At 64.2% G+C, this 56,844-nt stretch carries 52 protein-coding genes and 1 pseudogene (1 of these 53 running past the window's edge); 17 read left to right on the forward strand and 36 right to left on the reverse strand.

Going from position 1 to position 56,844, the window contains the following annotated elements; translation table 11 throughout:
• Positions 1 to 209: 209 nt before the first annotated feature.
• The gene (locus tag AYJ54_RS34955; protein ID WP_063706360.1) at positions 210 to 1,163 is read left to right on the forward strand and encodes a LysR family transcriptional regulator; all 954 of its coding nucleotides are present in this window, start codon (positions 210 to 212) and stop codon (positions 1,161 to 1,163) included.
• 177 nt (positions 1,164 to 1,340) lie between these two features.
• The gene (locus tag AYJ54_RS34960) at positions 1,341 to 1,556 is read left to right on the forward strand and encodes a hypothetical protein (RefSeq protein WP_063706361.1); all 216 of its coding nucleotides are present in this window, start codon (positions 1,341 to 1,343) and stop codon (positions 1,554 to 1,556) included.
• Between the two features lie 206 nt (positions 1,557 to 1,762).
• On the opposite strand, the gene AYJ54_RS34965 is transcribed toward AYJ54_RS34960, so the two are convergent.
• From AYJ54_RS34965 to AYJ54_RS34975, 3 genes are all read right to left on the reverse strand, one after another.
• Positions 1,763 to 2,098 carry a hypothetical protein gene (locus tag AYJ54_RS34965; protein ID WP_063706363.1) on the reverse strand — a complete coding sequence of 112 codons (336 nt, stop codon included), beginning with the start codon at positions 2,096 to 2,098 and terminating at the stop codon, positions 1,763 to 1,765.
• 89 nt (positions 2,099 to 2,187) lie between these two features.
• Complete coding sequence (locus AYJ54_RS34970; protein WP_082906000.1) at positions 2,188 to 2,679, reverse strand: Hsp20/alpha crystallin family protein; 492 nt, start codon at positions 2,677 to 2,679, stop codon at positions 2,188 to 2,190.
• Between the two features lie 73 nt (positions 2,680 to 2,752).
• Positions 2,753 to 3,214 carry an Hsp20 family protein gene (locus AYJ54_RS34975; RefSeq protein WP_063706365.1) on the reverse strand — a complete coding sequence of 154 codons (462 nt, stop codon included), beginning with the start codon at positions 3,212 to 3,214 and terminating at the stop codon, positions 2,753 to 2,755.
• 368 nt (positions 3,215 to 3,582) lie between these two features.
• Here AYJ54_RS34975 and AYJ54_RS34980 point away from each other — a divergent pair, with 368 nt between their 5' ends.
• Positions 3,583 to 5,070, forward strand: coding sequence for a glycosyl hydrolase family 79 N-terminal domain-containing protein (locus AYJ54_RS34980; RefSeq protein WP_063706366.1), 1,488 nt, complete (start codon positions 3,583 to 3,585; stop codon positions 5,068 to 5,070).
• Between the two features lie 4 nt (positions 5,071 to 5,074).
• Here the strand turns inward: AYJ54_RS34980 and AYJ54_RS34985 are convergent, their stop codons facing one another.
• Entirely contained in the window at positions 5,075 to 6,376 is a 1,302-nt protein-coding gene (locus tag AYJ54_RS34985) for an MFS transporter (RefSeq protein WP_063706498.1), read from the reverse strand.
• A 542-nt stretch (positions 6,377 to 6,918) separates the two neighbouring features.
• Between AYJ54_RS34985 and AYJ54_RS34990 the strand changes: the two genes are divergently transcribed.
• From AYJ54_RS34990 to AYJ54_RS35000, 3 genes are read left to right on the forward strand one after another with little or no spacing between them, the layout of a single operon-like run.
• Positions 6,919 to 8,133: an ABC transporter substrate-binding protein gene (locus tag AYJ54_RS34990; protein WP_063706368.1), complete on the forward strand. Its 1,215-nt coding sequence runs from the start codon at positions 6,919 to 6,921 to the stop codon at positions 8,131 to 8,133.
• 7 nt (positions 8,134 to 8,140) lie between these two features.
• On the forward strand, positions 8,141 to 9,874 hold the full coding sequence (locus tag AYJ54_RS34995; protein ID WP_063706370.1) for an FAD-dependent oxidoreductase: 1,734 nt from the start codon (positions 8,141 to 8,143) through the stop codon (positions 9,872 to 9,874).
• A 22-nt stretch (positions 9,875 to 9,896) separates the two neighbouring features.
• The gene (locus tag AYJ54_RS35000) at positions 9,897 to 10,691 is read left to right on the forward strand and encodes an IclR family transcriptional regulator (protein ID WP_063706371.1); all 795 of its coding nucleotides are present in this window, start codon (positions 9,897 to 9,899) and stop codon (positions 10,689 to 10,691) included.
• A 143-nt stretch (positions 10,692 to 10,834) separates the two neighbouring features.
• Here the strand turns inward: AYJ54_RS35000 and AYJ54_RS35005 are convergent, their stop codons facing one another.
• The 10 genes from AYJ54_RS35005 to AYJ54_RS35050 form a co-directional block, all read right to left on the reverse strand.
• Positions 10,835 to 11,617 (reverse strand): SDR family NAD(P)-dependent oxidoreductase, encoded by a 783-nt coding sequence (locus AYJ54_RS35005; RefSeq protein ID WP_063706373.1) that lies wholly within the window; start codon positions 11,615 to 11,617, stop codon positions 10,835 to 10,837.
• Positions 11,618 to 11,674: 57 nt separating this feature from the next.
• Positions 11,675 to 12,271, reverse strand: coding sequence for a thiamine pyrophosphate-dependent enzyme (locus AYJ54_RS35010; protein ID WP_430641453.1), 597 nt, complete (start codon positions 12,269 to 12,271; stop codon positions 11,675 to 11,677).
• Positions 12,271 to 12,813 carry a thiamine pyrophosphate-binding protein gene (locus tag AYJ54_RS35015; protein ID WP_063706375.1) on the reverse strand — a complete coding sequence of 181 codons (543 nt, stop codon included), beginning with the start codon at positions 12,811 to 12,813 and terminating at the stop codon, positions 12,271 to 12,273. The genes AYJ54_RS35010 and AYJ54_RS35015 overlap by 1 nt, the downstream gene beginning before the upstream one ends.
• Before the next feature lie 280 nt (positions 12,814 to 13,093).
• Positions 13,094 to 13,798 (reverse strand): GntR family transcriptional regulator, encoded by a 705-nt coding sequence (locus AYJ54_RS35020; protein ID WP_245329208.1) that lies wholly within the window; start codon positions 13,796 to 13,798, stop codon positions 13,094 to 13,096.
• A gap of 108 nt (positions 13,799 to 13,906) precedes the next feature.
• Positions 13,907 to 14,650, reverse strand: coding sequence for an aspartate/glutamate racemase family protein (locus tag AYJ54_RS35025; RefSeq protein ID WP_063706378.1), 744 nt, complete (start codon positions 14,648 to 14,650; stop codon positions 13,907 to 13,909).
• Between the two features lie 9 nt (positions 14,651 to 14,659).
• Positions 14,660 to 15,925 (reverse strand): NAD(P)/FAD-dependent oxidoreductase, encoded by a 1,266-nt coding sequence (locus AYJ54_RS35030; protein WP_063706379.1) that lies wholly within the window; start codon positions 15,923 to 15,925, stop codon positions 14,660 to 14,662.
• Positions 15,926 to 15,928: 3 nt separating this feature from the next.
• Entirely contained in the window at positions 15,929 to 17,590 is a 1,662-nt protein-coding gene (locus AYJ54_RS35035; RefSeq protein ID WP_063706380.1) for a thiamine pyrophosphate-binding protein, read from the reverse strand.
• Positions 17,587 to 18,813, reverse strand: a complete 1,227-nt coding sequence (locus AYJ54_RS35040) for a pyridoxal phosphate-dependent aminotransferase (protein WP_063706381.1) — start codon at positions 18,811 to 18,813, stop codon at positions 17,587 to 17,589. Before AYJ54_RS35040 ends, AYJ54_RS35035 begins: the two co-directional genes overlap by 4 nt.
• Before the next feature lie 231 nt (positions 18,814 to 19,044).
• The gene (locus AYJ54_RS35045) at positions 19,045 to 19,398 is read right to left on the reverse strand and encodes a RidA family protein (RefSeq protein WP_063706382.1); all 354 of its coding nucleotides are present in this window, start codon (positions 19,396 to 19,398) and stop codon (positions 19,045 to 19,047) included.
• Positions 19,399 to 19,524: 126 nt separating this feature from the next.
• Complete coding sequence (locus tag AYJ54_RS35050; protein ID WP_063706383.1) at positions 19,525 to 20,442, reverse strand: NAD(P)-dependent oxidoreductase; 918 nt, start codon at positions 20,440 to 20,442, stop codon at positions 19,525 to 19,527.
• 235 nt (positions 20,443 to 20,677) lie between these two features.
• Here AYJ54_RS35050 and AYJ54_RS35055 point away from each other — a divergent pair, with 235 nt between their 5' ends.
• The 3 genes from AYJ54_RS35055 to AYJ54_RS35065 are packed head-to-tail and all read left to right on the forward strand — an operon-like array spanning position 20,678 to position 22,949.
• Positions 20,678 to 21,514, forward strand: a complete 837-nt coding sequence (locus AYJ54_RS35055) for a transporter substrate-binding domain-containing protein (RefSeq protein ID WP_063706384.1) — start codon at positions 20,678 to 20,680, stop codon at positions 21,512 to 21,514.
• A gap of 5 nt (positions 21,515 to 21,519) precedes the next feature.
• Positions 21,520 to 22,182, forward strand: a complete 663-nt coding sequence (locus AYJ54_RS35060) for an amino acid ABC transporter permease (protein ID WP_063706385.1) — start codon at positions 21,520 to 21,522, stop codon at positions 22,180 to 22,182.
• Positions 22,179 to 22,949, forward strand: a complete 771-nt coding sequence (locus tag AYJ54_RS35065; protein ID WP_063706386.1) for an amino acid ABC transporter ATP-binding protein — start codon at positions 22,179 to 22,181, stop codon at positions 22,947 to 22,949. Before AYJ54_RS35060 ends, AYJ54_RS35065 begins: the two co-directional genes overlap by 4 nt.
• Before the next feature lie 410 nt (positions 22,950 to 23,359).
• On the opposite strand, the gene AYJ54_RS35070 is transcribed toward AYJ54_RS35065, so the two are convergent.
• Positions 23,360 to 24,028, reverse strand: coding sequence for a class I SAM-dependent methyltransferase (locus tag AYJ54_RS35070; RefSeq protein ID WP_161491929.1), 669 nt, complete (start codon positions 24,026 to 24,028; stop codon positions 23,360 to 23,362).
• Between the two features lie 580 nt (positions 24,029 to 24,608).
• Between AYJ54_RS35070 and AYJ54_RS35075 the strand changes: the two genes are divergently transcribed.
• Positions 24,609 to 25,580, forward strand: coding sequence for a hypothetical protein (locus AYJ54_RS35075; RefSeq protein ID WP_063706388.1), 972 nt, complete (start codon positions 24,609 to 24,611; stop codon positions 25,578 to 25,580).
• A gap of 178 nt (positions 25,581 to 25,758) precedes the next feature.
• Here the strand turns inward: AYJ54_RS35075 and AYJ54_RS35080 are convergent, their stop codons facing one another.
• The gene (locus AYJ54_RS35080; RefSeq protein ID WP_063706389.1) at positions 25,759 to 26,658 is read right to left on the reverse strand and encodes an alpha/beta fold hydrolase; all 900 of its coding nucleotides are present in this window, start codon (positions 26,656 to 26,658) and stop codon (positions 25,759 to 25,761) included.
• A 284-nt stretch (positions 26,659 to 26,942) separates the two neighbouring features.
• Between AYJ54_RS35080 and AYJ54_RS35085 the strand changes: the two genes are divergently transcribed.
• Positions 26,943 to 28,331 (forward strand): hypothetical protein, encoded by a 1,389-nt coding sequence (locus AYJ54_RS35085; RefSeq protein ID WP_063706390.1) that lies wholly within the window; start codon positions 26,943 to 26,945, stop codon positions 28,329 to 28,331.
• 203 nt (positions 28,332 to 28,534) lie between these two features.
• Here the strand turns inward: AYJ54_RS35085 and AYJ54_RS48210 are convergent.
• The 5 genes and pseudogenes from AYJ54_RS48210 to AYJ54_RS35110 all read right to left on the reverse strand — a co-directional run.
• Positions 28,535 to 28,898, reverse strand: a pseudogene (locus AYJ54_RS48210) (autotransporter outer membrane beta-barrel domain-containing protein); the annotation flags it as partial.
• 394 nt (positions 28,899 to 29,292) lie between these two features.
• Complete coding sequence (locus AYJ54_RS35090; RefSeq protein WP_063706391.1) at positions 29,293 to 29,694, reverse strand: EF-hand domain-containing protein; 402 nt, start codon at positions 29,692 to 29,694, stop codon at positions 29,293 to 29,295.
• 347 nt (positions 29,695 to 30,041) lie between these two features.
• Complete coding sequence (locus AYJ54_RS35095; RefSeq protein ID WP_063706392.1) at positions 30,042 to 30,311, reverse strand: hypothetical protein; 270 nt, start codon at positions 30,309 to 30,311, stop codon at positions 30,042 to 30,044.
• A 393-nt stretch (positions 30,312 to 30,704) separates the two neighbouring features.
• Positions 30,705 to 32,228 carry a carboxylesterase family protein gene (locus AYJ54_RS35105; protein WP_063706394.1) on the reverse strand — a complete coding sequence of 508 codons (1,524 nt, stop codon included), beginning with the start codon at positions 32,226 to 32,228 and terminating at the stop codon, positions 30,705 to 30,707.
• Between the two features lie 22 nt (positions 32,229 to 32,250).
• The gene (locus tag AYJ54_RS35110) at positions 32,251 to 33,591 is read right to left on the reverse strand and encodes an MFS transporter (protein ID WP_082906002.1); all 1,341 of its coding nucleotides are present in this window, start codon (positions 33,589 to 33,591) and stop codon (positions 32,251 to 32,253) included.
• A gap of 211 nt (positions 33,592 to 33,802) precedes the next feature.
• Here AYJ54_RS35110 and AYJ54_RS35115 point away from each other — a divergent pair, with 211 nt between their 5' ends.
• Complete coding sequence (locus AYJ54_RS35115; protein WP_063706396.1) at positions 33,803 to 34,453, forward strand: TetR/AcrR family transcriptional regulator; 651 nt, start codon at positions 33,803 to 33,805, stop codon at positions 34,451 to 34,453.
• 378 nt (positions 34,454 to 34,831) lie between these two features.
• On the opposite strand, the gene AYJ54_RS35120 is transcribed toward AYJ54_RS35115, so the two are convergent.
• The 6 genes from AYJ54_RS35120 to AYJ54_RS35145 all read right to left on the reverse strand — a co-directional run bounded on the left by AYJ54_RS35120 (position 34,832) and on the right by AYJ54_RS35145 (position 40,749).
• Entirely contained in the window at positions 34,832 to 35,617 is a 786-nt protein-coding gene (locus AYJ54_RS35120; RefSeq protein WP_063706397.1) for an ABC transporter permease, read from the reverse strand.
• Complete coding sequence (locus AYJ54_RS35125; RefSeq protein ID WP_063706398.1) at positions 35,614 to 36,426, reverse strand: ABC transporter permease; 813 nt, start codon at positions 36,424 to 36,426, stop codon at positions 35,614 to 35,616. The genes AYJ54_RS35120 and AYJ54_RS35125 overlap by 4 nt, the downstream gene beginning before the upstream one ends.
• Before the next feature lie 73 nt (positions 36,427 to 36,499).
• Complete coding sequence (locus AYJ54_RS35130) at positions 36,500 to 37,561, reverse strand: ABC transporter substrate-binding protein (RefSeq protein WP_063706502.1); 1,062 nt, start codon at positions 37,559 to 37,561, stop codon at positions 36,500 to 36,502.
• 29 nt (positions 37,562 to 37,590) lie between these two features.
• A complete protein-coding gene (locus AYJ54_RS35135) occupies positions 37,591 to 38,898 on the reverse strand; it encodes an NAD(P)/FAD-dependent oxidoreductase (protein ID WP_063706399.1) in 1,308 nt (435 codons plus the stop codon).
• Positions 38,899 to 38,913: 15 nt separating this feature from the next.
• Positions 38,914 to 39,630, reverse strand: a complete 717-nt coding sequence (locus tag AYJ54_RS35140; RefSeq protein ID WP_063706400.1) for an HAD family hydrolase — start codon at positions 39,628 to 39,630, stop codon at positions 38,914 to 38,916.
• Between the two features lie 39 nt (positions 39,631 to 39,669).
• Positions 39,670 to 40,749 (reverse strand): ABC transporter ATP-binding protein, encoded by a 1,080-nt coding sequence (locus tag AYJ54_RS35145; RefSeq protein ID WP_082906003.1) that lies wholly within the window; start codon positions 40,747 to 40,749, stop codon positions 39,670 to 39,672.
• A gap of 215 nt (positions 40,750 to 40,964) precedes the next feature.
• Here AYJ54_RS35145 and AYJ54_RS35150 point away from each other — a divergent pair, with 215 nt between their 5' ends.
• Complete coding sequence (locus AYJ54_RS35150) at positions 40,965 to 41,903, forward strand: LysR family transcriptional regulator (protein ID WP_063706402.1); 939 nt, start codon at positions 40,965 to 40,967, stop codon at positions 41,901 to 41,903.
• Here the strand turns inward: AYJ54_RS35150 and AYJ54_RS35155 are convergent.
• From AYJ54_RS35155 to AYJ54_RS35185, 7 genes are all read right to left on the reverse strand, one after another.
• Positions 41,897 to 42,811, reverse strand: coding sequence for a lipase family protein (locus AYJ54_RS35155; protein ID WP_063706403.1), 915 nt, complete (start codon positions 42,809 to 42,811; stop codon positions 41,897 to 41,899). The genes AYJ54_RS35150 and AYJ54_RS35155 overlap by 7 nt on opposite strands.
• A gap of 146 nt (positions 42,812 to 42,957) precedes the next feature.
• Positions 42,958 to 44,148, reverse strand: a complete 1,191-nt coding sequence (gene uxuA, locus AYJ54_RS35160) for a mannonate dehydratase (RefSeq protein ID WP_082906004.1) — start codon at positions 44,146 to 44,148, stop codon at positions 42,958 to 42,960.
• A gap of 16 nt (positions 44,149 to 44,164) precedes the next feature.
• Positions 44,165 to 45,214, reverse strand: a complete 1,050-nt coding sequence (locus tag AYJ54_RS35165) for an L-idonate 5-dehydrogenase (RefSeq protein ID WP_063706404.1) — start codon at positions 45,212 to 45,214, stop codon at positions 44,165 to 44,167.
• Entirely contained in the window at positions 45,211 to 46,617 is a 1,407-nt protein-coding gene (locus tag AYJ54_RS35170; RefSeq protein WP_063706405.1) for a TRAP transporter large permease, read from the reverse strand. The genes AYJ54_RS35165 and AYJ54_RS35170 overlap by 4 nt, the downstream gene beginning before the upstream one ends.
• A gap of 4 nt (positions 46,618 to 46,621) precedes the next feature.
• Positions 46,622 to 47,200, reverse strand: a complete 579-nt coding sequence (locus AYJ54_RS35175; protein WP_063706406.1) for a TRAP transporter small permease — start codon at positions 47,198 to 47,200, stop codon at positions 46,622 to 46,624.
• A gap of 116 nt (positions 47,201 to 47,316) precedes the next feature.
• Positions 47,317 to 48,282, reverse strand: a complete 966-nt coding sequence (locus AYJ54_RS35180; protein WP_430641454.1) for a sialic acid TRAP transporter substrate-binding protein SiaP — start codon at positions 48,280 to 48,282, stop codon at positions 47,317 to 47,319.
• Between the two features lie 82 nt (positions 48,283 to 48,364).
• A complete protein-coding gene (locus tag AYJ54_RS35185; protein WP_063706408.1) occupies positions 48,365 to 49,180 on the reverse strand; it encodes a FadR/GntR family transcriptional regulator in 816 nt (271 codons plus the stop codon).
• A gap of 143 nt (positions 49,181 to 49,323) precedes the next feature.
• Between AYJ54_RS35185 and AYJ54_RS35190 the strand changes: the two genes are divergently transcribed.
• Together AYJ54_RS35190 and AYJ54_RS35195 are read left to right on the forward strand one after the other, a co-directional pair.
• A complete protein-coding gene (locus AYJ54_RS35190; RefSeq protein ID WP_063706506.1) occupies positions 49,324 to 50,793 on the forward strand; it encodes a mannitol dehydrogenase family protein in 1,470 nt (489 codons plus the stop codon).
• A gap of 97 nt (positions 50,794 to 50,890) precedes the next feature.
• Complete coding sequence (locus AYJ54_RS35195; protein ID WP_063706409.1) at positions 50,891 to 51,304, forward strand: nuclear transport factor 2 family protein; 414 nt, start codon at positions 50,891 to 50,893, stop codon at positions 51,302 to 51,304.
• Positions 51,305 to 51,343: 39 nt separating this feature from the next.
• Here the strand turns inward: AYJ54_RS35195 and AYJ54_RS35200 are convergent, their stop codons facing one another.
• Both AYJ54_RS35200 and AYJ54_RS35205 read right to left on the reverse strand, forming a co-directional pair.
• Positions 51,344 to 53,743 (reverse strand): patatin-like phospholipase family protein, encoded by a 2,400-nt coding sequence (locus tag AYJ54_RS35200; protein WP_063706410.1) that lies wholly within the window; start codon positions 53,741 to 53,743, stop codon positions 51,344 to 51,346.
• Between the two features lie 90 nt (positions 53,744 to 53,833).
• A complete protein-coding gene (locus AYJ54_RS35205) occupies positions 53,834 to 54,541 on the reverse strand; it encodes an HAD family hydrolase (RefSeq protein ID WP_063706508.1) in 708 nt (235 codons plus the stop codon).
• Positions 54,542 to 54,756: 215 nt separating this feature from the next.
• On the opposite strand from AYJ54_RS35205, the gene AYJ54_RS35210 reads away from it, so the two are divergent.
• Positions 54,757 to 55,608 (forward strand): SDR family oxidoreductase, encoded by an 852-nt coding sequence (locus AYJ54_RS35210; RefSeq protein WP_063706411.1) that lies wholly within the window; start codon positions 54,757 to 54,759, stop codon positions 55,606 to 55,608.
• Positions 55,609 to 55,747: 139 nt separating this feature from the next.
• Positions 55,748 to 56,844, forward strand: partial view of a serine hydrolase domain-containing protein gene (locus AYJ54_RS35215; RefSeq protein ID WP_063706412.1) — the 5' portion only. It continues 172 nt past the right edge of the window; the window shows 1,097 of its 1,269 coding nt (coding positions 1–1,097); it begins with the start codon at positions 55,748 to 55,750; the stop codon falls past the right edge of the window.

Below are 56,844 nucleotides of genomic sequence, written 5' to 3' on the forward strand. Positions count from 1 at the left end.
AGAGCGGCTTGCGCCGCCGCTCGGAGATCGGCCCCGGGATGGGCTCGGACAGCTGAGTTGCGGCGACCTGCAATTTGCTTTCCTCCAAAGGCATTTTCGCGCCATGCGGGATGGCGCTTTGTTCTGGTTTTGCGATGCCGTTTACATTGGACCAGCGGCGCTTCAGGCGCTAATGCCGTATCGGAATGATTTGAGGACAAAACGTTATTATGGACCTGATCTGGCTGGAGGACTTCCTTGCCATCGCCGAGGAGGGCGGGTTCTCCCGCGCCGCCGAGCGCCGGCACGTGACCCAGCCGGCGTTGAGCCGCCGCATCAGGTCGCTTGAGGAGTGGCTGGGCACGCCGCTGTTCGAGCGCTCGACGCACACGATCGCCCTGACCGCCGCCGGCGAGAGCTTCCGCCCCGTAGCCGAAGACGTGCTGCGCCGCGTCCTGGTCGGGCGCGAGGAAGCGCTGGAGGTGGCGCGGCTGAAAGCCGAGACCATCACCTTCGCGGCGACGCATGCGCTGTCGCAGACCTTCTTTCCGGAATGGATCCGCAGTTCGGACAGCGCGCGGGCCGGCTCGGCTGTTCAGCTCGTCGCTTCCAATTTCGCCGGCTGCGAAAAGCTGCTTCTGGATGCGCAGGCTCATTTCCTGCTGGCGCATCATCATCCATCGCTGGTGAGCCGGCTCGACATGGACCGTTTCCTGCGCGTCGAGCTCGCAACCGACGTGCTGATCCCGGTCAGCGCGCCGACGACGAAGTCCGGCCGTAGCGGACGCCGCAAGCCGCGCTACGCCCTGCCCGGCGCAGCCGGCGCGCCGCTGCCCTATCTCGCTTACCACCCGGGCTCAGGTGTGGGGCGCATCGTCACATCGTTCCTGGCCGTGAAGGATCCGGCGGCCTGGCTCGTTCCGAGTTTCGCAGCACCCGTCATGCTGCTGATCGACATGGCGCGCGAAGGACGCGGCGTGACATGGGCGCCGATGGGCCTCGTCAAGCCCGATCTCGACAGCGGCCGCCTGCTGCGTGCGGGCGGCGCCGATTGGGACATCGCGATCAGCATCTCGCTGTTCCGCGCGCGTGCTCGTATGACCCGAGCGGCCGAGAGCTTCTGGAATGCGGTGCGCAAGGGTCGGCCGGCAGGAAAAGCCGTGGTCACGCCGCGGGCCAGGTGACGGCGTCTCATCCCTCTCTCAGTCCGTTGCCCCTTGTTTCGACTATGGTGCGCTCGATGCCGCAGCGAGCTCGAATATCTTGACACCGACTTTCCGTTGGATATTTTTTTTGCCGAGAAATCTCTTTCTCACCCTCTAAATCAAAGGACTTGAACGCGACCGTCTGGAGAGACGACGATGCTCGATGAGAATTTGGCCGGTATTCGTGCGCACCGTAACAATATCCACCGCTATCGGCGACTGCTGCAGACCAGGCTGGCAGAGATAGAACGCCAGTTCATCGAGAGACGTCTCGCAGAAGAGCAGTCGGCGCTTGATAGCCTGACCGCCGCGACCTTCCCTGTTGCCTTCCCCTCTAACACGTCGATCAATGCGACGGAGGCTGCGCGATGAACGCCGATCGAGACCTGCTCATTCGCGGCAGCGAGAAGGTGATCGGACACTATGAGCTCCTACTCGCAAGCGCCAAGACGGACCGTGCGCCTTGTGCCGGAGTCCGTCGTGGCGCGGCGCTGAAGCCTTGCAAGGCCAGAAATGGGACGCCCAGGCCGCCGAGGCTTGGCCGAGCAGAACGACCGTCAAAACGGTCTGTGTAAGCATCAACGGCTGGTCCGGTCGGCGGCGGCCCAGGGCCGCCGCAACCGCATCGGTACACCACTGCCGCGCGGCGGGTCGTCGTTGTCATTGTCGCCGTCGAGCCGCTGCAGGGCCGAAAGGATATCGGCGAGCCGGATCGTGTGGTTCATGCCGGGAATTTCGCGCAAGGAGGGATAGGTTTCGACGGCGTACATGTCGGATGCCCAGGACGACAGGATGATCCGCTTCTCCGGCACGGAGATATCCGTTGCATTCAGGACGTCAGCGGGGGATTCGTAGTGGGCAGCGGGATAAAGCAGCGGGCCGAGAGTGCTGGCATTCGTGTTGACGTCGGTCATGGGTAGTGCCTCCCTCAACGCTCCTTTCCAAGGGATGGGTTTGGTGACGATTGGACGGCGGCGCGAACCGCCGCCGTCCCGGCTTCATCCTAGTGCGTGTTGATCGCGATGCGCTTGACGCCTTCTCGCGCCTTCTCGGACTTCGGCAGCGAAACGGTCAGAACGCCGTTGCTGAACGACGCCTCGGCCTTGTCTTCCTCGACGCCCTCCACCGGGATCTGCCGCTCGAATGCGCCGTAGTAGCGCTCAGTGAAATACCTGCCTTCGCCCTTGTGCTCCGCCTTCTTCTCGCCGCGGACGGTCAGGACGCCGTGAGCGATTTCGACTTCGACGTCCTTTTCCGTCAGGCCGGGAAGTTCGGCCGAGACGGTCAGCAACTTGTCGGTCTCGCTGAGCTCGACCTTCGGCCAGCCGAAGCGCCCCTCCATCACCGGAGACAGGCCGGGCCCGCCGAAGCCGTGAAAAACGTCATCGAACAGACGGTTCATCTCGCGATGCAGCGTGAGGAAGGGATCGAAGGCCCCGCGCGTCGGCGCAAGCTCCTGGTTCCTCGACCAGGGAATGAGATCACGAATAGCCATGGTTCTCTCCTTCATGCCTCGGAAACGCGAACGCGCGTCCTCGCGCCGCGTTCCACCAGTGACCCGAGACCGCCTAGGCTGCCTGCTCCTGCTCGATCTGTGATGCCGGCGATGCACCGGACGCGATCTGGATCCGGCGCGGCTTCATCGCCTCCGGAACCTCGCGGACGAGATCAATGATCAGGAGCCCGTCCTGGAATGACGCCTGCTTCACCTGAACATAGTCGGCGAGGTTGAACACGCGCCGGAACGGGCGCGCGGCGATGCCCTGGTACAGGTATTCGCGCGCAGCGACCTCCGGCTTCTGGCCCTCGATGGTAAGCGCGTTCTGCTCCGCCGTCACGGTGATATCGTTGACGCCGAAGCCCGCCACGGCGAGGCTGATCCGATAATGGTCTTCACCGGAACGCTCGATGTTGTAGGGCGGATAGTGGTCCTCGGTCGTCTGACGCAACGTACTGTCGACGAGATCGGCCAGATGATCGAAGCCAATGGTGGAGCGCCACAGGGGTGCGAAATCAAAATTGGTCCTCATAACCAAGTCCTCCAAAGAGCAAGATGGATACGAAGGAGCGCTGGGACGGGGGTTTCAGACGGGGTCCGAAGACACCAGCCCGGCGCCCACGTCGGACCCGGTCTGGCATCCGGCGCGCCGCTCTCGCGGCGAAAAACGACCTAGGAACATGGAAATCGACTTCAAGGGGCCGGACGGAATTTTTTCAAGCCGGACGCCAAGCCAAAGGCGAAGCCTAGCCCGGCTTGGTTAAGGAAAAGGTAAATGATCTTGTCCGGCCGGCCACCGCCGGATCTTGCGGAGTTAGAATGGAAGCAGAAGTTCGCCATCCAACCGCGTTGCAAATACGGCGATCTCGATCGCGCGGGCCCGCTCGGGCAGCAAGCTCGATGACAATCGCGCTGCTGATTAGCGCAAGCTCGAGCACGGCGCACGCTGCCGGCGTATCGATCGCACCCGCGGCGCTGAAAGTGATCGGCACGGTCGACGCGCGCTTCCAGTCCTACAACATCGAGATGGTGGAGGTGACGGGCGGACGGTTCTGGAAGCCGTATCCGCGAACGATGCGCGCATTCGATGCGCGCGATCGCTACAGCTACAGACCTCCGATCGATCTTGCCAACGCGCGTCTGCGCAGGCTCGCAGCCGCCTTGTCGCCGGCTTATGTGCGCGTCAGCGGCACCTGGGCCAATGCGACATTCTTTGCCGACACTGAAACTCCTCCCGCGAAACCGCCGGCCGGATTCAACTCCGTGCTCAGCCGGGCGCGGTGGCGCGGCGTCGTCGATTTCGCACGCGCGGTCGATGCCGAGATCGTCACCTCTTTCGCCATCAGTCCCGGCAGCCGCGACAGGGAGGGCGCGTGGAAGCCGGATCAGGCGCAACGCCTGATCGATTTCACGCGTTCGCTCGGCGGCCACCTCAGAGCCGCAGAGTTCATGAACGAGCCGACGCTGGCTACCGATAACGGCGCACCGCCGGGATATGACGCAAAGGCCTATGGCCGCGACTTCGAAATCTTTCGCGCATGGATGCAGCGCGCCGCGCCGGAGACGCTGATCGTCGGTCCATCCTCCGTCGGCGACGCCGCCGCCCCGTCCGCATCAGGCATCACCACGCGCGATCTGCTGGCCGCACCCGGCCAAGGCGTCGATCGCTTCTCCTACCATCACTACAACACGATCTCGCCGCGTTGCGGCGGCCGCGACGATTCGAGACAGGCGCTCACCGAGGAATGGCTCGCCCGCACCGACGCGACGCTGGCGATCTACCAGGCTTTGCGCGACACCTTCGAGCCGGGCAAGCCGATCTGGCTGACGGAGACGGCGGACGCAGCCTGCGGCGGCAGCCGCTGGGACAAGACGTTTCTTGACACATTCCGCTATCTCGACCAGCTCGGGCGCCTGGCAAGGGCCGGTGTCCAGGTCGTGATGCACAACACGCTGGCCGCCAGCGATTATGGCCTGCTCGACGAAAAGACTTTCCGTCCCCGGCCGAACTACTGGGGCGCGCTGCTCTGGCACCGGCTAATGGGAACGACCGTGCTCGACGCGGGCGCGGCTACCGCGCCCGGTCTCCACGTCTACGCACATTGCCATCCGGCGCTACGCGGCGCGGTCACGCTGCTCGCGATCAACATCTCGCGCGATGGTTTGCGCTCGCTTACCCTGCCACTTCCGTCCGAGCGCTACACACTCCGCGCGGCGCGGCTGCAAGGCGCGACGGTGCAATTGAACAGTAAGACGCTGACGCTCGCGGCCGGCGACCGATTGCCTGACATCGTCGGGATTCCGACGGTACCCGGCACAATCCGCCTCGCACCGGCGACAATCACCTACCTCGTCATCCCCGGTGCCGCGAACCCGGCGTGCCGCTGACGGCTTACGACCTGAGCGCGTCGCGCGCCGTCTCCGGCGCCATCAGGGTCGCGATGATCGTGATGACCGAAAGCGCGATGATGTAGAGCGACACCGCCCAGTACGAGCCCGCCCACGCGAGCAGCGCCGTTGCGATCAGCGGCGAGAAACCGCCGCTGAGCGCGGCCGCGACATTGGCCCCTAAGGAGGCGCCGCTGTAGCGCACCTGGGTGCGGAACAACTCCGGCATGAACGCCGCCTTCGGCCCGAACAGTAGCGCGTGCGTCAGCGTCATCGTGACGACGAGGACCAGCGTGATCAGCGCCGGCTCCTTCGTGTCAAGGAACCAGAACAGCGGAAACGCCAGCGCTACCGAGAACACCCCGCCAGCCAGATAGAGCGCCTTGCGACCAAAAATGTCGGAGAGCCAGCCGGCAAGCGGCAGCGTCGCGAATTCGACGATCGCGGCGTAGACCACCGCATCCAGGATCACTTGGCGCGGCAGGCCGAGCTTCGTGGTGGCGTACACCACGGTGAAGACGGTGAGCAGATAGGCCAGCCCCACCTCCGAGACGGTGATGCCGATCGCGAGCAGGAAGCTGCGCCAGTCGCGGCGCAGCACTTCCCAGACCGGCTGCGCCAGAACTTCCTTGCGCTCGACCACTTCCTTGAAGTGCGGGGTCTCGGCAAGCTTCAGCCGCACGATGAAGCCGACACCGACGAGCAGGATGCTGATCAGGAACGGCACGCGCCAGCCCCAGCTCAGGAAGTCCGCGTCCGGCAGCTTGGTCATGAGGGCGAAGATGCCGGTCGCGGCGGCAACGCCGACGGGAAAACCGACCTGCACGAGGCTGCCATAGAAGCCGCGGCGATTGCCGGCATGCTCGATCACCATGACGACCGCGCCGCTCCACTCGCCGCCGAGGCCGATGCCCTGGATGAAGCGCAGGATGACGAGCAGGATCGGCGCCCAGACGCCGATCTGGCTGTAGGTCGGCAGGCAGCCGATCAGGAAGGTACCGAGCCCCATCGCGATCATGGTCACCACCAGCATGGCCTTGCGGCCGAGCCGGTCGCCGTAATGTCCGATGATGGCGCCGCCGATCGGGCGCGCCACGAAGCCGACCGCATAGGTCGAGAACGCCGCGAGCGTTCCGACGAAGGGATCGAAGCTCGGAAAGAACAGCTTGTTGAGCACGAGCGCCGCCGCCGTGCCGTAGATCAGGAAGTCGTACCACTCGATCGCGGTGCCGAGCGCGCTGGCCCAGACCACATGCGCGGTCGTCGATTTCTCCGTCGCGGCGGAGACCCCCGTTGCTGCCGTCATGCCATGCCCCAGACTGTCGGTGGGCATCATGGACAATCACACATGGCCTTGCAACCTGTCCGAGTATAGTTGCCACTGCCTTCGCAGTCGTCCCGGCAAGAGTGAAGGATGCTGCTGTCCTAAGCCTCGTCATTGCGAGCGCAGCGAAGCAATCTAGAATCTTTCCGCGGCGGCCGTCCGGATCGCTTCGCTGCGCTCGCAATGACGAGTCTATGGAGACATTTATGTCCCTGTCTCCTCAACGTCGTCCCGGCGAAGGCCGGGACCCATTATCCCGGTCAGCGTTGTCCTAGCGCGCTGTGGCCAGCATCGTGCGAACGACAACTCCCTGGGGTTACGGGTCCCGGCCTTCGCCGGGACGACACTGTGAATGTGGCGCGAGCGCCAGTCGTCTCATTCGTAGCGCCGCTACGGCGCGCGCTGCCGGTTCCCTGCTCGCCCTCCCACCCAAATTCGTCATTGACAAACTCATTTGCCAATATCTAACTTGCGGCCAATTCCATAAACCGCAGCGAGAGCGGACATAAAGAGAGGGAACGACGATGAGAGGGCTTTTGGCCTGCGCCATGCTCGCGGCCATGACTTCGGCGGCGATGACGACGGCGGCGAGCGCGCAAGTCTCCGACGACGTGGTGCGGATCGGCGTGCTGACGGATTTGTCGAGCTGGGGCCGCGACAACAGCGGGCCGGGCTCGGTCGAAGCCGCCAAGATGGCGGTGGAGGAATTCGGACCGACCGTGCTCGGCAAGCCGATCGAGATCATCAGCGCCGACCATCAGATGAAGACCGACGTCGGCGTGCAGGTCGTGCGCGGCTGGTTCGACAACGGCAAGGTCGATGCTGTCGTTGACATCCCGAACTCCGGCATCGCGATCGCCGTCCACAACATGGTGCGCGAGCGCAACAAGATTGCGCTGCTCTCCGGTCCCGGCGCGAGCTCTCTGACCGACGAGCTGTGCAGCCCGAACACCGTGCACTTCACCTATGACACCTACGCGCTGTCGAAGGTGACCGCGTCCGCCGTGATCAAGGAAGGCGGAAAGTCCTGGTACTTCATCACCGCCGACTACGCCTTCGGCCAGCAGCTCGAGAAGGACGCAACCCGCTTCATCAACGAGATGGGCGGCAAGGTGCTCGGCAGCGTGCGGCATCCGACCAACACCGCCGACTTCTCCTCCTTCGCGCTGCAGGCGCAGAGCTCCAAGGCCGATGTGGTTGCCTTCGCCAATGCCGGCCAGGACACCGACAACGCCATCAAGCAATCCGGCGAGTTCGGCCTGGTGCAGGGCGGCCAGAAGCTCGTTGGCCTGTTGATGTTCGACACCGACGTGCACGCCATCGGGCTGAAGGCCGCGCAGGGCACCTACATGACCACGGCCTCGTACTGGAACATGGACGAGGCGACCCGCGCCTGGTCGAAAAAGTTCTGCGCGCGCACCAATGTGATGCCGACCATGATCCAGACCGGCGTCTACGGCTCGGTGCTGCATTACCTGAAAGGCATCAAGGCCGCCGGCACCGATGATCCTGCCAAGGTGATGGCCAAGATGCGCGAGCTGCCGATCGAGGATACCTTCGTCCATGGCGGACGCTTGCGCGAAGACGGCCGCGTCATCCGCGACATGTATCTGGCCAAGGTGAAGTCGCCCGAGCAGTCCAAGGAGCCCTGGGACTATCTCGAGATCGTCAAGACCGTGAAGGGCGAGGACGCCTTCCGCCCGGTCTCCGAATCCAAGTGTCCGCTCCTGAAGAAGTGAGGCCCGCATGACTGGCAACGAGCGCAACGCAAGTGAGACTTACGAGTGCGATGTGCTCGTGGCCGGATCGGGTGCGTCCGGCATGTCGGCGGCGATCACCGCCCGCTCCCGCGGCCTCGACGTGCTGATCGTCGAGAAGGAGCCGCGGTTCGGCGGCACCACCGCCCGCTCCGGTGGCTGGCTCTGGATCCCCGGCACCTCGCTCGCGCGAGCCTACGGCATCGAGGAGACGCCGGAGCAGGCCCGCACCTATTTGCGGCACGAGGCCGGCAACAATTACGACGCGGCGCGGGTCGACGCGTTTCTGAGCGCTGGCCCCGAGGCGGTCGATTTCTTCACGACCAAGACCGCGCTTCGCTTCGACATGCCGCTGGTGTTTCCGGACTATCATGCCGAGGCGCCCGGCGGTGCCCAGGGCGGCCGCTCCATGGTGACGCGCCCGTTCGACGGCCGCGAGCTCGGCGACCAGATCAAGACACTCGGCATGCCGCTGCCCGAGCTCACCGTGTTCGGCATGATGCTCGGATCGGGCAAGGAGATCATCCATTTCATGCGGGTGACGAAATCGCTGACCTCGGCGATCTACGTCGCAAAACGTCTGTCGCGGCACCTGATGGACGTGCTGCGCTATGGCCGCGGCATGACGCTGACCAACGGCAATGCGCTCGCGGGCCGGCTGGCGAAATCCGCACTCGACCTCAAGATTCCGATGTGGCTGTCCTCGCCCGTGCGCGAGTTGACGATCGAAAACGGCGCGGTGACCGGCGCGATCGTCAACCGCGAGGGACGCGATGTACGCGTCCGCGCGCGGCAAGGCGTCGTGCTCGCCTGCGGTGGTTTCCCGCATGACGTCGCGCGGCGCAAGAAGATGTTTCCGCACGCGCCGACCGGCAACGAGCACTATTCGCCGGGACCGACCGGCAATACCGGCGACGGCCTGCGCCTGGCGGAAAGCGCCGGCGGCCGCATCGAGGATCGCCTGCCGAATGCGGCGGCGTGGGTGCCGGTGTCACTGACCACACGCAAGGACGGGTCGAAGGGCGTGATGCCGCATTTCATCGACCGCGCAAAGCCCGGCGTGATCGCGGTGATGCGCGACGGCAAGCGCTTTGCCAACGAAGGCAACTCCTACCACGACTTCGTCCAGGCCATGGTCAAGGCGGCCAAGCCCGGCGAGGAGATCGCCGCGTTCCTCGTCTGCGATCACAAGACGCTGCGCAAGTACGGCCTCGGCTGCGTACCGCCCTTCCCGATGCCGCTCGGCCATCATTTGCAAACCGGCTATCTCATGCGCGGCGATACGCTGGAGGCGCTCGCGGCAAAGGCTGGCATCGATGCCACGGCCTTCGTCGAGACCGTGGCGCGGTTCAACGCGACGGCCCTGCAAGGCCATGACGCCGCCTTCGGCAAGGGCTCGAAGGCCTATAATCGCTACCAGGGCGACGCCATGCACGGCCCGAACCCCTGCATCGCGCCGCTCGAAAACGGCCCGTTCTACGCCATCAAGATGGTGGTGGGCGATCTCGGGACCTATGCCGGCATCGTCACCGACGAGAACGCGCGCGCGCTCGACGCCGAGGGCCGCGTCATCCCCGGGCTCTATGCCGCCGGTAACGACATGGCGAGCATCATGGGCGGCAATTATCCCGGCGCCGGCATCACGCTTGGGCCGGCGCTGACCTTCGGCTACATTGCCGGCCGTCATCTCGCCGACAGCGCCGCCAAGCGCAACGCGGCGTAACCGAACGCGCACTAGGAGGCGCATGAAGAAAGAAAGCCGCGGCATTCAGTCGATCGAGGTCGGCGGTGAATTGCTCCGCGCGCTCGCCAGGAGCGGCGAGCCGATGATGCTGCGCGATCTCGCGCGCGAGGCCGGCATGACGCCGGCCAAGGCGCATCCCTATCTCGCCAGCTTCTCCCGGATCGGGCTGATCGAGCAGGACGAAACCACCGGCCGCTACGAGATCGGCGCGCTGGCGCTGGAGCTCGGCCTGATCAGCCTGCGCCGCCTCTCCGGCGTGCGCATCGCAAGGCCGAAGATCGCGGCCCTCGCGAGCCAGATCGGACATGCGGTCTCGCTGGCGGTCTGGGGCACGCATGGTCCAACCGTGGTGCAGCTCGAGGAGCCGGGCCAGCCCGTTCACATCGTGATGCGGGCTGGTTCGGTCATGGCGCTGCTGGAGACCGCCACGGGCCGCGCCTTTGCGGCCTTCCTGCCGGAGAAGACGATCAATGCCGCGCTCGAAAGCGGCCTCGATCGTCATGGCGTCGGTTACAATCCGAAGCGCACGGTGAAAGGCGCGAAGGTCACCGAGATGCTCGCCGAGGTTCGCAAGCACGGCCTGGCGCGTGCGCTCGGCGATCCCCTGCCTGGCGTCAACGCGTTCTCCGCGCCCGTGTTCGATCATTCCGGACATGTCGCGCTCGTCATCACCGCGATGGGGCCGGAAGGCACTTTTGATGCGCGCTGGGACAGCCCCATCGCCAACGCCTTGCGCGAGTGCGCCGGCGGCATCTCGAAGCGGCTCGGACACGGGATGACGATCGCCGCGGAGTGATTGCGCGCTGGCGCATATAACAACCGCTGTCATGCCCCGCGAAGGCGGGGCATCCAGTACGCGGCACCGCGGTTCAACCGCAGGCGTCACGGAGTACTGGATCGCCCGCCTTCGCGGGCGATGACACCGGAAAATGCGGCGCCCTACTTCTCCTTCACCGGCACCGTGTAGTTCAGGATCAGCCGGCCGCCGTCCGGATAGATCGTCTGTCCGGTGATGTAGGACGCATCGTCGCTGGCGAGGAACGCGACGACGGAGGCGACCTCGCTCGGTTCGCCGCCGCGGCCGATTGGCGTGCGCGACAGCACGTTCTTGCGGGCATCCTCGGACGTGTAGATCGCGGACGCCACCATGTCGGTCAAAATCGTGCCCGGCCCGACCGCCACGACGCGGATGTTGTGCGGGGCAAGCGCGACGGCGGCGACCGAGGTGAGCTGCTTCATGCCGCCCTTGGAGATGGCATAGGTCGCAAGCGTCGGGATCGCGAGCAGCGCGTTCACCGAGGACATGTTGATGATGACCCCGCCGCCGCTACCTTGCGCGATCATCTGCTTCGCCGCCGCCTGCACGCCGAAGAACGCGCCCTTCAGGTTGATGGCGATGACGTCGTCAAAATCCTGCTCGGAAATCTCCAGGATGTCCTGGTTGCGCGCGACGCCGGCATTGTTGACCATGATGTCGAGCCGGCCGAACTCGTTGGCTGCCGTCGCAACGATCTGATCGACGTCGGCGCGCTTGGCGACGTTGCCGACGACGGTGCGCAAGGCATCCGGCCGCCCGAGCTCGGCGGCCGTCTTGGCGAGGCCATCGGCATCGACATCCGAGATGACGACCTTGACACCGTCGTCGAGGAATCGTTGTGCGCAGGCTTTGCCGATGCCGCGCGCCGCGCCGGTAATGGCGGCGACCTTGCCGGAAATTTTCATGGCTCTCACTCCAGAATAGCTGCTCGCGGCAGGCCCACGCCGGGTGAGAACTCCGGCTTAGGCCGCCGCAAACCCGAGATGAGCACGGAACCGGTTCTTGATAAAGACGGCATCGCGCGACGGCAGCGAGCGCGGCGGATTTTCCGCCAGGACCTTGATGACGAAGAGACGCGGTCCCTCGGACTGCTCGCCGATTTGCGTTGCGAGACGCTCCACCTCCTCGATCGTGCGCAGGGTTCCGGTCGCGGCAAAGCCGCAAGCCGCGGCAATCGCGGTAAGATCGACGCCGCGCCCGGTGTGGCTCGCCTGCATGCCGGTCTCGCCAAAATGCTGGTTGTCGATCACGACGATGTCGAGATTGCGGGGGCGCGCGACGCCGATGGTGGCAATGCCGCCGAGCCCCATGAGCTGTTCACCGTCCCCGGTGAGGGCCAGCACGCGCTTTCCCGGCTGCGCCTGCGCCAGCCCGAGCCCGATCAGCGCGGCGCCGCCCATTGCGCCCCAGAGGTAGAAATTGTCGTCGCGGTCGCCGGCCGCATGCAGGTCGTAGGTTGGAGAGCCGAGACCGGAGACGACCAGCGTGTCCTTGCGGTTCTTGAGGAGAGCTGCGACGGCCGCACGGCGCTCGAGCTGAGATGAAACGGACATCGACATCACCACTTTTTCTTGCCAATGAGGCGCTGCCCGATCAGAACGGCGATCTGCTGATCGGCCTCGTAGGCGAGCGCCGCGGCGGATTCGACGGTTTCGACCAGATCCTCCGGCGTCTCCGCGCGCATCACTTTCACGCCGATCGCTTCCAGCGACGGCTGCGTGGCCCGGCTCATCGGCACCTGCCAGGGATTGAACTCGGCCCATTCGCCCCGCATCGTCACCAGCATCAGCATCGGAAAGCGGCCGATCGCCGACAGCGAGAGCATGTTGATGCAATTGCCGACGCCGCTCGACTGCATCAGCAGCACGCTGCGCTGGCCGCCAAGCCAGGCGCCCGCGGCAATCGCGACGCCCTCCTCCTCGGTCGTCAACACGTTGGTGGTGACGTCGCGGTCGGCCGAGAACAGGCGGATGAGCTGGCTGTGGCCGGCATCGGGCACGTAGGACATCTGCCGGACGTCGGCAGCCTTGAGGAGGCGATAGAGCTCCGCAGGCCAGTCATCGCCGGCGCGAGATTCGAGATTCGGTTGGGGGCTGTGCACCGCGGGTCTCCGTGAATTTCGAGCGACACGCTAGCGATGTTCGGGCGCGAAGGCTCTGACCGTCTGGCACGACCAGATATCGAGGGATTGTATAGCTGCTTCCCCTCTCCCGTTGTGGGAGAGGGTGGCTCGCCGCGCAGCGGCGAGACGGGTGAGGGGTCTCTCTCCGCGCGTACGTTGCTTGCGCTTGAGCGCGCTGAAGCAACCCCTCATCCGGCGCTTCGCGCCACCTTCTCCCACAAGGGGAGAAGGGAAGGCACCGGAGATTGGGGCGCGTGACTTAGTTCGCCGCAGACCTCGCCGCAGCCGGCATGTAGATCTGCGCGTAGCCTTCCTTGATCGCGGCGGTGATGCGGTCGAGGCGGCGGTCGATGTGCTTTTCCAGCACCGCGACGCAAGCAGCCTCGTCGCGGGCCTTCAAACCCTCGACGACGGCGCGGTGCTCGGCCTGGGTGTTGGAGCGGTTGACGCGGTCCATGTCGATCCAGCGCACGAAGCGGATGCGGGCATTGACGTTACGCAGGACGCGCAGCATCTCGGCATTGTTCGACATGCCCATCAGCCGCTCGTGAAAAGTCTCATCGAGTTCGACCAGCTCGACCGAGGAACGCTCGCCGGGATCGGGACCGGTGGCTTCGAGGAATTTCAAGAGAGCGTCGATGTCCTCGTCCTTGGCGCGCTTGATGGCGAGACGGATCGAGGCGACCTCGATCGACTTGCGCAGCTCGTAGAGATCGAAGATCTCGTGGGCGTCGAGCTCGCGGCAGAAAAAACCCTTGCCCGGCGTGAAGCGCAGGAAGCCTTCGGTGTTGAGCCGGTTGAGCGCTTCGCGCAGCGGCGTGCGGCTGACGCCGAGGCGCTTTGCCAGCTCGCCCTCGTTGAGACGTTCGCCCGGCTTGAACTCATAGCTCACGGCCATCGCCTTGAGCTGTTCATAGACGCGATCGACGATGCTATCGGAAGCCAGTTCCACGTTGCTCTTCATCAGCTGCATTCATGTCCGCACACAGCCCAATATACCGGGGCTGCGTATGCGATGGCAATGCAAACGACACCTTGGCAGAGCTTGTTCAGAGCTTTGCGACGGCCGGGCTCAGGTAAAGGCGCGCGGGCGCAGCCCGGCATGAAACCAGGTGATCATGGAATAGATGTCATAAACCGGAAGCCCGACCTCGGCCTGCAACGCTGCCGCATATGGCGGCATGTTGGTGCATTCGAGCACGATGGCGCCGACGTCCGGGTTCTTGGCCACGAGCTCCTTGCCGGCCTCGACCACGTCACGTTCGGCCTGGGCGACATCCATGTCGTCCTTCTCGGCCTTGATCAGGACGCGGAAGAATTCCTTGCCGTTTTCGGTGCCAACCAGCGGCGTATCGAGCGGCACGCCGGCGCCTTCGAGATGGGCTGGCGACAGCGTCGAACCGGACACCGTGACGAGGCCGACGCGCTTGCCGGGCGGCAGCGTCGCCTGCACCCACGGCACCTGCATCAGGGACGACGTCGCAACCGGCACGCCGACGGCTGCCGCGATCTCCTTCTGGAAAAGAGACAAGAAGCCGCAATTGGTGGTGATAGCCTCGGCCCCTAACCGCACCAGATCCTTGGCCGCATCAATGAAATCCGGCAGCAGGCCGGCCGCGCCCTTCAGCACCACCTTCTCCGGCGATGCGCCACTCACCACGCGATAGAGCACGGGGAACGGCCAGGTCGTGCCGTTGCCCATGTCGCCGGGGATGCGGGGAAAGCGCGCCTCCAGCATCAGGATGCCGAGCGGCGCACCGTAGATGGCCTTGCCGCCGCGGGCGATACGGAAAGACGAGTTGGCTGGATAGGTCATGGTGCGATCTCAGAGGAAACGGGTGGGCGCGAACGGCGCGAGCGGAATCTCAGGCGTCTTGCCGCTGAGGAGCTGGGCGACGAGACGGCCGGTGCGGGCCGAGCCGACCAGGCCAACATGGCCGTGGCCAAAGGCGTAGACGATGTCGCCCGAGGCGCGGGCATGGCCGATGCAGGGAAGGCCGTCTGGCATGCTCGGCCGATGTCCGAACCATGTCTTGATGCGCGAAGCCGGAATGTCCTTCGGCAGTTTCGGAAACATGCTGAAGAGATTGTTGCGCAGGATCTCGGCGCGCTTCCAGTTCGGCTCGGCCTCGAGGCCGGCGAACTCGACGGTGCCGGCGGCGCGTAGGCCCTTGTCGGTCCAGTTCACGACCATCTTGGCATCGGATGCCATCATCGAGTTGCGCGGGCCCGACTCCGGGTTCTCGATCATGACGTGATAGCCGCGCTCGGTCTCGAGCGGCAACGGATCGCCGACGGACACGGTGAGCCGTTTCGAATGCGCGCCGGCGGCGACTACAGCGGCATCACAGGCGATCTCCCCGGTCTCGGTCATGACGGCCACGAGCTTGCTGCCGTTGAGCTTCAGGCCGGTCGCCCTGGCGCGCACGAGCTGCGCGCCGCTCGCCAGCGCGTGACAGGCAAGTGCGGCGACATAGGCGCCGGGATCGCGGCAGCGTCCGGCCTCCTCCACCACCACGCCAAAGGTGTAGCGCGGGTGCAGGTCGGGCTCGCGCTGGCGCATTTCGTCGGCGGAAAGCTCGAGCCATTCGACGCCGACGCGCTTGCGGAGGCGCCAGCCGAGATCGCCATCAAAGTTGCCGCGCGACGGGAAGACATGCATCACGCCGTTACGCTCGATCAACTCGGGAACGCCCGCTTCTTCCGCGAGCTTCTTGTGCAGGAGCGGCGCATCCTTCAGGAGATCGCGCAGCGCGAAGGCCGTCTTTTCGACGCGCGCCTCGGTCCAGCCCGAAAGCAGGTACTTGATCAGCCAGGGCAAGGCCTTCGGCAGGTAAGACCAGCGGATCGCGAGGGGCCCGAGCGGGTCCATCAGATAGCCCGGCACCTTCTTCCAGACGCCCGGCTCGGCCGGCGGGATCACCGAATGCGACGACAGCCAGCCGGCATTGCCATAGCTCGCCGCCTGTTCGCCACCGGGCTCGCCCGGATCGATCAGCGTAACGCGATGGCCCTCGCGCAGCGCCTCGATGGCGCTGATCACGCCGACCGCGCCGGCTCCGATGATCGCAACGTGGCGGCCACTCGGCATCAGCTAAGCCTTCACTGAGGGCACGAAATCCTTGCCGACCGAGATCGCGCGCGGATCGATGATGCAATGCAGGATCGACGGCTTGCCCGAGGCGAGCGCGCGCTCGAACGCAGGCGCAAACTCCTCGGTGCGCTCGACGCGCTCACCATGGCCGCCGAACGCCTTCGCATACATCGCGAAGTCCGGATTCCTGAGCTGGGTGCCCACGACGCGACCGGGATAGTCGCGCTCCTGGTGCATGCGGATGGTGCCGTATTGCGAATTGTCGACGACGATGACGATGAGCGGCGCATCGTACTGCACAGCGGTCGCGAATTCCTGGCCGTTCATCAGGAAGCAGCCGTCACCGGCGAAGGCGACGACGACGCGATCCGGATATTGTCGCTTCGCAAGCACCGCCGCCGGCACGCCGTAGCCCATCGAGCCCGAGGTGGGTGCGAGCTGGGCGGCGAAGCTGTGGAAGCGGTGATGGCGATGGATCCAGCCGGCATAGTTGCCGGCGCCGTTGCAGACGATGGCGTCCTTCGGCAGGCGATCGCGCAGCCAGGTCATGACCTGGCCATACTGGAACGTGCCCGGCAGCTCGCGCGCTTTGTCGGTCCAGGCGAGATAATCGGCATGCGCCTTGGCGGCCTCGCCCTTCCAGGCGATCGCCCCGGCCGGCTTCAGCGTCTCGACGGCGGCGGCGAACGCGCCCGGAGTCGCCTGGATCGCAAGTGCCGGCTGATAGACGCGGCCGAGTTCTTCCGAACCCGGATGAACGTGGATCAGCTTCTGCTGCGGGGTGGGAATATCGAGCAGCGTGTAGGACGACGACGGCATTTCCGACATGCGGCCGCCGATCAGTAGGATGACGTCGGCTTTGGTGATGCGGTCCTTCAGGCTCGGGCTTGGCCCAATGCCGAGATCGCCGGCATAGTGCGAATGATCGGCGTCGATCAACGAGGCCCGGCGGAACGAGGTCGCGACCGGCAGGTCGAACCGCTCGGCAAAGCGCGCGATGCTCTTGGTCGCCTCATCCGTCCAGCGCGAGCCGCCGAGAATGACGAGCGGCGCCTTGGCGCTTGCGAGCATCGCACCAACGCGCTCGATGTCGGCGGGCGCGGGCCAGCTCACCGCCGGCTCGACGCGCATGGCATCGGCAACGGCCGCAGTTTCGGTCAGCATGTTCTCCGGCAGCGCGATCACCACAGGACCCGGGCGGCCCTGCATGGCGACGCGGAAGGCCCGCGCGACCAGCTCCGGAATGCGGTCGGGGCGATCGATCTCGACCGCCCATTTCGCCAAGGTGCCGAACACCGCCTTGTAGTCGAGCTCCTGGAACGCCTCGCGCTCGCGCATGCCGGTATCGACCTGGCCGACGAACAGGATCATCGGGGTGGAGTCCTGCATGGCGATGTGGACACCGTGGCTGGCATTGGTCGCGCCGGGGCCGCGGGTGACGAAGCAGACGCCGGGCCGTCCGGTGAGCTTGCCGTAGGCTTCCGCCATCATGGCGGCTCCGCCTTCGGCGCGGCAGATCACGACGTCGATCGGGCTGTCATGCAGCGCATCGAGTGCCGCGAGATAGCTCTCGCCCGGCACGCAGGTGACGCGCTCGACGCCTTGCGCGACGAGTTGATCGATCAGGATCTGGCCCCCGGTGCGGGTGTTGCGAATGGTCATGACAGCTCCCTACAGGCTTTGGCGATGCGCTTCACGGCCTCGCGCAAGTTTTGTTCGGAGGTGGCGTAGGACAGGCGGAAATAAGGTGCAAGGCCGAAACAGCTGCCCGGCACCACGGCCACGTCATGCCTCTCCAGAAGGTAGCGGCAGAACGCGCTGTCGCTGTCGATCGTGGCGCCGTCCGGCGCGCGGCGGCCGATCAGGCCGGCGCAGCTCGCATAGGTGTAGAACGCGCCTTCCGGCCGGCGGCAGGTGACCCCGTCGATCGCGTTGAGCGCATCGACGACGATGTCCCTGCGGCGCTGGAACGCAGTGCGGCGTTCGACGAGAACGTCCTGCGGGCCGGTCAGCGCGGCGATCGCGGCGGCCTGGCTCACCGACGACGGGTTGGTCGTGCTCTGGCTCTGCACCACGGCCATCGCCGCGATCAGCTCGCGCGGGCCGCCGCCATAGCCGACGCGCCAGCCGGTCATCGCGTAGGCCTTGGAGACGCCATTGACCGTCAGCGTGCGCGATTTCAGGCCTGGCTCGAGCGCCGCCGCCGTGACGAACGGCATGCCGTCATAGGTGAGGTGTTCGTAGATATCGTCGGCCATGAGCCAGACATGCGGATGGCGCTTGAGCACGTCCAGGATCGGGCGAAGCTGCGCCGCCGAATAGGCCGCGCCGGTCGGGTTGGCCGGCGAGTTGAGGAGCAGCCAGCGCGTGCGCGGCGTGATAGCGCGTTCGAGATCGGCCGCGTCGAGACGAAAGCCGTTCTCCTCGCGGCAGAGCACGTCGACGGGCGTGCCGTCGGCGATGCGCACCATGTCGGCGTAGCTCGTCCAGTACGGCGCGGCGAGAATGACCTCGTCGCCGGGGCTTAAGCTCGCCATGAAGGCGTTGTGGATCACCTGCTTGGCGCCGGCTCCGGCTGTGATCTCGTCAGCGGCATAGACGAGATCGTTCTCGCGGCGGAATTTTTCCGCGATCGCCGCCTTCAATTCCGGCGTGCCGTCGAGGATGGTGTATTTGGTCTGGCCGGCGCGGATGGCGCGCTCGGCCGCGTCCTTGGCGTGATCCGGCGTATCGAAATCGGGCTCGCCGGCGCCCAGCACGATCACCGGCCGGCCCTCGCGCTTCAGCCGCTGCGCGACCGCGCCGATCTTCAAAATCTCGGAGACGCCGATCGCGCTGATGCGCTGCGCGGGGCGGAAGCCGGTTGCGGGAGCCTGGACGGTCACGGGACAGCCTCTAAAACCGGATGAGTTTTGGCTGAATCGACGCAAGGCTGAGAGTTCGAATCACCTTTCCCGTAGGGAGAGGTCGGATCGCATCGAAAGATGCGATCCGGGTGAGGGGTTACATTCTCACTGCGCACTGCGGCCCCTCACCCGGATTGCTACGCAATCCGACCTCTCCCCGCTGGGGAGAGGTAACCCGGAACAGCCGACCAAACGTAATTTCATCATGCTCTAGCTGCGCGCGGCGACGGCGATCACTTCGATACGATAGGCTGGATCGGCGAGCTCGACCTTGCCGCAGGCACGCGTCGGCGCGTTGCCCGGCACGACCCAGGCATCATAGACCGCGTTCATGGCGTCGAAATCGTCCATGGTCTTGAGCCAGACCTGCACGCTGAGCAGGCGCGACTTGTCGGTGCCGGCGCGCGCCAGCATGTCGTCGACCTTCGCCAGCGCCTCGCGGGTCTGCTGGGTGATATCAGCGGTCTTGGTGTCCGCCACTTGTCCTGCGAGGAAGACGAGATCGCCGAACACGGAGGCGCGGCTGCGGCGGGCATTCTGGTCGATGCGGGTGATGTCCGACATGGGATGTCCTTCAAGTCTTAGCGGAACCTTGTTTGAATCGGTGAGCGCCGCGGGCTCAGTTCACCTCTCCTGTAGGGAGAGGTGAACCTGTGTCGAACCTGGCGCGTCAATCTCATCATTACTTGATTACTTGCCGGTGGCGATGATGCGGCGGCAGTGATCGAGCGCGGCGCCGATGAGGTTGTCGCTCGCCTCCGGCGTGCGGAACGCCGAATGCGCCGACAGCGTCACGTTCGGCAGTTTTGTGAGCGGATGGCCGGCGGGCAGCGGCTCGACGGTGAAGACGTCGAGGCCGGCATGGGCGATGTGGCCCGAGCGCAGCGCATCGAGCATTGCGTCTTCGTCGACGACGGCGCCGCGCGCGGTGTTGATGAGGATGGCGCCCGGACGCATCATCGCGATGCGCTCGCGCGACAGGAAACCCTTCGTCTCGTCGTTGAGCAGGAGATGCAGCGAGACGACGTGGCTGTCGGCGAGCAGCCTCTCGAGCGGCACGAACTCCACGCCCGGATGCGTCTTCGGCGTCCTGTTCCAGGCGATCACCTTCATGCCGCAGCCGAGCGCCATGCGCGCGGCTTCCGCGGCGATGCCGCCGAAGCCGATCAGGCCGAGGGTTTTGCCGGTGAGCTGGACCGCATCGCGGCGCAGCCAGTTGCCCTCGCGTATGCCGCGATCCATCTCGCCAAAGCTTTTTGCGGAGGCCCACATCAAGGCGATCGCGCATTCGGCGACCGCCGTGTCGCCATAGCCCTTGATGGTGTGGACGGAGATGCCGCGCTCGGCGAGCTCCTCCGGATTCATGTAGCTGCGCGCGCCGGTGCCAAGGAAGACGACGTGCTTCAGCTTCGCGCATTTGGCGGCGATCGCGGTCGGCACCGCGGTGTGGTCGACGATCATGATCTCGACGCCATCGAGCAGGCCGGGCAGATCGTCGGGCTTGATGGAGGGGTTGCGGTTGATGCCGACCGGCAGCTTGTCGGTGCGCAGCAGCTTGTCGGTCACCGCCGCCAGGGTGTCGTTCGCATCGACGAATAGGGCGCGCACAGGCCTCTCCTTAGCTCATTTTCATATTGCGTTCAGTCTTGTATTCAGAGTTGAATGCGGTTGACAATCCCCGATCGTGGGGAATTTCATTCAATCCTGCCAAGATATTGGGCTCATTTCTGCCTTGCCGCACAAATGGACAGCAAAGCGAAATACCGTATTGCATTTTATCCTGAATACAGAAATAGTCCAGAGGCCGGACATCATCCGAGCCAAATACGAGGAGGCAAAGTCCATGAATCGCAGGGATGCACTCACCACTGTCGCGCTGGCGGGCGCCGCGATTGCCGCGAGCAGCTCGGCCAAGGCCGACGCCGCACCGACCTCCACGCTCGACCGCATCAAGAAGAACGGCGTGCTCCGCATCGCGGTCATCGTCGGCCAGGAGCCCTACTTCCATAAGGACCTCGCCACCGGTCAGTGGTCGGGTGCCTGCATCGAGATGGCCAACGACATCGCCAGCAAGCTCGGCGCCAAGGTCGAGACGCTGGAATCGACCTGGGGCAACCAGATTCTCGACCTCCAGGCCGACAAGGTCGACCTCGCCTTCGCCGTGAACCCGACGCCGGAACGCGCGCTGGTCATCGACTTCTCGACGCCGATCCTGGTGCACTCCTTCACCGTCATCACCAAGAAGGGCTTTGCCAAGCCGCAGACCTGGGCCGAGCTCAACAAGCCCGAGGTCAAGATCGCCGTCGACATCGGCTCGACGCATGAGACGATCGCGCGCCGCTACTGCCCGAAGGCGACGATTCTCGGCTTCAAGAACCGCGACGAGGCGATCCTCGCGGTCGCAACCGGCCGCGCCGACTGCAACGTGTCGCTGGCGGTGCTCTCGGTCTCGACGCTGAAGAAGAATCCGAACCTCGGCGATCTCGTGATCCCGCGGCCGCTGCTGACGCTGCCGACCAACATGGGCATCCGCGCCGAGAGCGATCGCCGCTACAAGGATTTCCTCAGCGCCTGGGCCGACTACAACCGCTCGATGGGCCAGACGCGCGAATGGATGCTGAAGGGCTTTGAAGCTGTCGGCCTCACCGCCGACGACCTCCCGGGTGAAGTGCAGTTCTGACGGCGATGTATGTCTGGGAGTTCGCGGCGCTCAAGCCGTATTGGGGCCTGATCTGGCAAGGGCTCCTGGTCACCGTGTTCTACACGGTGACCACGGTGGTCGCGGGTCTCGTGATCGGATTGACTGTCGGCATTTTGCGCACGACGGCGCCGCGCTGGGTCACGATGCCGCTGCGCCTCTACATCGAGGTGTTCCGCTGCACGCCGCTTCTGGTGCAGCTCGTCTGGGTCTACTACGCCCTGCCCGTGCTGATCGGCGTCGACATGACGCCGGCGATGGCCTGCTTCATCGCCCTGTCGCTCTATGCCGGCTCGTTCTATGCGGAGATCTTCCGCGGCGGCATCGAGGCCGTCGATGTCGGCCAGTGGGAGGCCGGGCGCGCGATCGGCATGCGGCGCGGAAAGATCTTCCGCCGCATCGTGCTGCCGCAGGCAACCCAGGTGATGATCCCCTCCTTCATCAACCAGACCATCATGCAGCTGAAAAACACCTCGCTGGTGTCGGTGGTCGCGGTCGGCGACCTCCTCTACCAGGGTTCGGTGATCACGGCGTCGAGCTATCGGCCGCTCGAGGTCTACACCACCATCGCCGTGCTCTATTTCGTCGTGCTGTTCCCGCTGACCCTGATCGCCGACCAGGTCGAGCTGCGGATGGGAGCGCATCGATGAATGCGAACGGCGCGACGCTGGTCGCAAGCAACATCCACAAGGCGTTCGGCGATCACGAGGTGCTCAAGGGCGTCTCGCTGTCGGTCGCACGCGGCGAGGTCGTTACACTGATCGGCGCCTCCGGCTCAGGCAAGTCGACCTTCCTGCGCTGCCTGAATCTCCTGGAAATGCCGCAGCAGGGCGAGCTTGCGATCGGCACGCACAAATTCACCTTCGGCAAGGGCATGCGCGCCGCAAACGACGCAAAGCTCGCCCTCCTCCGCCGCAGCGTCGGCATGGTGTTCCAGCACTTCAACCTGTTCCCGCACATGTCGGTGCTCTCCAACATCACCGAGGGTCCGGTGCAGGTGAAGGGCATGGCGCAAAGCGAGGCCAACGAGCTCGGCCGCGACCTGCTCGCCAAGGTCGGCCTCGCCGACAAGGCCGACACTTATCCGAGCCGGCTCTCTGGCGGCCAGAAGCAGCGCGTCGCAATCGCACGCGCGCTCGCCATGAAGCCCGACGTGATGCTGTTCGACGAGCCGACCTCGGCGCTCGACCCCGAGCTCGTCGGCGAGGTGCTCTCCGTCATCCGCGGCCTTGCCGCCGAAGGCATGACCATGGTGCTGGTGACGCACGAGATGGCCTTTGCCGCCGACGTCTCCACCCGCGTCGGCTTCATGAACGCCGGCGTCATGGCCGAGATCGGCACGCCCGAGGAGACCATCCGCCAGCCGCGCAGCGAACGGCTGAAGGCGTTCTTGAGCCGGTTTCACGAAGCGAGCTGAGGCGTCTACTCATAAGCCGCGCTGCAGTCAGCGTGCGTATGAGGTCCGCTGTGCCCCTACTAACGGCGCGACAGCCTATCTCACTAGAGGTCCGGGTTGGCAAAAAAAGCTGACCTTAGTCGAAGACTATCTGGTGTCGGCTATGGGCCCCATAAACGGACTCATGCATCGCAGCAGCGAATCTCTTCGATTACCTCGTGGGCGCGGGCGAGCAAGCCAGCCAGGACAATAGGGCCAAAGGACCTTGGTGGCTTTCAAGTCGAATGCAAGTTCGTGCTTTGCCGGTGGCCGGTCCTTTTTTGCGGCTTTTCCATTCGCGCGATAGCACCGGATCAGGTAGAGGAAGACAGCGACACCCGAATCTACATGAACTGCCGAGAAGGTTGAGTCCGCACCCTAATGATTGTGATCTAAGACGCTTCCGAACAGGTAAAGTAGATCTCGTTGTTTAGCACCGTCCCCAGCCGCCGGAATGGCAAGCAGCGAGTGCGCTTCACTTCAAATCCCGCAGCTTGCAACTTTCGCCTGAAGCGCTCGTGACTGAACCCTGTGTGATGGCCGTACCATTCTATGTCGGTCATCTCTCGATGAATGCTCAATCCGAACAGAGCGCGCAGCGCGTTTGCGAAGGTGGCTTGTTGCCGCCCGTGGCGACGGAGCCGATACAGCGCCTTTAGGAAGCCGCTCAATCCGGTTTCCAGTGGGACGCCGAAGATCAATTTTGCTCTCGGCGCGGCAAGCTCTTTGAGATTATCGAAAAGTTCTTCGAGGGCTTTGTCGGTTAAATGCTCACAGACCTCGACACAGTATATCAGCGTAAATGATCCCTGATGGGCTTCCTTCAAGCGATTGATGTCTACAGTGAGAATGCTGCCCGCCGCAACTTCTGGCGCCGCCTCAGCCAGGAGCTTAGGATTGGGGTCATAGCCAACAAGACTAGCGGGACTGAGCCGCTTCAAAAAATAGGAAAACAGATGCGCATCACCGCATCCATAATCGAGCACTTTGTCGGTCGACAGGGGCGATGCAATTAGTTTCACTATCTGGTCGTACCGCCTTCGATGGGCGATGCCCTTCAAGGTCTCGTTCGTATTCCTCGTGTAACTCGCATAGTCCATGGTATGCCCTTCGGAAGTGCACCAAATACCCTGCTTAGGAAGCTCCTGAGAGCCGACTATGTTTTATTGCTGCCTCCCGGCAATTTGCTTCAGTTCGTTTGAGGTCCGTATCGGCGTCAAAAGCAGCGCTGCAAGCATTACGTCCGGTTCTTCCCCGAAATTAGCGAGTGGTCCAAGAGCGCGCTATGCGAATTCGGCGAGCGAATTTGGACCGGTTTGGGTCACGAGCGGCGGTTGAGGCAAGTGCGGCCCGTTGTCCAGTTCAAGGCCGACAACCGACATCACAATAGTTTAAGCACCGTTCGACTTAGGGCCAAGGGCTGCCGTCGCGACCATGTTGGCGGCACGACTACTGAACCTCCGATAGCTGCCGACTTGCCGCAAAGCAAAAGCTGGCCGAGGCGGATACCGAACCTAACGGGACTGTGGAGCGACGAATCGAAATAGGGCGTGACGGCTGATCGGCACCGCGGAGGCAACAGCCAATCCGGCGTTCTGACATCGTCGGGTTCTATCGTGTATCTTCGAGAGGAGAGCGCCCATGGCCGCTCCGGCACATGTCATCACGCTGGGCATTGAAGCGGCGATAAACAAGAATATTCGCGCGTGGTTCAAGCAGTTCAATTTTCTCCCGCCCATACCGCTGAGTGCGGGACGCGTCGATACAGTAACGTCGCAGGTTTCCTTCGAACATCTGCTGGAATTGCTGATCGCTTCGCCGTGGAAAAATTTCATTCTGATCATTCACGGACACGAAGATGGCTCGGGACTGCACATTCCTCTCGCGCCAAGTCAGTCGAAACCGCATACGGAACACTGGGATCTGCAAAAGCTGATGGACGTCGATGCCGGCGTCTCGACGATGAGCGGGGCCGACACCGCCCGCATGGGAATCAGCAAGCATCATTTCGCAAGGATTATCGACCTGATGCATAAGGTGCGGGACAAGAAGATCGATTGCATCGAGTTCCGGTCATGCAATCTGGGGAAGAATATCATGTCGCTCAACCGCTTCCGGCAATTTCTGGGAGCGCGTTTGGCCGGCGCGCCGGATCTGCATACGCTCTTCGGGTTGCCCGGCACGCTGGTAGGGCCGGAGTTTCTGCAGACGCATGGGCGTCATCATCCCGGCGGAAATTGGGAAACCTACAAGTTTCCGCACGCCTTCGGCGACCCGCACCTGGTGTGCTGTTTTCAACTGAACCACCTGCAGAAGCCGGAGTCCGGAGGACACATCATCGCCGATACTGCAGCGACATTCGACGCATGGGTGAAGCAGTACGTGATGGCGACGGGAAGCCGGTCGGGGCATGAGATGGCGATGCACGCATTATGGATCGCAGATATGAAGGTGAAACCCCAACACAAAGGGGATCCGGACCACAGACCGGTGTTGCTGACGGTCGAAACGAAGGATCCGTTGGGGACCTGGGGGAATGATACGCTCCCGGTACGGAGATTGATTCCGCCGCTCTCGGATGACTACAGGAAGCACATCATTTTTTCGCGATAGGCGGCCTATTCAACATCCACAGGGCGCTCGGCGATCACGAGGTGCTCAAGGGTCTCTCGCTGTCGGTGGCACGTGGCGAGGTCGTCACCCGATCGACGAATGCGAAAGAGAGAGGTAGAGCGCGCCGGCACTCACCAGACCAGGACGCCTCACGGAGCACACGAGCAGCCGAACCTTGCTAGTGGTTCGCGATGAAGGCGAGTACGGCCTCGTCATAGGCGTGAGGCGCTTCTCCTGGCACGGTATGAGATGAGTCCGGAATTTTGACCCGAGTTCGTTGAGGCAGGCATCGTTCCAGTTCGTCCACGATGCGTTGGAAAAACTCGGGGCTGTGCTCACCATTTGTCACAAGCGTCGGTGCCGAAATGCGCTTTGCCATGTCGCAGGTGAACACCGGACGTGGGCGGCTAGATATCACGTCCGCGACGGCCGACAGCGCATTGTCCGACATCATCTTGCGCTCGCTCTCGGACCGTCGGTCGTAGGTGCCGGGGCCGCCGACTCCTTCGGCAAAGAGCCGCAGCCCGGTCTCGACCTCACCTTTTTTGAATGCCTCCCGTGTGGACGCAAATCGAACGTTCCACTCCTTCAAGACCTCCGCGCCTCCGGGCGTTCCGGCGAGCAGGCCTGTCGCCGGGGGTTCATTGATGATCAGCGTTTGCACCATCTCGGGGTGATTGGAGGCGAAGAACAGCGCGGCATGTGCACCGGCAGAGTGAGCAACTATGCGAGCTCGCTTGATGCCGAGCTCCGTCAGGATGGCGGCCAAATCCTCGCCGTGAACGTCTGCCGCGGCATCAGGCAGACCGTCCCTGCTCGTTGCGTTCGGAAAGTGGTTCTGCCGGCTGTAGGCGATGACACGGTAGCTTTTCGCGAACACCGGAAGATGCACATTCCAAAAGCGATAGTCCTGAAGTCCGCCGTGTACCAGGACAACGGGATCGCCTTGCCCAGCCTCGATATAGGCGAATTGCGTACCATTGGCGCTGACCTGTTTGACGTCAGCTCCGATAGCTGGTGTCAAATGCAAAAAGCAAAGAGTTAGGCCGGCCGTCAGTGCTTTGATTCCGAAGTGCATGGCGAAACCCCGGCATCTCAAGGTCGAGCAGAATACCTCGGCGATGGAAACTCCACCATGCGACGTTGCGTTGCACCTTCGACGCGGCAAGCAGCATGAGAAAAGATGGCAGCGCTAACGCACTCGTGAACGTCACCGCAGGACAGCCGCTCTCCTTGCGAGTGAACACAAGGGGCGGCAGGCGCGACCAACGCAACAGGGGGAAGACTTGCCACAGCGCGTGCCTCAACGCCGGCGGTATGTCAGGAGGTTCGAGGCAGCATTTCCTGTTCCGGGAGACGCATATGCTGCAGTTGAAAGACAAGGTCGGACGGTTCGCGGCGACGGGTCGCAGCTGCCAGAACTGGAAAAAGGACCAGGAGCTGGTCATTTCGCTGCTCAACAAGATCGCCATCTCCGACGGAGGTGCCGAGAACACGCTCAAACCGCAGCTGGTCGTGACCGGTCACGCCAGCGACAGCCTTTACAGCTCGATTCTGTATTTCCAGCAAAAGAACTTCCCCGGCACGCCCGACGGCTATGTTCGACCTGCCGGCCCGACATTCAATCGGCTCGTTGACCTCTCGACAAAGGCAGCCGCCAAGCCCCCTACGCCAAAGGGCCAATGGGATGCGATCGCGACCCCTTCCGTCAATGCCGCACTTAGCAAAGGCCTCGCCGACGATTCAAAGCTGGATTACGCGGAGGTGGTCGATATCATCAGGGCCACCGTCACGGACGGCATGGTCACCGCATTCGAGTTGGACGACCTGCTCACCATTGCCAATACCTCCAGAACGCTCACCCCTACGTCGAAAAAGCTCATCACGCTTTTCGTCGGCGACGAAAAGAAGAAGTGGCTCGGGGTCGGACCCTACGACCTCAATTCGGACCACAAGAAAATCGCCGCGGAAATGGTCTGCGATTTCCTCAAGAACACGAGGACGACGTTCTTTCCGAAGCTCGACCCACACCGCGTCGGGATAGGCATTCTCAGGCGCATTGCGAAGCCGAGCCTCATCGATCAGGACAAGGGAAGTCTGTGCGGCCCCTCCGCGCTGATGTTCAGCTACGCATCCGATAAGCCGGGGGATTACGCGCGGTTCGCGATCGACCTCTATCAGAAGGGGCAGGCGAACCTCGGCCGCCTGCTGATCAAGCCGGGTAAGGATGTGAGGAACTTCACCCCGCCCTGGTCGCTGGACCACGTCGATTGGCTGACATGCGCCTCCATACGCGATTCGGAAAATTGGTTCCTCGATTTCGACGACACAGGCAAGATCAGCGATGTCGCGGGTATCACCTTGCCGAGCGAAATGGAGCAATGGTTTCGCAAGGCAGGGTACCGGGACGTTCGCGAGAACACCAACATTTCGCGATTGAACAAAGACATCGACGATGTAAACGAAGCCAACGCCCTGCTCGCCGACGGATATCGCGTATGTCTTTTCATAAGCGCCAATATGACGGACTACGACGACCAGTCCGATAAAGGCTCCGCGTTTACGATGCACTGGGTCGTGCTGCGAGAGAAGATACAAGTGGTGAACGGCTACGTGAAGGCGAAAGTTTTTTCATGGGGCAACGGAGGTTACGAGATACCGCATCCGGATAAAAAAACCGGTGCCATAAAGCCCCTCCCCGTTCGGGACTTCCTTATGAATTTTTATGGATACGTTGCTGCCAAGGCGTGATTGCCAGCCGCGCAGCGAGCAGCTGAAGGCGATTTTGCGCCGGGTTCACGAGGCGAAACAGGACAGATGCTCGTAAACCCCTGCGGCAATTCAGGGCGCATATGAGGTCCGCAGTGCATCTGGTAGCGGCCCAATAGCAGGCCTCAGCAAAGGTCCGAGTTGGGCCCAGAAACGGACATCCACGCGCTTTCGCTCAGCAAGTATCACCACACGTGCCGCAGGACGCCCTTGCCGGCGTAGGACGCGGTGACGCTGGAGAACTCTCCCTCGAAAGTCGCCACCGCGGACCAGCCATTCAGCCATTTCATCTCGACGGGTGCGGTGGTGAGCGCGGACACTCGCCTGCGCCGCACCATTGACGACAAAGCTCGCGCCCGGCAGGGCCTGGAAGGTCGCAGCAACCGACCGGTCGGGATGATAGTCGTGCGCCCAGGCGAAGCGGCTGCGCAGCGTGAGCACGGCGGTCGCAAGCGTGAAGGATTTGTCGGAGCGGATGCCGAGTTCGGTGCGGCTGCCGGTCACGGTCTTTCCGGCATAGCTCAAGGCAAAGGCGGGCGATCCCGAGATCACCTGCAGTCACACTCATCACGCCATTCCTGACAGAGTCCAGTACGGCTCAGCAGTATCAGGGCGGGCCCAAATCGTCTGTTCCTCCCACGATGCAACAAATCGGCCACGGCGATATCTATGCGCAGGGCATCGATGTCTACGCTCCACGAGCAGACATCTATGCGCAGGGAGTCAGAACCAACAAATCCCACGCTTATCGCAGTGGCCCAAGGACTGTCGTTCCGTACAGCAAATGAGAGGATTTCCGCTTCGGGTTTTGCTGCGCTTTCTCAATGCGGCGAACATCCGCTCGTTAATAAGCTGGCCTGTTCCGGCTATTCACCCGAGCGAGCAGCTGTCAGTAGCCTAGTTGCCTGCTTGCCCGGGCGGACTTGACGCGGAACCAACCCGGTCACCTGCTCCCGTTCATGAACGCCTGCATCTCTTCCATGGTAAGCTTGCCATCTTTGTTCGTGTCCATTGCCTTGAAGATTCGTTCGTGAGCCGCCTGAAACTCCTGCAATGAAATGGTCCCGTCGCCATCGGCGTCCATCAGAGCGAACATCATGCGCATCATGATCGGTGGTCCCATCGCGCGCCCGCCCATCATGCCCCGTCCCATCATATGTCCCATCATGCCGCCGCCCATCATGCTTCCGTGCCCCATCGTGCCCCCGCCTTCCTGGCCCATGGGATGCGATTGCGTTTGTTGCTGATCTGGTTGGGGGGCCATTTGGTTTTGTGCAAAGGCACCCACAGTGCCGTACGCCAGAATGAGAGCAGATGTCGTGAGTCCCAAGATGCGACCGTGCATTTGAAAACCTCCTCAAAAGCGTTGCTGCCGTCCGATTCCCGCCCTGAGCAATATTGATCCTATCACTTTTCGCCATGGCAGCCGCTATTGAGACGATTAGGCTTCGGCGCGTCGGAACCAAGACGGAGAACGCACGCGTTAGACCACGTGCCGGACCGCTATGGGTCAAAATGCGAAGAACTCATCATGAGCAAATCAAGTCCGGTATGCCCCATTGAGCGGTCTCAAGGAGGCGTGCCGTCAACTTCGCTGATGGCCAGATGCGGACGCACACTGCAGATTGCACGGGCCAGTCCTATCTAGCACCACATTGGCGGACTCTAACAGAATTCCGCAAGCGACGAGGGCTAAATGATCCCAAAGATATGGGCGAGCCAAAGTAGCTCCGCGCGATAAGCAGCCGCCAGCGTGTAACCATACCAGATCAGGAAAACGCCGACGAGACGAAGCACGATTGCCGTAGGCCGCCACCCCTCTCTGACCGCGGGCAGTAGGGCATAGTTCGTGTTCACATATTGCTGTAACCGCTTCGGCCACAACAATGCCCATAAGCCCACTGAAGTGATCACCACACTTACGAAAAGCTGGATCGCCAGCACTACCGCGCCACGTGACATCGCAGTCTCCTGTTATCCAGCAGAGAACGCGGCGCCCTTACGACACCGACATTGACGCGCGGGAGGATGTGCCCGACGCCATATGGATTCCAGTGGGATTGAAAGGCGACTGTATATAGGTCAGCTTACGTCCGAGGCATGCGGAGAAGTCCGCTTCGGGTCTTGGCTGTGTGAAAACGCCAAGACGTTTGAGCGCGTTAGAACATGCTATTCGTCCAAGACCGTTCTGGTGCTCAAGCCCGCAAGCGACTTCTGCTTAGACGACGCGCTGAAGAGTGTAATTCTAGTCGCGCTTCGATCCTTCGCGTTTTTACACAGCCAGGGTCACGAGCGGTAATGCTCTGACTGATCGTAGGATCTCCGCTTGGCCGTCGGAAGCTGACGTCCGCGCCGTTATGAGCGCACGCCCTCGACCACACTCCGTGTCGCGGTTGCAGCCTGCGCCGCGCCGGGTTGCGACAGGAGCTCACCCCACATGCGGAAACGCTCGCCGGCATTTGCGCGCGTGACGGAGAACGGCTGATCGAAGATCGCGAGAGGTTCGGCGTCCAACCTGAACTGCGGCCAGACGTCCGCAACATCCGGCACGCCGGTGGCGACGAAGCGCAGCACGCTCGCCTGAAACCGCGCGGCCACCTCGACATCCGTTGGCGTCATCGGACCGCCCTTGCGCCGCAGAATCGGGCGATCGATGAAGCCGGGCAGATGCGCCCAGAGGCAGGCATTGTCGGCGCCGTGGGTCGGTCCTTGCGACAGGAACGGCTCCAGCGCCGGGCGATGGTCGAACCGGCTCAGCCATACCGCACCACCCGCCGCAGCGTGATGCCGCGCGAGATCGGCCATCGGGCGATGCCAAAACGCATCCGACAGCAGCGCCTCATAGGCGTCCTGGTCCGCGCGCGCCGTCGCGCGGTAGCAGGCGAGCAAACGATCCCAGCCGGCATCGCCGAATGCGACGCGCACCTGCCGCTCGGTGACGCGGATCATCGCGGCCGGCGGGGTGCTCTTCAGGAACATCACCATCTCGTCGCGGCAGGAGCCGAGCCAGAGCGAAATGCCGCGCAAGCTTCCATCGGCAAAGGCATCGCGCGGCTCGCGCGGGATCACGGCGCCGTCGAGCACCGGGCCGAACACGGTGCCTGAGTCCGTCTCATCCGCCAGCCTGCGACTGATGCGCTCCGTCGCTGCAAAGAGCTGCGGCAACGGCACGCTCGCAGTCGCGCTCGGCTCGCGCGCAAGCCCGAGCTCGGCGAGCAAGCGGCGCGCGACATCGTCGGCATGATCCGCGCTCATGATGTTTCGGCCGGGCGCACTGAGCGCAAGGGCGCGGATGAACTTGCCTTTGGCCTGCGGCAGGGTTGCCAGCGCGATCACCATGGAGGCGCCGGCCGACTGGCCCGAGAGCGTCACCGCGTCCGGATCGCCGCCGAAAGTCGCGATGTTGGCGTGAACCCAGTCGAGCGCTAAGAGCGCATCCGAGATGGCAAGGTTGTTGGCCTCGTCCAATCCGTGGCGATGCAGTTGCAGGAAGCCGAGCGGCCCGAGCCGGTAGTTGATGGTGACGATGACGGCCGGACCGTGCGCGGCGAGGAAGCCGCCGTCATAGTCGGCGCCACCGCCGGTGACGAAGGCGCCGCCATGGATGAAGATCAATACCGGCAGCGGGCGATCGGCCGCTGCCGGCGTCCAGATGTTCAGGCTGAGACAGGACGCCTCAATCGCATGATCAAGATGACCGGGCTGCGGCGCATAAGCGCCGTAGTCCGTGCATCGGCGCGGCTCCGTCCACGCGCGGGGCGGCGCTGCCTTGGCAAAGCGCCGCGCGATCGCGAACGGCACGCCCTTGAAGGCGCGTACGCCCGCCTGCTCGGCGCCGACAATGGGCCCGCTCGTGGTCGGAACTGCGTTGGTCAGCATGCGATCGTTATCCTGTCTTCGCTCAAGCGCGCCGCTTGCCGAGATCGGCGATGTCGACGGTGTGGGTTTCGCGCGCGGTGGCCGCCGCTGCTGCTGCAATGACGCAGCAGCAGGCGACGAAGGCCGCGACCGGGATCCAGCCGTTCGGCCCCTCGCCGACGAGGCTCGCGCTCACCAGCGGCGTGAAGCCGGCGGCGAGGAAGCCGAGCTGCGTGCCGATCGCGGTCCCGGAATAGCGTACACGCGCCTCGAACATCTCCGCATAGAAGGACGGCCAGATCGCGTTCGGCGCGGCGTAGATGATGCCGGAGAGGATCATCGCGGCGGCAAAGATCGCGAGCGTGTTCCCAGAGGTGACCGCGATGAAGTACGGGAACACCAGCACCGCGCAGCCGAGCGCGCCGCCGATGAATACCGGCTTGCGGCCGATGCGATCGGCCAGCAGCGCCCACAGCGGCTGAGTGATCAGCGCCGTGACGTTGCCGAGCACGCCGGCCCACAGCATGGTCGGACGCGCGACGCCGAATTTGCTCGTGGCATAGCCGAGCGCGAACACGGCGGTCATCGTGCTCACGGTGGCGATCAGCGCACAGACGATCACGCGCAGCACGTCCGGCCAGTAGTCGCGCAACAGGGTGACCACCGGGAAGCGGGCGACCTTCGCCTTGTCCTTGATCTCGGTGAAGACGGGCGTCTCCGGCATGGTCCGCCGCACCAGATAGGCGACGAGCAGCACGAGCGCCGAGAGCAGGAACGGAATGCGCCAGCCCCAGCCCAGCAATTGATCCTCCGGCAGGCTCGACACCGGGATGAACACCAGCGTCGCCAGGATCGCGCCGGCCTGCGTGCCGCTCAGTGTCCAGCTCGTGAAGAAGGCGCGGTTGGAGTTGGCGGAATGCTCCAGCGTCAATGAGTTCGCGCCGCTCTGCTCGCCGGCCGCCGACAGGCCCTGCAACAGACGCAACAGCGTCAGGATGATCGGCGCGGCGTTGCCGATCGCTTTCGCATCCGGCAGGAGGCCAATCGCGAGCGTCGAGCCGCCCATCAGCACCAGCGTGAACAGGAGCACCGTCTTGCGCCCGATGCGGTCGCCGAAATGGCCGAGGATGATGGCGCCGACGGGACGCGCGATATAGCCGATGCCGAAGGAGAGCAGCGCAAGCAGCGTCGCGGTCGACGGGTCGACATTGGCGAAGAACACTTTTGGAAAGATCAGCGCGGCCGCGGTGCCGTAGATGAAGAAGTCGTAGTATTCGAGCATGCTGCCGACGAAGCTGACGAGCGCGGCGCGCTTCGGCAGCTTGTTCTTAGTGGCCACGGTGGCGGATGGCGCATGTAGCGATGCGGTTGACGTCAGGCTCACGAAATCTCCTCCCGGTGTGTGGCGGTGCGGCTCACGTCAGGCGGCTGACCGCCTCGCGCGAGTTTTCTGGTTCTTGTTGCCGCAAGCTTGGTTTGGATCCATAATGTACGAACTAGTACGTTTATGCAAGATCGTTCCGAGACGATGCCTGGACGGACGAAATTTGCCTTCACCTTCAAGGTGATCCATAGAACTGGCGGGAGAAACAGTGATGCTCGAGCGCATGCCGCCCCCACCGAAGCGCACCAACGACCCCGAGCGCACCAAGCGCGACATCCTCGAAGTGGCGACGCTGGAATTCGCCCGCGAAGGCTATTCCGGCGCCCGCGTCGATGCGATCGCGGCGCGCACCCGCACATCGAAGCGGATGATCTATTACTATTTCGGCGGCAAGGAGCAGCTCTACCTCGCGGTGCTGGCGGAGGCCTATCGCAGCATTCGCGCGCTGGAGGATCAGCTCGACATCGGAAGCTGCGACGCGCGCGAGGGACTGCGCCGGCTGATCGAGGCGACCTTCGACCACGACGAGCGCAATCCGAACTTCATCCGCCTCGTCAGCATCGAGAACATCCATTACGGCAGGCATCTCAAGCAGACACCGCAACTGCGCCAGCTCAACGCCAGCGTGATCTCAACGCTCGATCGCCTCCTCGCACGCGGCCGCGAGGAAGGCGTCTTCCGTGGCGACGTCGACGCCATCGACCTGCATCTGGCCATCAGTTCCTACTGCTTCTTCCGCGTCGCCAACCGCCACACCTTCGGCGCGCTGTTCGATCGCGACCTCAGCGAGCCGAAGGTGCTGGCGAGGAGCCGGCAGCAGATCGTGGAGATGATCTTGGCGTGGCTGGCGGGGAAGGCGTGAGGATAGCAGGGCTGATCGGGCTGCTCGCTCGGACGGCCTGCGTTGGGTCGGAAGAGCTTCCACATCCCGCCTGTCATTCCCCGCGAAAGCGGGGAATCCAGTACGCCGCAGCTTCTCCGTATCCTCGCACAGCCTCTGGAATACTGGATCGCCCGCTTTCGCGGGCGATGACATCGAGAATACGGATGCACATGCCACCAGCTGATGATTGCGGGTGCAGCAAAGCAATCGAGTCCGCACGGTGATGCGCCCATTTCGCTGATTTGCCCGCCCCCTCAATGTCTGGCGCCGCGCGAGGCCTCCTTGCCGGCGACGGCCGTTCTACTTTGCATGGGGTTGTTTTCGAGCTTTTGGTTGGAAGCGCCGCGATGGGCGCCCTCACCCGCTTTTCTTCTGCCGCGTACTTGCCAGCAGCACCAGCATGAAGGAGGCCGCCGTCATCAGCGTCGAGATCGCGGCAATCGTCGGGTCGATCTCGTCGCGGAGCGCGGTGAACATGCGCTTGGTCAGCGGTTGATACTGGCCACCGGAGATGAAAAGCGCGACGATGGTCTCGTCCATGGCCGAGATGAAGGCGAAGATGCCGCCGGCGACCACGCTGGACTTGATCTGCGGCAGCGTCACCGCAAAGAAGCTGCGCAGGCGGTTCATGCCGAGGCTGCGTGCCACCATCTCCTGCGCAGGGTCGAAGCTCTGCAAGCCTGCGAGCACGGAGATGACGACATAGGGCAAACCCAGCATCACATTGGCGAGCACGAGGCCCGGCATGGTCGCGACCAGGCCGATCCAGGCATAGACGAAGAAGATGCCGACCGCGGTGATGATGATCGGCACCACCAGCGGCAGCAGCAGCGCCATATGGATGAGGCGCATGATGCGCAGCTTCGACTGGCTGATGGCGTAAGCGGCAGCGACCCCGAGCGGCGTCGCGATCAGGACAGTGAGGAGCGCGAGCATCAGCGTCACCCGCGTCGCCTGCATCCAGGCCGGATTGGCGAAATACTGCTGATACCAGCGCAGCGACAGCGAGGGCGGCGGGAAGGTCAGGAAGCGCGCGCTGGAGAACGAGATCGGCACGATGATCACGACCGGCAGGATCAGATAGACCAGCACCAGGGCGCAAATGACATACAGGGCGATCCGGGCGGGGGATAATCGCGTCATTTCTGCCCCAACACGCGATCGAGTGAGATGAAGCGGCTGACGACGAAGAAGATCAGGAGCACGCTGACGAGCAGCACCACGGCGACTGCGCTCGCCGCGCCGAACTGGTTGTAGAGCTCGACATTGCGGCTCACCAGCATCGACACCATCACGGTGCGGCCGCCGCCGAGCAGCTCGGGCGTGATGTAGAAGCCGAGGCAGAGCACGAAGACCATGGTCGAGCCCGCAAGCACGCCGGGCAGCGACAGCGGCAGGAAGACGCGGAGAAAGGTCAGCGCGGGATTCGCGCCAAGGCTGGCGCCGGCCTGCATCAAATCGTTCGGGATCTTCTGCATGGTGGCATAGAGCGGCAGCACCATGAAGGGCAGCAGGATGTGCACGGTCGCCACCACCGTGCCGAACGTGTTGTGGACCAGCGCGAGCGGCTCGCTGATCACCTCGAGATAGCGCAGGAGCTGGTTGATCACGCCGGTGCGCTGAAGCAGCGCGAGCCACGCATAGGCGCGGACCAGCACGCTGGTCCAGAACGGCAGCACGACGAGCGCGAGAATGACGATACTCCACGCTCGCGGCACGGCGTTGGCGAGATAGGCCACGGGATAGCCAAGCAGCAGCGTGAGCACAGTGACAGACAGGCTGATCTCGAAGGTCAGTGCGAAGCTGCGCCAGTAGACATCCTCGGCGAGGATGCGGCGATAGTTCTCCAGCGTGAACCCATCATGGTAGACCGACTGCCAGGCAAGCCAGCCGACCGGCAGCACGATCAGCAGGAGGATCACGAGCAGCGCCGGCGACACCAGGGCCAGCATCAGCCCGTGCTCGCGGCGCTGATGTTTTTGGGAGGGATCTGGCACGGATGTCGTCAACGCTGCCTCGCTTCGGTTACTTCTGCATGAAGGACGCCCAGCGCTTTTCGGCCGCCTCGCCTGCGGGCGACGACCACCAGGCGTAGGACATCAGTGCCTGCTTGGCAGCGTTGGCCGGCTCACTCGGCAACTGCGCGGCGCGCTCGGGCTTGATCACGCCAGTCTCGAACGCCTTGGGATTGCCCGGGCCATAGTCGATATTGAGCGGCAGGTTGGCCTGATGCACGGGATCGACCGCCTCGTTGAGGAATCTCACCGCCGTCTCGAGATTCGGCGCTCCCTTGAGGATGCAGAGCGAGGTGCTCTGAAGGATGCCCTGGTTGTAAGTGAAGGACACTTTCGCGCCCTCCTTGGCGACCGCGCTGACGCGGCCGTTCCAGGCCATCTCCATGTCGACCTCGCCGTCGTTCAGGAGTTGCGCCGACTGCGCGCCGGAGGTCCACCACACCGTGATGTGCGGCTTGATCTCTTCGAGCTTCTTGAAGGCGCGATCGACGTCGAGCGGATAGAGCTTGTCCGGCGCAACGCCATCGGCCATCAATGCCGCTTCGAGCGTTGCGATCGGATGGTTGCGCAGTGCGCGGCGGCCGGGGAATTTCTTCACGTCCCAGAAATCCGCCCAGCTATTCGGCGCGTCCTTCGGGAACGTCTTCTGACTATAGGCGAGCACGCTCGAATAGAACTCATAGGAGATCGAGTAGGGGCTGCGATACGCCTCCGGCATCGCCGCGGCGTTCGGGATCTTCGAGAAGTCGAGTTTTTCGATCAACCCTTGCTCGCCGCCGCGCAGGCAATAGCCGGTCGGTGTGTCCACGACATCCCAGATCGGCTTGCCGCTGCCGACCTGAGTCTTGATCGCGGGCCAGGCATCGGGAATCGAGTCCTGGTTGATGGTGATGCCGAGCTTCTTGGCGGAAGGATCGAGGATCGCCACGGTCTGCGCCTGCTGATAGGCGCCGCCTTGCGAGACGAAGGTGATCTGCTCCGCCGCATTGGCCGCGGTGCCAGCCAGTCCGATCAAGCCGAGCGAAGCGCCCAACAGAGCGTAGCCAAGTCTGACGTCCAGTTTCGTTCTCATCCTCGCCTCCTCCATCACCAAACAGGATCTCATTGTCCGATCGCATCCAGAAACTGGTACCAGCCGGCAACCATGCGCACGGCCGGCTCGCGCAGCGGATAGAACGGGATAGGCTTGAGCCGGCGCGCATCGAGCAGCCCGACCTCAGGCGCTTCGCCGCGCACGAAGGCGGCGAGATAGCGGCCCATCAGGCTGGACATCGCAACGCCCGCGCCATTGTAGCCCGTCGAGAACAGCGTGCGGTCGTCAAGCCGGCCGATATGCGGCACCGAATCGAGCGTCATGCCGACCAGGCCCGACCATTTGAACGCGAGCGGCACGTCGGCGAGATCAGGGAAGATGCCGACCATCGCCTTGCGCAACGCGCCGAAGGCGGCTTCCGAGTCCTGCTTGCCGAAGGCGCCGCGACCTCCGAAGATCACGCGATTGTCGACCATGCGGAACCAGCGCATCATGCGCTTCGTCTCGGTGTAGGTGCGTCCCGTCGGCATCAGGCGTCCGGCGAGATTGCGCGGCAGCTTATCGGTCGCGATGATGGCGCTGCGGAACGGGATCAGCGCGCGCTGCATGTGCGCGGTCGCGTCCGTCAGGTCGGAATAGCTGTTGGTGGCGATGATCGCCTGCTTCGCGCGCACCGCGCCGTGCGGCGTCCCGGCGACGATCCCGTCTCGCTCGCGCCGGAGTTTTAGCACCGGCGATTCCTCGAAGATCGCGACGCCGCGGCGCGCGAGACCGTCGGCGAGGCCGCGGACATAATTCAACGGATGGATCCCGCCGGAGCCGGGGTTGAGGACGCCGCCGACGAAAGTATCGGAGCCAGTTTCATCGCGCACTTCGCGCTTGTCGAGGATGCGGACCTCCGCATCGCCCATCTCGCGCTTCATCCAGTTGGCCTCATTGATCGCTGCCTTCAGCGTCGTCTCGTTGTGCGCGGCCTTGACCTGGCCGGTGCGCGTCAATGCGGCGCTGGTGATGCCGAATTCGGACACCAGCTCCTCGACGATGTCGGTCGATTCATGCGCGATCTCGTACATGCGCTGCGCCATGGCGCGGCCGTGCAGGGCATCGACCTCGCGGAACGACAGGCGGAATTTTGCGGTGATCACTCCGCCATTGCGGCCGCTCGCGCCCCAACCAGGGCGGTTGGCTTCGAGCACGACCGGCGACAGGCCGCTCTTGGCGATGTGGTGCGCCGCGGATAGCCCGGTATAGCCCGCGCCGATGATCACCACGTCAGCCTGATGCTCGCCCGACAGGACCGGAAAGGCGCGCGCCGGCTCGGCCGTGGCTGCCCACAGCGAGTTGGCCAATGGCACTGCGCTCCAGTCCCGTGTCATACCCGCGCTCACGGATTACGCCGCAGGCCCAATGGCCGCATCGGCAAGAGCCTTCAAGGTCGAAAAATGGAAATCGGGCTTGGTCAGCGTCTCGACGGCGGGCGTGCCGCCGAAGCCCGCGATGCCCTGTCGGCGCTCGATCCAGCACACCTTGTAGCCGAGCTTTCGCGCGATCCCGATGTCGTGGTACTGGCTCTGCGCGACATGGAGGATGTCGGACTGCTTGTAGCCGAACGCCGATTGACGGCCCTTGTTGTAGGCGAAGAACTCTGGATTGGGTTTTGCGACGCCGGTGTCGTCGGCGCACACGGTGTCGTCGAAGGGATTGCCGAGCGCGTGTGCGTAGCAGGACAGCGCGACGCGGTCGGCATTGGTCATCGCGACGAGGCGGAATTTCGTGCGCAGGCGCTTGAGCGCCTCGACGGAGTCCGCGAACGGCGCCCAGCGCAGCACGGCGAGCTGGAACACGTCGCAGGACGCGTCGTCAGCGGGCAGTCCCAGCTCCTTGGCGAGATAGCGATAGACGTGAAACATCACCTCGCTCGAGCGCTCGTAATGCTTGTCGCGGCCGCGCTTGTAGGACTCGAAGATCTGGTCGTCGCTGAGCTCGGCCGGAGTCTTGCCCGAGATCCTGCGTACCGCGGAGAGCACGCCGGTCTCGAAATCGATCAAGGTACCGACGACGTCGAAGGTGAGAACCTTGAAGTTGCTGAACGAGGCTGGGGACGGCATGGGCTTCTTCTCTCGGGTTGGAACAAGGATGGCGAGGAGTTAGTCCACCCTGGGCACGACGATCGTGTCCTCGGGGTGGAGGGTGACGGTGAGACTGCCGCCGAGCGGCGGGATGCGGCTGTACGCCTGGTGGTAGGCCGGCTGGCGCAGGCTGAGCGCGATGCCGCCGGCGAGCGCCAGGAAGATGCGCAGGCTCTCGCCCTGGTAGACGATGTCGGTGACGGTGCCGGTCAGCCGGTTGCAGGCTGCATCCTGTGCGCCGTCTTCGATCAGAAGCTTCTCGCTGTGCACGGCGAGCATCAGGGCGTCGCCGCTAGGAATGGCGCGCGCGCTGCGCAACAGGGCATTGCCGAGCGCGACGCTTGAGGCATCGACGCGCCGGACGGGCAACAAGGTGGCTTCCCCGATGAAGCTCGCGACGAAGGAATCGGCGGGATGGTCGTGCAGGCGCTCGGGCTCGTCGATCTGGATCAGCCTGCCGTCCTTCATCACGGCGACGCGGTCGCTCATGGTCAGCGCCTCGCGCTGGTCATGGGTGACGTAGATGATGGTGGCGCCGATGCGCTTGTGCAGCGCGCGTAGCTCGATCTGCATGGATTCGCGGAGCTGCTTGTCGAGCGCCGACAGCGGCTCGTCCATCAGGATCAGACGCGGCTCGAAAATCATGGCACGCGCCAGCGCCACGCGCTGGCGCTGGCCGCCGGACAGTTGCGCGATGCCGCGTTCCTCGTAGCCGGCAAGCCCGACCATCGCGAGCGCCGCGCGCACCTTGTCAGGCCAGATCGATTTCGGCAGGCGCCGCGCCCGCAGGGGAAAGGCGACGTTCTCGCCGACGCTCATGTGCGGAAACAGCGCATAGTTCTGGAACACGACGCCGAGGTCGCGCTTGTGCGGCGGCATGTAGGTGACGTCGCGACCGCCGAAATGGATCGAGCCGGAGGAAGGCAGGACGAAGCCGCCCAATATGCCGAGCAGCGTGGTCTTGCCGGAGCCGGACGGGCCGAGCAGCGAGACGAACTCGCCGGCGCCGACGTTGAGCGATACGTCATCGAGGGCGCGAACGGCGCCGTAAGCCTTGCTCGCGGACCTGATCTCGACGCTTTCCGCTCGTTTGACCAACGATCGACCTCGTCTATCGTCCATCCCTTGGCGTGCCCCACTGCGCGCCATAAGCTTGTTTTATAGACAGGGCGAGCGGAGCAGCTGGCGATTGCAGCGTTCGAAGCGCGCAATCTGCTGTCGCGCGCCCGGTCTCAAGGCTGTCATGCCAATGACACCAGACTTGGCAAAACTCGGCAATTGCCAAATTCTTACCGGGCTCATAACATGGCGTTATGCCCGAGTTGCGACGGATGCTGCCCTCCAGTAACGCCCTGTTCGTCTTCGACGCAGCGGCGCGAAACGGCAGCTTCACGGCGGCGGCGGCTGAACTGAACGTCACCCAGCCGGCGGTGAGCCGGATGCTCGGCCAGTTCGAGGAGCATCTCGGCGTGCGCCTGTTCGATCGCACAGCGGGGCGCGCGGTCCTCACCGAGGAAGGCGAACTGCTCTATCGCCGCGTGCTCGAGGGTTTTCGCAGCATCGAAAGCGGACTGGTCGAGATCGAGCGCCGCCGCAAGGGCACCGAGACGGTGACGCTCTCGGTCTCCTCCGCCTTCACCACGCATTGGCTGATGCCGCGCATCGACAAGCTGCAGCGGCAGTTTCCGCAGGTCGACCTGCGCTTCCAGCTCATTTCCGGCGCGCTGCGCGGACCGGTGGAGAATGTCGACCTCGGCATGCGCTTTCGCGACCGCGACGAGCCCTCATCCGGCGGCACGCTCGTGATGAAGGAAGTCATGCTGCCGGTGTGCAGCCCTGCCTATCTCGGCGAGAGCGAACCCGCTGAAGGCAACACGATCATCCGTCTCGCCGATACGCCGGGCGACTGGGCGGCGGATTATCCATCGTTCCTCACCCGTCGCCGCGGTCCGGCCAAGGCGTTGAGCTTCACTGACTATGCGGTCGTGGTGCAGGCAGCGCTGCTCGGCCAGGGCATCGCGCTCGGCTGGCTGACCGTGACCTCGCACTGGCTCCTGACCGGCGCGCTGGTGCCGGCATCCGACACGCTGACCACGACGCGGCGCATCTGTGAATTCCTGCCGCCACGCAACCGGCCGATGCGCCCCATCGCCGCGGAGATCCGCGACTGGATCATCGCGCAGATGCAAAGCGAGATCACCGCGATCGACCGGCTCTATCCGAAGCTCGGAGCAATGGCCGCCTGCTATTGAGCGGGCGCGAGTGCGGCCAAGTAACGGTCCGGAAGATGATCGCCGATTCCCGGCGGCAGCAGCACGGAGAGATTGCCGACAGCGTCCGTCCGCATGTTCAGTGATCTACCGCGGAAAAGATTGATGAGTTGCTGGACAAGTCCGGCGTTCGGCTGCGGCTCGTTGGAACCGAAATCAGGCGTCAGTTGGCCGGCGACAAACCTCGCGCCCCGTTGGCAGGCAAGATAGCGGCCGACATGTAGAAAATCGAGTTGGGGTGGCGGAACGGTGGGGACGATATCGGTGCCGTGCACCAGGCGATACGTCATCCTGCCGAACATGTTGTCGTAAGGCGTGACGAATTCGACCAGACCAACGCGCGGACAGCCATAGAGATAAATCTGCGCTTTGGTGAGCTGCAATTGCTGCCGCGCGAAATCGGCGATGACCACCGCAATTGCCGCTCCAAGGCTGTGCCCGGTGATGAAGATCGGCGCGCCGGCCGCCCCTGCCGACGTGAGCGCCGCCTTGACGTCGTTCCAAACGGCCGCCGCGGCCTCACGGAAACCCTCGTGAACGAATGCCTTCGGCCGGCCGAGGGTAAAGTCGCTAACCCAGTTAAGCAGGTTGAGCGGATCGGTGCCGGCAAAGGCGACGATCGTCGCGCCGCCCTTTCGCGCGATGACGCCGCGGGTGTCGGACAGAGGCAGCGTCGATTTCAGGGGCTGAATCAGCGTCCTGACGTCCGCCAAATCCCAGAAGCCGGAGACTGTCTCGATCGTCTTCGGCACATGGGTCTCGTAGGCGAGCTGCGACATCCACATCATCGCGCGCGCGATGTCGAGATCGAAATCGCCGGAATTTTCGTTGAAATTCGCAAACGCGTTCCGATCGTATTGATCGGGAGGGAGTTCGACCAGAATGCTCACATCCAGCTCCCAAATGGTTACGGCTGCAATGCGTCGATCGAAACGGAAGGATGCTACTCTCGCATACGAGCGGCGGATTGACAATCTCCGCGAGCAACGGCGCGAGCGCTGTTGCTCCGGTTTGCAGATCAGGTTACCGCCCGGCGCTACTGATGTTCGATCGCGCGGATCACACCGCGGAGCTCGGCGAGGCCGCGGAGGCGACCAATCGCGGTGTAGCCGGGATTGGTGCGCTTGGTGGCGGCGAGATCGTCGAGCATGCGATGGCCGTGATCGGGGCGGAAGACGATCTGCCGGTCCGGTGAGCGCCGCGCGTTCTCTTTCAACAGCGCCTTCAGCACCGCGACCATGTCGACGTCGCCGTCGAGATGATCGGACTCGTAGAAGGACAGGCCGTCGGCCTCCCGCTTGGTCGCACGCAGATGCGCAAACGCGATGCGCGGGCCGAAGCGCTCGGCCATCGCCGGCAGATTATTTTCGGCACGCACACCGAGCGAGCCCGTGCAGAGGCAGATGCCATTGGCCTTCGACGGCACGGCGTCGAACAATGCCTGATAATCGTCGGCCGTCGAGGCGACGCGCGGCAGGCCGAACAGCGGACGCGGCGGATCGTCCGGGTGCAGCGTCAGCGACACGCCGAGCTGCTCGGCGACCGGCGCGACGCGCGCAAGGAATTCGGCGAGATGCTGGCGCAGGATCTTTGGCGTGATCTCGCGATACTGTTCGAGCCGGTCGCGGAATTGCGGGATGGTCATGGGCTCGGTGGTCGAGCCGGGTAGCGCGCTGGCGATGACCATGACGAGATAGTCGATATCGGCCTGCGTCATCTGCTCGAACAGCTTTTTCGCGCGCGCCTGCGCCTCCGGCGAATATTCGGCGGTCGCGCCCGGGCGCTCGAGGATGTGCAGCTCGAAGGCGGCGAAGCGGTCCTGGTCGAAGCGCATGGCGCGTGCGCCGTTCGGCAGCTCCCATTCGAGATCGGTGCGGCACCAGTCGACGACAGGCATGAAATTGTAGCAGACGATCTTGATCCCGGCCGCGGCCACCGCCTCGAGGCTCGCGATCCATGCCTCGATCGATCGCGTCGCCTTGCCCCCTAACCGCTTGACGTCGTCGGGGATCGGGATCGACTCCACCACCGACCAGCTCAGCTGCGAGCGGCCGGGCTGGCCGTGTTCGATGAAGTTCTTGCGCTCCTCGACCGCCTTGCGCGTCCAGGCTTCGCCGATCGGAACCTGGTGCAGCGCCGAGACGATGTCCGTCGCCCCGGCCTGCCTGACATCGTCGAGCGACACGGGATCATCGGGCCCGTACCAGCGCCATCCCTGCAACATCATGCGCGTTTCTCCCCGATCAGTTCGCGGTCAGCACGACCTTGACGCTCTGCGAGCGGTCGAGCGCGAGCCTAAGCGCATCGGGCGCAGTCGACAGCGGCCGCTCGGCCGTGACCAGCGACAGCACATCGACGCTGCCGGCGGCGATCAGTTCCACCGCGGTCATGAATTCGAAGCCGAAGCGGAACGAGCCGCGCAGGTCGATCTCCTTGGCCATCACCGCATTCGCCGGCACCGGAATCTGGCCGCCCGGCAGATTGCCGATCTGCACCACCGTGCCGCCGCGCCTGACGATCTGAATCGCGCTCGCAAGGCCTGCGGCCGTGCCCGAAACCTCGAAGGCGACGTCGTAGGCGCGTGCGGCCGCCTGCGCCTTCAGGCCGTCCTCGCCGCCTGCGACGTTCTCAACGTGGTCCGCGCCGAGCCGGCTCGCGAATGCGAGTGGCGCCGGTGCGATGTCGGCGACCGTGATGTCGGCGATGCCGGCGCGGCGTGCGGCGAGCATGGTCAAGAGCCCGATCGGGCCGGCACCGAAGATGATGCCACGCTTGCCTTCGATGTTGCCGGCGCGCGCGACCGCGTGCAGGCAGACCGCGAGCGGCTCGGCGAGCGCCGCGGCCTGATAGGAGACGTGATCGGGGATCTTCACGCACTGCGCCGGAACGGCATCGAAATAATTGGCGAAGCCGCCCTGCATGTGCGGCGTCTTCGAGGCCGATCCCATGAAATAGATGTTCTCGCAGAGGTTCGGCCGGCTCTCGCGGCAGGCGACGCAATGGCCGCACCAGCGCGACGGATTGACGGCCACGCGGTCGCCGATCTTCAGGTTGGCCGCGGACCCTGCGATCTCCACCACCTCGCCGGAGATCTCGTGGCCCAGCACCAGGGGCGACTTCACGACGAAATCGCCGGTGCGGGCATGGCGGAAGTAGTGCATGTCCGAGCCGCAGATGCCGCCGGCGCCGAAGCGAATGCGCACCATGCCGTCGCTGAGCTTCTCGAGCGGATGCTCGATCATGCGCAGATCTTCGGGGCCGAACAGGGTTGCGGCGAGAGCTGTGGAGGTCATTTGGAGAGTCCCATGTATTTTGGCAGCCAGAGGGTCAGTTCGGGGATGTAGGTGATCGCGATCAGCGCGAGCAGTAGCGGCACCAGCCAGGGCAGGATCGCGACCGTCGTGCGTTCGACCGAGAGTTTTGCGACCCGCGCCAGCACGAACAGCACCATGCCGAGCGGCGGATGCAACAGGCCGATCATCAGGTTCAGCGTCATGATCAGGCCGAAATGGATCGGATCGATGCCGAGCTTGAGCACGATCGGCAGCAGGATCGGCACCAGGATGGTGATCGCCGCCGTGGTGTCGATGAAGCAGCCGACGAACAGGATCAGGATGTTGGCGAGCAGCAGGAACGCCCATTTGTTGTGGGTGACGCTGAGCATCCAGTCCGACAGCGTTTGCGCAGCCTGCGACACCGTCAGCAGCCAGGCGAAGATCGAGGCCGCCGTGACGATGAAGAGCACGGACGCGGTGGTTTCGATGGTGTCGAAGGTTGCTTTCGCCACCGTCTTCAGCGTCATGGTGCGGTAGCGCACGAGGCCGAGGAACAGCGACCAGATCACGGCGGCGACCGCGGCTTCCGTCGGCGTGAACCAGCCGAGCGTCATGCCGCCGATCAGGATCACCGGCGCCATCAGCGCCATCACCGCGGAGAAGTCGAAGTACCAGTCGATCGCGAGCAGCGCACCGAGCCCGATGACGACCGCCATGTTGGTCGACATCCCGGCGAGCGTCATCAGCCAGATCGCGAGCGGGAAACTGAGCACGATGACGATCTCGAGCCCGGCAGAGCCGAGTTGCGGCCAGGAGAACGGCGTATCGCTGCCCCATTTGTTCCTGTGCGCGAAGTAGGTGACGGTCGCCATCATGAGCAGCGTCATGACGACCCCCGGAATGACGCCTCCCAGGAACAGCGCGCCGATCGAGACGTTCGCCATCATGCCGTAGATCACGAAGGGCAACGACGGCGGGATGATCGGGCCGAGCGTCGCGGAAGCCGCAGTGACGCCGACCGAGAACTCGGTGGAGTAGCCGTGGTCCTTCATCGCCTTGATCTCGATGGTGCCGAGGCCGGCTGCATCCGCAATGGCCGTGCCGGACATGCCGGAGAAGATCACCGAGCCGATGATGTTGACATGGCCGAGACCGCCGCGCATCCAGCCGACCAGCGCGACGGCGAATTTGTAGATGCGCCCGGTGACGCCGGCGATGTTCATGAGGTTGCCGGCCAAGATGAAGAAGGGCACGGCGAGCAGCGGAAAGCTCTCGACGCCGGCGATCATGCGCTGCGCCAGCGTGACATCCGGCGTCACGCCGCTGACCAGGATGTAGAGCAGCGACGACGCAGCCATGGCAATCGCCACGGGAACGCCGAGCAGCATCAGGATGAGAAAACCTCCAAGCAACAGCAGCATGAAATTACCCTTCCGATCCGTCGTAGGCACCGGGACGTTCGAGGATCGAGTAGCCCTGTCGCCAGTTCTCCAGCGCCACCTGCACCGAGCGCGCGAACATCAGCGCGAAGCCGAGCAGCACGACGTAGTAGACGTAGTTCTTGGGAAAATTGATCGTCGTCATCGGCTCGTCGCCGATGATCTGGATGTAGATCCAGACGAGGCGGATGGTGTAGCCGAAGAACGCGATCCGGATCAGGTCGATCACCGTCGACAGCCCGCGCGCGACCAGATGCGGCAGGTAGCGGTAGACCAGATCGACCTGGATGTGCCGCGACAGCCGTACGCACATCGACGCGCCGATGAAGACCACGCCGATCAGGCAGTAGGTCGCGATCTCCTCGGTCCAGGCGTAGCTGTCGTTGAGGACGTAGCGGGTGAAGAACTGGAGGAAGACGGCGAGCGCCATCACCCAGAAGATCACCAGCGCCAGCCAGTCCTCGAAGGCATAGATGCCGAGATCGACCTTCGGCGTCGCTTCCTCCTCGAAGGTATGGGCGATTTCGTCTGCGGTGATCTGCCGGTGTATTTCGGCGGTCGACATGTGGTTACTCCCCAAACTGGCCAGAACTCACGTCGTTCCGGGATGGTGCGTCAGCACCAGACCCGGAACCTCGAGATTCCGGATTCTCGCTTCGCGAGCCCCGGAATGACGTACGGTCACTTCACCTGCTGGATCCGCTCCCAGTCGGCCTTGCGATAGCCGAAGGTCTCGAACGGGACGTTCTTCAGAACGATGTCGCGGAACTCGTTCTTGTCGACCTCGGTCACGGTCAGGCCCTTCTCCTTGAAGAAGGCGACCAGCTTGGCTTCGTTCTGCTTGATCTCCTCGGTCGCCTTGGCGGCGGCCTCCTGGGCGACGTCGGTGAAGATCTTCTTGTCCTCGTCGCTGAGCTTCTTCCAGAGATTGCCCGAGACCACCGTGTTGAGGTGATCGACGATGTGGCCGGTCAGCACGATGTGCTTCTGCACCTCGTAGAACTTCTTGGCCTCGATCGTGGTCAGCGGGTTCTCCTGCGCCTCGACGGTGCCGTTCTGGAGCGCGAGATAGACCTCAGCAAAGGCGATCGGCGCGGTGTTGGCGCCGCAGGCGCGCGGCATCGCGAGATAGGCCGGCACGTCGGGCACACGCATCTTGAGACCCTTGAGGTCGGCGCAGGTCTTGATCGGCTTGTTCGACGAGGTCTGGCGCACGCCGTAATAGGTCACCGCGATGATGTGATGGCCGCTCTTGTCCTCGTAACCCTTGGCGAGCTCCTTGAAGATGTCGCTCTTGGTGTAGGCGAGCAGATGATCGGCGTCACGGAAGGTGTAGGGGTAATAGGTCACGCCGATCGGCGGGAAGCTCTTCGCCGCGAAGCTCGAGCCGGAGATGATGATGTCGACCGAGCCGAGCGAGAGGCCCTGGTTGATGTCGGCTTCTTTTCCGAGTTGGGACGCCGGATAGACGTCGACCTGGTAGCGGCCATTGGTACGCTTGCCGATCTCCTGCGCGGCCCAGACGGAAGCGGTGTGGAACGGCTCCGAGGTCTCATAGACATGGGCCCATTTAAGTTTGGTCTGCGCCATGCCGGCATTGGTCGCGGCGAGCATTGCGGCGGCAGATACCGCCAGCACCGTCGTCATTTTCTTGAACACTGATTTTTCCTCCATCGCTCAAGTCTGTTTCTTGTTCGCCCGACCCGAAGCGGGTGCGGGCCGCCCAATCTCATCGCCGTCGCGTGCCGCTGCTCGCGGTTCGTTTTTTCGGCGGTCGTCCGGATTTCGACGGCTTTGCCGCCGATCGCGCCAGCCGGTTTCGACCAGCGGCCGATCCTGTCGCGATCTCCGCGCCGAAATTCTGCGCGAACCGCTCCTGCGAGCGGGCAAGATGATTGCGCATCGCCTCGCGCGCGGCCCCGGGATCACGCGCGGCAATGGCGTTGCGCACGGCGCGATGTTCGTCGAGCGCGGTGCGCCACGTGCCCGGGTTCTCGAAATAATGCGCAAGCTGTGCGAAATAGGGATTGAGACGCTGGTCGAACAGCTCACCGACCACGCGCACCAGAACCGCATTGCCGAGACTTCCGGCGATGGCGATATGGAAGGCGCGGTCGTGGATCATCGAGGCTTCGCCGGGGTGCTCGACATTCTCCATCGCGACCAGGGCGGCATCGATGCGTGCGACGTCGTCCTTCGTCGCCACGCGCGCGGCCTGCTCGGCGATCGCACTCTCGAGGAATTCGCGAGCACGCAGCAGCTCGAACGGCCCCTCGATGACCGCGGCCGCCGGCACGGGTGCAGCAAGGCCCGCAGGTTCGATCACATAGATGCCTGAACCGACACGAATGCGGACTCGGCCCTCGACTTCGAGCGCGATCAGGGCTTCGCGCACCGTCGGCCGCGACACCTTGAGCTGCTCGGCGAGCTCGCGCTCGGTCGGCAAGCGGCTGCCGACCGCGTATTCACCGCTGTCGATCAGGCTTCGCAATTGATCGGCGACCTGGCGATAGAGCCGTCTCGCCTCCACAGCTTCCAGCGGCACGCTGGCCTCCCGAAAGGGTCTCGCCGGATGCTTCGCGTCCGGCGGCCCGCCAATTTTGGAAAATTGGTCTTACCAATTGACCAGAGCATTGACCGAGGACGGGCGGCATGTCAAGCAGCGGCAAAGCAAAGGGGGAGACGACCATGCGGCTGGGCCGCGCCAATTTCGACGGGCTGCCGCCCGGCATCCGCCGTCCGGCCTATGACCGCTCGCGCGTCACGCCCGGCATCGTGCATCTTGGCTTAGGCGCCTTTCACCGTGCCCATCAGGCTGTCGTCATCGACGATTGTCTCGCCGCCGGCGCCGCTTCCTGGGGCATCATCGGCGCGAGCCTGCGCAGCCCGGATACGCGCGACGCTCTGGCTCCGCAGGATCATCTCTACACCGTCGCGGTGCGCGCGGCCGAGGGCACCGAGCATCGCATCATCGGCGCACTGCTCGATAGCGTCGTTGCGCGCGAGAACCCGGCGCGGCTGGTCGACAGGATGGCGGATCCCGCCATCCGCATCGTCTCGCTGACCGTCACCGAAAAGGGCTATTGCCACACGCCGCAGACCGGCGATCTCGACGAGCGGCACCCGGACGTCGTGCACGATCTGAACCATCCCGACACGCCGCGCTCGGCGCCCGGCTTCATCGTCGCCGCCCTTGCGCGGCGGCGGGCGCAGGGCCTCACACCCTTCACCGTGCTCTGCTGCGACAATCTCGCCGCCAACGGCCACACCGTTCAGCGGATCATGACGCAGTTCGCGGCGCTCCGCTCGAAGGATCTCGGCAAGTGGATCGCCGATGCGGTCGCCTTCCCCTCGACCATGGTCGACCGCATCGTGCCGGAGACGCTAGAGGCCGATCGTGACGCTGTCTCCTCCGCACTTGGCATGCGCGACGCATGGCCGGTGATGACCGAGCCGTTCACGCAATGGGTCGTCGAGGATCGCTTCTGCGCAGGCCGGCCCGATCTCGCTGCCGCAGGCGTCGAGCTCGTCACTGATGTCAGGCCGTTCGAGCTGATGAAGCTGCGGCTGCTCAATGCCAGCCATTCGGCACTCGCCTATCTCGGCTATCTCGCCGGCTATGAGACCATCGCCGACACCATGACCGATCCTCATTTCGCACGCCTTGCCGCGCGGGTGATGGAGGAGGCCGCGGTCACGCTGACGATGCCCGCCGGCACCGATCTTGCTGCCTACGGCGCCTCGCTGCTCAGGCGCTTCGCCAATCCGGCGTTGCATCATCGCACCTGGCAGATCGCGATGGACGGCTCGCAGAAGCTTCCGCAGCGGCTGCTCGGCGCGATGCAGGACCGTTTGGACAAGAACCTGCCGGTCGAGACGCATGCGCTCGCCGTCGCCGGCTGGATGCGCTACGTCACGGCGATCGACGAACAGGGCCGCGCGATCGACGTGCGCGATCCCCTGGCCGGCGAGCTTGCGGCGCTCGCGCGCGCGGCTGGGACGGTCGCCGAGCGGCTCGCGCCGGCGCTGCTCGGTGTCGGAAAAGTGTTCGGTCCCCTCGGAGACGATCCGCGCCTGCGCGAGGCCGTGACCTCCGCGCTCGGCCGCCTCTATGCGCAGGGCGCGCGGCGAGCGGTGGAGACACACCTCTCCACGTGACGGCAATCCGAGCCGCGGCAATGTCGATGCTGCGGTGCGGTCAAAATCAACCGAAGTCGCGCTTGATTTTTCCGCGCCATTGGCTCACCCGAGAGGGATGACGAAGGACAGCAAGGTCATCGCCGCCAACGCCGCCTTCTACGCCGCCTTCGCGACGGGCGACGTCGCGGGCATGGAGCGGATGTGGGCGGACGACGACACCATTTCGTGCATCCATCCCGGCTGGCCGGCGATCGTCGGGCGGGCCACCGTGATCGGGAGCTGGCGCGACATCCTGCAAAATCCGGAGCGGCCGCAGATCGCCTGTGCCGAGCCGCAGGCGATCGTCGACGGCGACAGCGCGCGCGTGCTCTGCATCGAGATCGTCGACGGCACCGCGCTCGCTGCCGCCAACCATTTCAGGCGCGTCGGCGATGGCTGGCGCCTCGTTCACCATCAGTCGAGCCCGATCGCGCAGATCGTCGAGCAGACCCACGAGGACCCGTCCGGCCCGCGCCGGCGTTTCCACTAAAAGCGCGACAGATGAACCGCGCTCGATGCGCGAGGCGTTCTATGCGAGCGGCCTGATGTTGGGAAAGCGGTCGCGCGCGCCCGCGAGGACGAAGTCGCGTGCTTCGGACGGGACGGTCGCAGGGTCCGCGCCATCGCACAGCCTGCGCCCGATATGCTCGCCGAGCGCCCGGTAGGCCTCGAACTGCTCCTCGGAGAAGAGCTGCTCCATGGTGGATTCCTGCGGGAACGCGGGATTGCGCGACTTGTAGGCCATCACATAGTCGTTCTCGTCGCCGCTCAGCGAAGACTTGATGTAGACCAGCACGCCGCGCTGACGGTCCCCACCTTCCCAGAGTGGCGGATAGTCGATGAGCCCGAGCGCCACATGGGGTCCGTGTGCCTGCGTGCGCGTCCCGGAGGCGACGCCCCGCGAGGCCTCTTTCGTGCGCACACCGATCGGCTGCCAGTCCATCACGATGCGCGTGCCGAGGTCGATGCGAGCGAAGCGCTGGAGCTGGATCAGCGACGCCGACGTGTAGTCCGGGTCTGCCTCCGCATCCACTGCGACGATGAGGGAGCAGCGCCGGCGCAGGAGTTCGTAGATGCCGAGATTCTCGATGTGCCCGCCGTCGGTCAGGAAGAGGAATCCGGCCCAGCGACGGCCCGGGCGGCGCTCGGTGACCGCCTTGCCGGATTTGAAGAAGGCCTCGCTCAGGAGGTGAAGTGGTCCGGCAGATCCGCGCCACCATCGCTCGGCGAGATTCGCGTCCGCGTACTTCACGATGTCGAGCGGATGACGGATCCAGCGCCCCAATCGCACGTTCAGAAGCGCGATGGTGGCCGACAACGGACGCATCGACGCCATGCCCATGTTCGGCGCGGCGGCCGCCCCGGAAATTGCCATCGCGGTGCCGACGTTCAGCCCGTCGGTGGCCTTTTCGGCGAGGCGCGTATCGACATAGCCGGTCGCTTCACTGCCGACGTAGCGCTTGCTGAAGATGAAGAAGTCGGCGTTGCGGCCCCTGCGATTGGCAAAGTTCGATCCGGGCAGGTTCAGCGCCGCGTTGATCAGATGGTACGGCGAGGCGCCGGAAATGATGTCCGAGAACCGGAAGTGATCCGCCCCTTCGAGCGCGCCCGTCGCATCTTTCTGGCCGAACAGAAATGCGCTGCCGAGGCGGTCGCGATAGAGCTGGTGCAGCGAGTTCGCATTCACGTTCAGGAACAGCCAGAATAGGAACAACAGGACAGCACTCAGCAGATAGATCCAGCCAGCGCCGCGCAGGCTGGCGAATTTGACCCAGTAGAAGGAGTGGCCGGCGAGAAACGCCGGAGCGTGGCCGGACCAGGAATCGCCGCCCCAGGCCGCACATCGCGCCTGCTCCGGGGTGGTGCACGCCGTGACGCCGATGCCCCAATAGGCGAACTGGAGCACGCTGATCCACAAAAGCAGGGGAACGATCGCGGCCACCACGATCAGCACCACCCTGCTCGTCCATTTCGAGGCCGCGTCCGCAAAGGACTCAGTCGCCGCCGTCACCGCCTTCTGCGCGATCTGCCGGACGAAGGGGAGAATGGCCACCACGATCGGCGTCACCGCGATCACGATGCGTCCTATCGCGTCGAACCAATGTGTCTCTTCGGGGCCGGCCGCACTACCGGCCACGGCTATGCCCATCGCTTTCGCCCCGACCATGACCCGGAGAAGCGCGAAGTGGATCTCGAAGATCATCGGCACGGCACACACGACCAGGACGATCACGGCGAATCTGGCAATCCCGGTGCGGATCGACTTGCGCTGGATGGGGGAGATCGAGACGCCGACGGCATAGATGATCAGGAGCACGCCCAGGAGGAAGAGCGCGCAGATCGACAGCGGCCAGCCGCTCGTCCTGATGCCGTCCGGCAGCAGGCCGAGCCAGGCCGGCGCCTCTGCAAGCGCGCGCGTGTCGGGCTTGAATAGCACGAGGAGCGCCGCCGCGATCAGCAGGAACGGCAGCACGATGAGCACGTTCATCGTGATCCCGCGCAGATAGATCACACCCGCCGATATCGCCGACCAGGCGCCGTTCTGGAGCAGATAACGCGAATTGTCCCTGAGGTGGCGCGTCTCGTCGGTCTCGCCGACCTCCTGCCCGGTCTTGCCGAAGGGAAAATGCCAGCCGCCACCGTTGGCGCGCGCGGCGGCGGACATTGCCACCGTCATGGACGAACCGATGTAGCCGCCACCGGAAACGGTCGACAGATAGTCGAACCTCCTGAGGACACCCGCCGCGTTCAGGGCCTGCAGCACGCCCAAGCAGAAGGCGGCCGACCTGATCCCGCCGCCCGACAGGGCGAGCCCCGTCATGCCGTCGGCGGCGCTCGGCTCGCGGGAGTCCGTCAGGAGCCCCTTGATCTCCCGATACTCGGCCGCATAGACCTTGCGAAAATCGGTGACGACCTGATCCGCTGGCACGAAGCTCCCCCGGCGCTCGACCCTCCCGATTATAATTACACTTCTCGCCGTTTTTCTACCAGAAGTCGAGACGCCGCACGGCCCCCCGCCTCATGCGGGGCGCGCCAACTCCGACAAATCGTCCAGCACGAGCCGTGCACCGGTAAAATCTTCGTCCTGGAAGTACATGCTGCGCGTGATCAGAACGGGAATATTCGCGCGCGAGGCCGCGATCAGGCCGTTGGCGGAATCCTCGATCGCGACGCAGTCGGAGGCTTTGAGCCGCAGCCGCGCCAGCGTCTCCAAGTACACGTCGGGCGCGGGCTTCTTGTGCCGAACATCGTCGCCGGCGACGATCGCGTCGAAGTCTGAGGCCCAGCGATCGCCAAGCGCCTGCGACAGCAGCGCATCGATATTGTCGCGCGAAGTGGTGGTCGCGATCGCAAGCCGCTGGCCGCGCGACCTTGCCGCGGCGAGCAGCGCCGCCACGCCCGGCCGCAACGGGCAGCAGCCCGTCTCGACCAGCGCGGCATAGAGCGCAGTCTTGGTGCGATGGAGCTTTGCGATGTCCTCATCCGCCAATGGCGGAACATTGTGCAGCATCGCGTGGTGCGCGCGCATGCGCTCCTTGCCGCCCGTCACCCGCAACAGATCCTTGTAGCCGGCGCGGTCCCAATGCCAGTCGAGCCCGCAACGGGCAAAGGCGTCGTTGAAGGCCTGCCGGTGCAATTCCTCCGTCTCCGCGAGGGTGCCATCGACATCGAAGATCAGCGCGGCGGCGCGCCGGACCAGTTGCGCCGCCGGCGCTTCCTCCTGGATGATCGACGCCTGCGGCAAGAACCTCTCCAATGGTGCTCCTGATTTGACCGGGCTCCGCGGCGCTTCGCCCCCTGCCCCACAACGGCCGTCCGAACATGGCTTGCACTGGCGGACGAGTAAAATCGCAATATCTTTTGCCGGCCCCAAAAATCCCTTATGAGCAGGCAGCGCGCGCCGGCCCCGGACGGGTCCGGCGGCGACCAGCAAGGAGACGCATGCGGCTCTTCATCTTTGGTCTCGGCTACAGTGCCCAGCACTTCGTCCGCGGATTCGGCGACACGTTCTCGCATATCGCCGGCACGGTGCGCGAGCCCGCAAAACGGGAGAACCTCGCCGGCATCGAGCTCCACCCGTTCCCGGGGAACGGTGACGATCGCGGCCTGCTCGAGCGGGTTCGCGAGGCCGATGTCCTGCTCTTGTCGATTCCGCCAGGCAGCGCCGGCGATCCGGTGATCGCAGCCTTCGGAGATGCGCTCGCGCCGGACCGCGGCCGCAAGACGATCTACCTTTCTACAGTGGGCGTGTATGGCGATCATGGCGGCGCATGGGTCGACGAGAGCACGCCCGCGCGGGCCGGCCTCGACCGCACGCGGTTGCGGGTAGCGGCCGAGCAGGCCTGGGTGGAGGCGACGCGCGGCGAGGTCGCCGTCCTGCGGCTTGCCGGAATCTACGGCCCCGGCCGCAACGCGCTGGCGACGCTGCGGGCGGGATCCGCCCGGCGCATCGTCAAGCCGGGACAGTTTTTCAACCGGATTCACGTCGACGATATCGCGAGCACGATCATGGCCGCGGTTCGCCATCAGGGCTGCGGCACATGGAACGTCTGCGACGACGAGCCCGCCCCACCTCAGGACGTGATCGCCTATGCGGCGAAGCTGATGGGCGTTCCGCCACCGGCCGAGGAAGCCTTCGAGACCGCCGAGATGTCGGCGATGGCACGCAGTTTCTACGCCGGCAATGCGCGCGTCTCCAATGCGCGATTGAAGCGCGAGCTCCGCGTGACCTTGGCCTTCCCGAACTATCGGCAAGGCCTCGACGCACTGTGGGGCGCAGGTGAAGGACGATAACGCGCAAGAGTTCCGCCACATCCGCAACGCGCGCCCCTGCTCCGCCTTCCCCGCACTTGACTTCAATCTGGCGCGGACATGATCCTAAAGGCACAGCGGGCTAAATGATCGCATAACGAGCTCGCCTTGGGAGGACATAATGAAGAAGACGATCGCCATGATCGCGGCGGCGGCTGCCGTCATCACGCTCGGCGGGGCCCAGGCCGCGCCATTGCCGGAAGCAAGTCCCGACGACGTCGGGTTCTCGAAACAGGGTCTCGCCCGGCTCGACGATTTCTTCGCGCGCGAAATCGCCGCCAAGCGTGTGCCCGGCGCAGTGGTCGCCATCGCACGCGACGGCAAACTGGTCCACTACAAGGCCTACGGCATGCTCGATCCGGAGAAAGGCACACCGATGCCTGTTGATGCGATGTTCGCGCTGGCGTCGATGACAAAGCCGATGGCGGCGGTCGCGGGATTGACGCTGATGGAGCAAGGCCGGCTGCCGCTCCAGGCCAAGCTATCCGACTATTATCCAGGCTTTGCCGACATGAAGGTCGGCTTGCCCCAGGCGGACGGCTCGCTCAAGCTGGAGCCGCAGGCCTCACCGATCTTCATCCACGATCTCTACCGGCACACCTCCGGCCTGATGTATGGCGGACGCCCGGACAGCTCGAGCCCGGTGGCGCGGCAGTATCCCGACGGCGTCGCGCCGGCGCTGGAAGGCGACACGCAGGCCTTCATCGACCGCATCACCAACCTGCCGCTGGCGCACCAGCCCTCGACCGAGTTCGAATACGGCTTCTCGATCGACGTGCTCGGCGCAGTCATCGAGAAGGCGAGCGAGCAGAAGCTCGGCGACTATCTCGCCGCCAACGTCTGGCAGCCGCTCGGCATGACGGACGCCACCTTCCACCCGACCGAGGCGCAGCGCCCTCGCCTCGCCCGTCCATTTGCCAACGATCCGCTGACGGGCAAGCCGCAAGCCATCAAGCTGCTGGATGCGCCGACGAAGTTCGACTGCGGCGGCGCGTGCTCGTTTGCAACGGTCGGCGACTATATCCGCTTCGGACAGATGCTGCTCAACGGCGGCGAGCTCGACGGCCAACGCATTATCGGATCCAAGACCGTGCATCACATGACGAGCAACCACCTCGGTCCCGAGATCAAGAACAACGTCGCCTATGTCGAGCCGCATCGCGCCGGCTTCGGCTTCGGCCTCGCAGTTGCGGTCCGCACCAGCGAAGGCCTGTCGTC

This window comes from Bradyrhizobium centrolobii, from assembly GCF_001641635.1.
Taxonomy (GTDB): domain Bacteria; phylum Pseudomonadota; class Alphaproteobacteria; order Rhizobiales; family Xanthobacteraceae; genus Bradyrhizobium; species Bradyrhizobium centrolobii.

Bases quoted from the DNA above. Each gene is read 5' to 3' on its own strand.
- AYJ54_RS34955 (WP_063706360.1), top strand. From the start codon at position 210: ATGGACCTGATCTGGCTGGAGGACTTCCTTGCCATCGCCGAGGAGGGC.
- AYJ54_RS34960 (WP_063706361.1), top strand. From the start codon at position 1,341: ATGCTCGATGAGAATTTGGCCGGTATTCGTGCGCACCGTAACAATATC.
- AYJ54_RS34965 (WP_063706363.1), bottom strand. From the start codon at position 2,098: ATGACCGACGTCAACACGAATGCCAGCACTCTCGGCCCGCTGCTTTAT.
- AYJ54_RS34970 (WP_082906000.1), bottom strand. From the start codon at position 2,679: ATGGCTATTCGTGATCTCATTCCCTGGTCGAGGAACCAGGAGCTTGCG.
- AYJ54_RS34975 (WP_063706365.1), bottom strand. From the start codon at position 3,214: ATGAGGACCAATTTTGATTTCGCACCCCTGTGGCGCTCCACCATTGGC.
- AYJ54_RS34980 (WP_063706366.1), top strand. From the start codon at position 3,583: ATGACAATCGCGCTGCTGATTAGCGCAAGCTCGAGCACGGCGCACGCT.
- AYJ54_RS34985 (WP_063706498.1), bottom strand. From the start codon at position 6,376: ATGACGGCAGCAACGGGGGTCTCCGCCGCGACGGAGAAATCGACGACC.
- AYJ54_RS34990 (WP_063706368.1), top strand. From the start codon at position 6,919: ATGAGAGGGCTTTTGGCCTGCGCCATGCTCGCGGCCATGACTTCGGCG.
- AYJ54_RS34995 (WP_063706370.1), top strand. From the start codon at position 8,141: ATGACTGGCAACGAGCGCAACGCAAGTGAGACTTACGAGTGCGATGTG.
- AYJ54_RS35000 (WP_063706371.1), top strand. From the start codon at position 9,897: ATGAAGAAAGAAAGCCGCGGCATTCAGTCGATCGAGGTCGGCGGTGAA.
- AYJ54_RS35005 (WP_063706373.1), bottom strand. From the start codon at position 11,617: ATGAAAATTTCCGGCAAGGTCGCCGCCATTACCGGCGCGGCGCGCGGC.
- AYJ54_RS35010 (WP_430641453.1), bottom strand. From the start codon at position 12,271: ATGTCGATGTCCGTTTCATCTCAGCTCGAGCGCCGTGCGGCCGTCGCA.
- AYJ54_RS35020 (WP_245329208.1), bottom strand. From the start codon at position 13,798: ATGAAGAGCAACGTGGAACTGGCTTCCGATAGCATCGTCGATCGCGTC.
- AYJ54_RS35025 (WP_063706378.1), bottom strand. From the start codon at position 14,650: ATGACCTATCCAGCCAACTCGTCTTTCCGTATCGCCCGCGGCGGCAAG.
- AYJ54_RS35030 (WP_063706379.1), bottom strand. From the start codon at position 15,925: ATGCCGAGTGGCCGCCACGTTGCGATCATCGGAGCCGGCGCGGTCGGC.
- AYJ54_RS35035 (WP_063706380.1), bottom strand. From the start codon at position 17,590: ATGACCATTCGCAACACCCGCACCGGGGGCCAGATCCTGATCGATCAA.
- AYJ54_RS35045 (WP_063706382.1), bottom strand. From the start codon at position 19,398: ATGTCGGACATCACCCGCATCGACCAGAATGCCCGCCGCAGCCGCGCC.
- AYJ54_RS35055 (WP_063706384.1), top strand. From the start codon at position 20,678: ATGAATCGCAGGGATGCACTCACCACTGTCGCGCTGGCGGGCGCCGCG.
- AYJ54_RS35060 (WP_063706385.1), top strand. From the start codon at position 21,520: ATGTATGTCTGGGAGTTCGCGGCGCTCAAGCCGTATTGGGGCCTGATC.
- AYJ54_RS35065 (WP_063706386.1), top strand. From the start codon at position 22,179: ATGAATGCGAACGGCGCGACGCTGGTCGCAAGCAACATCCACAAGGCG.
- AYJ54_RS35075 (WP_063706388.1), top strand. From the start codon at position 24,609: ATGGCCGCTCCGGCACATGTCATCACGCTGGGCATTGAAGCGGCGATA.
- AYJ54_RS35080 (WP_063706389.1), bottom strand. From the start codon at position 26,658: ATGCACTTCGGAATCAAAGCACTGACGGCCGGCCTAACTCTTTGCTTT.
- AYJ54_RS35085 (WP_063706390.1), top strand. From the start codon at position 26,943: ATGCTGCAGTTGAAAGACAAGGTCGGACGGTTCGCGGCGACGGGTCGC.
- AYJ54_RS35090 (WP_063706391.1), bottom strand. From the start codon at position 29,694: ATGCACGGTCGCATCTTGGGACTCACGACATCTGCTCTCATTCTGGCG.
- AYJ54_RS35095 (WP_063706392.1), bottom strand. From the start codon at position 30,311: ATGTCACGTGGCGCGGTAGTGCTGGCGATCCAGCTTTTCGTAAGTGTG.
- AYJ54_RS35105 (WP_063706394.1), bottom strand. From the start codon at position 32,228: ATGCTGACCAACGCAGTTCCGACCACGAGCGGGCCCATTGTCGGCGCC.
- AYJ54_RS35115 (WP_063706396.1), top strand. From the start codon at position 33,803: ATGCTCGAGCGCATGCCGCCCCCACCGAAGCGCACCAACGACCCCGAG.
- AYJ54_RS35120 (WP_063706397.1), bottom strand. From the start codon at position 35,617: ATGACGCGATTATCCCCCGCCCGGATCGCCCTGTATGTCATTTGCGCC.
- AYJ54_RS35125 (WP_063706398.1), bottom strand. From the start codon at position 36,426: ATGCTGGCCCTGGTGTCGCCGGCGCTGCTCGTGATCCTCCTGCTGATC.
- AYJ54_RS35130 (WP_063706502.1), bottom strand. From the start codon at position 37,561: ATGAGAACGAAACTGGACGTCAGACTTGGCTACGCTCTGTTGGGCGCT.
- AYJ54_RS35135 (WP_063706399.1), bottom strand. From the start codon at position 38,898: ATGACACGGGACTGGAGCGCAGTGCCATTGGCCAACTCGCTGTGGGCA.
- AYJ54_RS35140 (WP_063706400.1), bottom strand. From the start codon at position 39,630: ATGCCGTCCCCAGCCTCGTTCAGCAACTTCAAGGTTCTCACCTTCGAC.
- AYJ54_RS35150 (WP_063706402.1), top strand. From the start codon at position 40,965: ATGCCCGAGTTGCGACGGATGCTGCCCTCCAGTAACGCCCTGTTCGTC.
- uxuA (WP_082906004.1), bottom strand. From the start codon at position 44,148: ATGATGTTGCAGGGATGGCGCTGGTACGGGCCCGATGATCCCGTGTCG.
- AYJ54_RS35165 (WP_063706404.1), bottom strand. From the start codon at position 45,214: ATGACCTCCACAGCTCTCGCCGCAACCCTGTTCGGCCCCGAAGATCTG.
- AYJ54_RS35170 (WP_063706405.1), bottom strand. From the start codon at position 46,617: ATGCTGCTGTTGCTTGGAGGTTTTCTCATCCTGATGCTGCTCGGCGTT.
- AYJ54_RS35175 (WP_063706406.1), bottom strand. From the start codon at position 47,200: ATGTCGACCGCCGAAATACACCGGCAGATCACCGCAGACGAAATCGCC.
- AYJ54_RS35180 (WP_430641454.1), bottom strand. From the start codon at position 48,282: ATGACGACGGTGCTGGCGGTATCTGCCGCCGCAATGCTCGCCGCGACC.
- AYJ54_RS35190 (WP_063706506.1), top strand. From the start codon at position 49,324: ATGCGGCTGGGCCGCGCCAATTTCGACGGGCTGCCGCCCGGCATCCGC.
- AYJ54_RS35195 (WP_063706409.1), top strand. From the start codon at position 50,891: ATGACGAAGGACAGCAAGGTCATCGCCGCCAACGCCGCCTTCTACGCC.
- AYJ54_RS35210 (WP_063706411.1), top strand. From the start codon at position 54,757: ATGCGGCTCTTCATCTTTGGTCTCGGCTACAGTGCCCAGCACTTCGTC.